Annotated in this window: 48 protein-coding genes, 2 tRNA genes and 3 pseudogenes; 39 read left to right on the top strand and 14 right to left on the bottom strand. The window is 44.2% G+C overall.

Going from position 1 to position 56,908, the window contains the following annotated elements:
• Positions 1–487 precede the first annotated feature (487 nt).
• From BM329_RS09165 to cysQ, 10 genes and pseudogenes are all read left to right on the top strand, one after another.
• A complete protein-coding gene (locus BM329_RS09165; protein ID WP_092552015.1) occupies positions 488–1,786 on the top strand; it encodes an adenylosuccinate synthase in 1,299 nt (432 codons plus the stop codon).
• 206 nt (positions 1,787–1,992) lie between these two features.
• Positions 1,993–2,424, top strand: a pseudogene (gene nsrR / locus BM329_RS09160) (nitric oxide-sensing transcriptional repressor NsrR).
• Between the two features lie 31 nt (positions 2,425–2,455).
• On the top strand, positions 2,456–4,897 hold the full coding sequence (gene rnr, locus BM329_RS09155; RefSeq protein ID WP_092552012.1) for a ribonuclease R: 2,442 nt from the start codon (positions 2,456–2,458) through the stop codon (positions 4,895–4,897).
• Between the two features lie 58 nt (positions 4,898–4,955).
• The gene (gene rlmB / locus BM329_RS09150) at positions 4,956–5,693 is read left to right on the top strand and encodes a 23S rRNA (guanosine(2251)-2'-O)-methyltransferase RlmB (protein WP_092552009.1); all 738 of its coding nucleotides are present in this window, start codon (positions 4,956–4,958) and stop codon (positions 5,691–5,693) included.
• Between the two features lie 188 nt (positions 5,694–5,881).
• Positions 5,882–6,280 (top strand): 30S ribosomal protein S6, encoded by a 399-nt coding sequence (gene rpsF, locus BM329_RS09145; RefSeq protein WP_092552006.1) that lies wholly within the window; start codon positions 5,882–5,884, stop codon positions 6,278–6,280.
• A 5-nt stretch (positions 6,281–6,285) separates the two neighbouring features.
• Positions 6,286–6,603, top strand: coding sequence for a primosomal replication protein N (gene priB / locus BM329_RS09140; RefSeq protein WP_092552003.1), 318 nt, complete (start codon positions 6,286–6,288; stop codon positions 6,601–6,603).
• Between the two features lie 4 nt (positions 6,604–6,607).
• Entirely contained in the window at positions 6,608–6,835 is a 228-nt protein-coding gene (rpsR, locus tag BM329_RS09135) for a 30S ribosomal protein S18 (RefSeq protein ID WP_092552000.1), read from the top strand.
• A 38-nt stretch (positions 6,836–6,873) separates the two neighbouring features.
• Positions 6,874–7,326 (top strand): 50S ribosomal protein L9, encoded by a 453-nt coding sequence (gene rplI, locus BM329_RS09130; RefSeq protein WP_092551997.1) that lies wholly within the window; start codon positions 6,874–6,876, stop codon positions 7,324–7,326.
• Positions 7,327–7,477: 151 nt separating this feature from the next.
• Positions 7,478–8,098, top strand: coding sequence for a BamJ family beta-barrel-assembly machinery protein (gene bamJ, locus BM329_RS09125; RefSeq protein WP_092551994.1), 621 nt, complete (start codon positions 7,478–7,480; stop codon positions 8,096–8,098).
• 254 nt (positions 8,099–8,352) lie between these two features.
• Positions 8,353–9,099, top strand: a complete 747-nt coding sequence (gene cysQ / locus BM329_RS09120) for a 3'(2'),5'-bisphosphate nucleotidase CysQ (RefSeq protein ID WP_092552021.1) — start codon at positions 8,353–8,355, stop codon at positions 9,097–9,099.
• Between the two features lie 93 nt (positions 9,100–9,192).
• On the opposite strand, the gene BM329_RS09115 is transcribed toward cysQ, so the two are convergent.
• Positions 9,193–9,750: a YtfJ family protein gene (locus BM329_RS09115; protein WP_092551991.1), complete on the bottom strand. Its 558-nt coding sequence runs from the start codon at positions 9,748–9,750 to the stop codon at positions 9,193–9,195.
• A 324-nt stretch (positions 9,751–10,074) separates the two neighbouring features.
• Between BM329_RS09115 and BM329_RS09110 the strand changes: the two genes are divergently transcribed.
• On the top strand, positions 10,075–10,281 hold the full coding sequence (locus tag BM329_RS09110) for a DUF1107 domain-containing protein (RefSeq protein WP_092551988.1): 207 nt from the start codon (positions 10,075–10,077) through the stop codon (positions 10,279–10,281).
• A gap of 115 nt (positions 10,282–10,396) precedes the next feature.
• On the opposite strand, the pseudogene BM329_RS09105 reads toward BM329_RS09110, so the two are convergent.
• A pseudogene (locus tag BM329_RS09105) lies at positions 10,397–10,582 on the bottom strand (polyamine export protein PaeA); the annotation flags it as partial.
• Positions 10,583–10,616: 34 nt separating this feature from the next.
• Positions 10,617–11,264, bottom strand: a complete 648-nt coding sequence (msrA, locus tag BM329_RS09100) for a peptide-methionine (S)-S-oxide reductase MsrA (RefSeq protein ID WP_092551985.1) — start codon at positions 11,262–11,264, stop codon at positions 10,617–10,619.
• Between the two features lie 140 nt (positions 11,265–11,404).
• Between msrA and tamA the strand changes: the two genes are divergently transcribed.
• The 3 genes from tamA to BM329_RS09085 are packed head-to-tail and all read left to right on the top strand — an operon-like array spanning position 11,405 to position 17,273.
• Entirely contained in the window at positions 11,405–13,147 is a 1,743-nt protein-coding gene (tamA, locus tag BM329_RS09095; protein WP_092551982.1) for an autotransporter assembly complex protein TamA, read from the top strand.
• Positions 13,144–16,923: an autotransporter assembly complex protein TamB gene (tamB, locus tag BM329_RS09090; RefSeq protein WP_092551979.1), complete on the top strand. Its 3,780-nt coding sequence runs from the start codon at positions 13,144–13,146 to the stop codon at positions 16,921–16,923. Before tamA ends, tamB begins: the two co-directional genes overlap by 4 nt.
• Positions 16,924–16,925: 2 nt before the next feature.
• Entirely contained in the window at positions 16,926–17,273 is a 348-nt protein-coding gene (locus BM329_RS09085; protein ID WP_092551976.1) for a gamma-glutamylcyclotransferase family protein, read from the top strand.
• Positions 17,274–17,381: 108 nt separating this feature from the next.
• On the opposite strand, the gene ppa is transcribed toward BM329_RS09085, so the two are convergent.
• From ppa to fbp, 4 genes are all read right to left on the bottom strand, one after another.
• Positions 17,382–17,912, bottom strand: a complete 531-nt coding sequence (gene ppa / locus BM329_RS09080) for an inorganic diphosphatase (RefSeq protein ID WP_092551973.1) — start codon at positions 17,910–17,912, stop codon at positions 17,382–17,384.
• Positions 17,913–18,029: 117 nt separating this feature from the next.
• Positions 18,030–21,491 carry an inverse autotransporter beta domain-containing protein gene (locus BM329_RS09075; protein WP_177216237.1) on the bottom strand — a complete coding sequence of 1,154 codons (3,462 nt, stop codon included), beginning with the start codon at positions 21,489–21,491 and terminating at the stop codon, positions 18,030–18,032.
• 633 nt (positions 21,492–22,124) lie between these two features.
• Positions 22,125–25,571, bottom strand: coding sequence for an inverse autotransporter beta domain-containing protein (locus tag BM329_RS09070; RefSeq protein ID WP_177216236.1), 3,447 nt, complete (start codon positions 25,569–25,571; stop codon positions 22,125–22,127).
• Between the two features lie 566 nt (positions 25,572–26,137).
• Positions 26,138–27,142 (bottom strand): class 1 fructose-bisphosphatase, encoded by a 1,005-nt coding sequence (gene fbp / locus BM329_RS09065; RefSeq protein WP_092551964.1) that lies wholly within the window; start codon positions 27,140–27,142, stop codon positions 26,138–26,140.
• Between the two features lie 172 nt (positions 27,143–27,314).
• Here fbp and mpl point away from each other — a divergent pair, with 172 nt between their 5' ends.
• The gene (gene mpl / locus BM329_RS09060) at positions 27,315–28,685 is read left to right on the top strand and encodes a UDP-N-acetylmuramate:L-alanyl-gamma-D-glutamyl-meso-diaminopimelate ligase (RefSeq protein ID WP_092551961.1); all 1,371 of its coding nucleotides are present in this window, start codon (positions 27,315–27,317) and stop codon (positions 28,683–28,685) included.
• A 121-nt stretch (positions 28,686–28,806) separates the two neighbouring features.
• On the opposite strand, the gene argR is transcribed toward mpl, so the two are convergent.
• Both argR and BM329_RS14715 read right to left on the bottom strand, forming a co-directional pair.
• Positions 28,807–29,277: a transcriptional regulator ArgR gene (gene argR / locus BM329_RS09055; protein ID WP_092551958.1), complete on the bottom strand. Its 471-nt coding sequence runs from the start codon at positions 29,275–29,277 to the stop codon at positions 28,807–28,809.
• 102 nt (positions 29,278–29,379) lie between these two features.
• Entirely contained in the window at positions 29,380–29,517 is a 138-nt protein-coding gene (locus BM329_RS14715; protein WP_177216235.1) for a hypothetical protein, read from the bottom strand.
• Positions 29,518–29,910: 393 nt separating this feature from the next.
• On the opposite strand from BM329_RS14715, the gene mdh reads away from it, so the two are divergent.
• Positions 29,911–30,849: a malate dehydrogenase gene (mdh, locus tag BM329_RS09050; protein WP_092551955.1), complete on the top strand. Its 939-nt coding sequence runs from the start codon at positions 29,911–29,913 to the stop codon at positions 30,847–30,849.
• A gap of 112 nt (positions 30,850–30,961) precedes the next feature.
• Here the strand turns inward: mdh and BM329_RS09045 are convergent, their stop codons facing one another.
• Positions 30,962–31,228 (bottom strand): helix-turn-helix domain-containing protein, encoded by a 267-nt coding sequence (locus BM329_RS09045; protein WP_092551952.1) that lies wholly within the window; start codon positions 31,226–31,228, stop codon positions 30,962–30,964.
• Positions 31,229–31,415: 187 nt separating this feature from the next.
• Between BM329_RS09045 and BM329_RS09040 the strand changes: the two genes are divergently transcribed.
• Positions 31,416–31,763 (top strand): DNA-binding protein, encoded by a 348-nt coding sequence (locus BM329_RS09040; protein ID WP_092551949.1) that lies wholly within the window; start codon positions 31,416–31,418, stop codon positions 31,761–31,763.
• 76 nt (positions 31,764–31,839) lie between these two features.
• The gene (locus tag BM329_RS09035; protein WP_092551946.1) at positions 31,840–32,226 is read left to right on the top strand and encodes a DNA-binding protein; all 387 of its coding nucleotides are present in this window, start codon (positions 31,840–31,842) and stop codon (positions 32,224–32,226) included.
• A gap of 27 nt (positions 32,227–32,253) precedes the next feature.
• Here the strand turns inward: BM329_RS09035 and ispB are convergent, their stop codons facing one another.
• The gene (ispB, locus tag BM329_RS09030) at positions 32,254–33,228 is read right to left on the bottom strand and encodes an octaprenyl diphosphate synthase (protein ID WP_092551943.1); all 975 of its coding nucleotides are present in this window, start codon (positions 33,226–33,228) and stop codon (positions 32,254–32,256) included.
• 251 nt (positions 33,229–33,479) lie between these two features.
• On the opposite strand from ispB, the gene rplU reads away from it, so the two are divergent.
• The 3 genes from rplU to cgtA all read left to right on the top strand — a co-directional run bounded on the left by rplU (position 33,480) and on the right by cgtA (position 35,373).
• Positions 33,480–33,788 (top strand): 50S ribosomal protein L21, encoded by a 309-nt coding sequence (rplU, locus tag BM329_RS09025; protein ID WP_010845219.1) that lies wholly within the window; start codon positions 33,480–33,482, stop codon positions 33,786–33,788.
• A 20-nt stretch (positions 33,789–33,808) separates the two neighbouring features.
• Positions 33,809–34,066, top strand: coding sequence for a 50S ribosomal protein L27 (gene rpmA, locus BM329_RS09020; protein WP_092551940.1), 258 nt, complete (start codon positions 33,809–33,811; stop codon positions 34,064–34,066).
• A 131-nt stretch (positions 34,067–34,197) separates the two neighbouring features.
• Positions 34,198–35,373, top strand: a complete 1,176-nt coding sequence (gene cgtA / locus BM329_RS09015) for an Obg family GTPase CgtA (protein ID WP_092551937.1) — start codon at positions 34,198–34,200, stop codon at positions 35,371–35,373.
• A 72-nt stretch (positions 35,374–35,445) separates the two neighbouring features.
• On the opposite strand, the gene dacB is transcribed toward cgtA, so the two are convergent.
• Positions 35,446–36,894, bottom strand: a complete 1,449-nt coding sequence (dacB, locus tag BM329_RS09010) for a serine-type D-Ala-D-Ala carboxypeptidase (protein WP_177216234.1) — start codon at positions 36,892–36,894, stop codon at positions 35,446–35,448.
• Between the two features lie 274 nt (positions 36,895–37,168).
• Here dacB and greA point away from each other — a divergent pair, with 274 nt between their 5' ends.
• Complete coding sequence (gene greA / locus BM329_RS09005; RefSeq protein ID WP_092551931.1) at positions 37,169–37,645, top strand: transcription elongation factor GreA; 477 nt, start codon at positions 37,169–37,171, stop codon at positions 37,643–37,645.
• A gap of 113 nt (positions 37,646–37,758) precedes the next feature.
• Here greA and yhbY read toward each other — a convergent pair whose 3' ends face one another.
• Positions 37,759–38,052, bottom strand: a complete 294-nt coding sequence (yhbY, locus tag BM329_RS09000) for a ribosome assembly RNA-binding protein YhbY (RefSeq protein ID WP_092552018.1) — start codon at positions 38,050–38,052, stop codon at positions 37,759–37,761.
• Positions 38,053–38,185: 133 nt separating this feature from the next.
• Between yhbY and rlmE the strand changes: the two genes are divergently transcribed.
• From rlmE to BM329_RS08920, 17 genes are all read left to right on the top strand, one after another.
• Positions 38,186–38,815 carry a 23S rRNA (uridine(2552)-2'-O)-methyltransferase RlmE gene (gene rlmE, locus BM329_RS08995; protein WP_092551928.1) on the top strand — a complete coding sequence of 210 codons (630 nt, stop codon included), beginning with the start codon at positions 38,186–38,188 and terminating at the stop codon, positions 38,813–38,815.
• A gap of 48 nt (positions 38,816–38,863) precedes the next feature.
• Complete coding sequence (ftsH, locus tag BM329_RS08990) at positions 38,864–40,777, top strand: ATP-dependent zinc metalloprotease FtsH (RefSeq protein WP_092551925.1); 1,914 nt, start codon at positions 38,864–38,866, stop codon at positions 40,775–40,777.
• 117 nt (positions 40,778–40,894) lie between these two features.
• Entirely contained in the window at positions 40,895–41,728 is an 834-nt protein-coding gene (gene folP / locus BM329_RS08985; RefSeq protein WP_092551922.1) for a dihydropteroate synthase, read from the top strand.
• Positions 41,729–41,786: 58 nt separating this feature from the next.
• A complete protein-coding gene (glmM, locus tag BM329_RS08980) occupies positions 41,787–43,124 on the top strand; it encodes a phosphoglucosamine mutase (RefSeq protein WP_092551919.1) in 1,338 nt (445 codons plus the stop codon).
• A 201-nt stretch (positions 43,125–43,325) separates the two neighbouring features.
• Positions 43,326–43,646, top strand: a complete 321-nt coding sequence (gene secG, locus BM329_RS08975) for a preprotein translocase subunit SecG (protein WP_092551916.1) — start codon at positions 43,326–43,328, stop codon at positions 43,644–43,646.
• An 87-nt stretch (positions 43,647–43,733) separates the two neighbouring features.
• Positions 43,734–43,823 (top strand) — tRNA-Leu (locus BM329_RS08970).
• A 58-nt stretch (positions 43,824–43,881) separates the two neighbouring features.
• Positions 43,882–43,958, top strand: a tRNA-Met gene (locus tag BM329_RS08965).
• A 224-nt stretch (positions 43,959–44,182) separates the two neighbouring features.
• Complete coding sequence (gene rimP, locus BM329_RS08960) at positions 44,183–44,635, top strand: ribosome maturation factor RimP (protein WP_143101230.1); 453 nt, start codon at positions 44,183–44,185, stop codon at positions 44,633–44,635.
• 21 nt (positions 44,636–44,656) lie between these two features.
• On the top strand, positions 44,657–46,165 hold the full coding sequence (nusA, locus tag BM329_RS08955) for a transcription termination factor NusA (RefSeq protein ID WP_092551910.1): 1,509 nt from the start codon (positions 44,657–44,659) through the stop codon (positions 46,163–46,165).
• A gap of 25 nt (positions 46,166–46,190) precedes the next feature.
• On the top strand, positions 46,191–48,914 hold the full coding sequence (gene infB, locus BM329_RS08950) for a translation initiation factor IF-2 (protein WP_092551907.1): 2,724 nt from the start codon (positions 46,191–46,193) through the stop codon (positions 48,912–48,914).
• A gap of 77 nt (positions 48,915–48,991) precedes the next feature.
• Positions 48,992–49,402: a 30S ribosome-binding factor RbfA gene (gene rbfA / locus BM329_RS08945; RefSeq protein WP_092551904.1), complete on the top strand. Its 411-nt coding sequence runs from the start codon at positions 48,992–48,994 to the stop codon at positions 49,400–49,402.
• Positions 49,402–50,349 (top strand): tRNA pseudouridine(55) synthase TruB, encoded by a 948-nt coding sequence (gene truB / locus BM329_RS08940; RefSeq protein WP_092551901.1) that lies wholly within the window; start codon positions 49,402–49,404, stop codon positions 50,347–50,349. The genes rbfA and truB overlap by 1 nt, the downstream gene beginning before the upstream one ends.
• Before the next feature lie 190 nt (positions 50,350–50,539).
• Positions 50,540–50,809: a 30S ribosomal protein S15 gene (gene rpsO, locus BM329_RS08935; protein ID WP_092551898.1), complete on the top strand. Its 270-nt coding sequence runs from the start codon at positions 50,540–50,542 to the stop codon at positions 50,807–50,809.
• A 234-nt stretch (positions 50,810–51,043) separates the two neighbouring features.
• Positions 51,044–53,179: a polyribonucleotide nucleotidyltransferase gene (gene pnp / locus BM329_RS08930; protein WP_092551895.1), complete on the top strand. Its 2,136-nt coding sequence runs from the start codon at positions 51,044–51,046 to the stop codon at positions 53,177–53,179.
• A 187-nt stretch (positions 53,180–53,366) separates the two neighbouring features.
• Positions 53,367–54,251: a lipoprotein NlpI gene (nlpI, locus tag BM329_RS08925; protein ID WP_092551892.1), complete on the top strand. Its 885-nt coding sequence runs from the start codon at positions 53,367–53,369 to the stop codon at positions 54,249–54,251.
• A 100-nt stretch (positions 54,252–54,351) separates the two neighbouring features.
• Positions 54,352–54,432: a protein YrbN gene (gene yrbN, locus BM329_RS15310; protein ID WP_143101231.1), complete on the top strand. Its 81-nt coding sequence runs from the start codon at positions 54,352–54,354 to the stop codon at positions 54,430–54,432.
• Positions 54,422–56,365, top strand: a complete 1,944-nt coding sequence (locus BM329_RS08920) for a DEAD/DEAH family ATP-dependent RNA helicase (RefSeq protein WP_092551889.1) — start codon at positions 54,422–54,424, stop codon at positions 56,363–56,365. Before yrbN ends, BM329_RS08920 begins: the two co-directional genes overlap by 11 nt.
• A gap of 63 nt (positions 56,366–56,428) precedes the next feature.
• On the opposite strand, the pseudogene BM329_RS08915 reads toward BM329_RS08920, so the two are convergent.
• Positions 56,429–56,730: pseudogene (locus BM329_RS08915) on the bottom strand (transposase); the annotation flags it as partial.
• Positions 56,731–56,908 lie beyond the last annotated feature (178 nt).

The following is a 56,908-nucleotide window of genomic DNA, read 5'->3' as shown; positions in this document are numbered from 1 at the left end:
GGCGGCGGTATGCAGGCGTGCTCATGGTTAGTTCACTCTGTTTATGGAATGCAAATCTTATTATCGCACAAAATAATTTATGACGACATTATCTAGTACTACAGTCGTAAAATTCATAAAATCAATGCGTTGCCCAGTAAACAATAAGCAGCGGGTTTGCATAATTTCAATCTCTTATATGAAGCAAGTTCTCATCAGAATTGCTACAGCCGTAACCGTATTTTCATGAAAAAATGTTATGGGCTATCAGGCCACAAGGGAACATACGGCTGCAGTACTAAAATAAAACGCCCGATGAAGTCCATTATCAGGCGTTAAGTAAAAATAGTGTCAACGTATATCAGGACTAGACTCGGTTATCATTCCCAATGTTTACTTATCATCTCATTTATATGACGAAACGAAATAACAGAAGTGACAAAAAATACTGAAAGGTGCTAAATGAGATGGTAGAATCCATTTTTAAGCAACCGAGTGAAATTTTGAAATGGGTAAGAACGTTGTCGTATTGGGCACCCAATGGGGTGACGAGGGCAAGGGTAAAATCGTCGACTTGCTGACTGAACGAGCTAAATATGTAGTTCGTTATCAAGGGGGCCATAATGCGGGCCATACACTAGTCATCAACGGTGAAAAAACCGTTCTCCATTTAATCCCATCTGGGATCTTACGTGAAAATGTCATTAGCATTATTGCAAATGGGGTCGTTTTAGCACCAGATGCTTTGATGAAAGAGATGAGAGAGCTTGAATCACGTGGGATTCCTGTACGTGAACGCTTACTGATTTCTGAAGCCTGTCCGCTGATCCTGCCTTATCATGTTGCACTGGATAATGCCCGCGAAAAAGCGCGCGGAGCCAAGGCAATTGGCACTACTGGTCGTGGCATCGGCCCGGCATACGAAGATAAAGTTGCCCGCCGTGGTCTTCGTGTTGGTGATCTGTTTGATAAAGAAGCCTTCGCTGCCAAACTGAAAGAAATCATTGATTATCACAATTTCCAACTGGTTAACTACTACAAAGAACCGGCTGTTGATTATCAGAAGACGCTGGACGATATTCTGGCTGTTGCCGATATCCTGACTGGCATGGTAGTTGACGTTTCTGACCTGCTCTATAAAGCAACTCAGAAAGGTGAGCTAGTGATGTTCGAGGGTGCACAAGGTACACTGTTGGATATTGACCACGGTACTTACCCTTATGTGACTTCTTCCAATACCACTGCGGGCGGTGTTGCAACTGGTTCCGGTCTGGGTCCACGTTATGTTGACTATGTTCTGGGTATCATCAAGGCTTACTCTACCCGTGTTGGTGCAGGCCCATTCCCAACCGAACTGTTTGATGAAACTGGTGAATACCTGCGTCAGAAAGGTCAGGAATTTGGTGCGACTACAGGCCGTAGTCGTCGTACCGGATGGCTGGATATCATTGCTATTCGTCGTGCGATCCAAATCAACTCCTTGTCAGGCTTCTGCATGACCAAACTGGATGTGCTGGATGGCTTGAAAGAAGTGAAAATCTGCGTTGGCTATCGCCGGCCTGATGGCTCCGTAATTGACATTACGCCATTGGCGGCAGAAAACTGGGAAGGTCTGGAAGCCGTTTATGAAACGCTGCCAGGTTGGGATGAAAGTACCTTCGGTGTGAAAGATCACAGTCAGTTGCCACAAGCAGCATTGAACTACATCAAACGTGTAGAAGAGCTGACTGGTGTTCCTGTTGATATTATTTCTACAGGCCCAGATCGTGCAGAAACGATGATCCTTCGTGATCCATTTGATGCTTAATTGATAGTTTAATCTTTTCGGTATACATAACCGAGCTTAATGCTCGGTTTTTGTTTTTTTAAGAAATCAAGAAGCAAGCCACTCTGTTTTGCTTAATTTTAAAAATACCCACATAATGATGAACAACTAACGAAAACCAATATACAGAACAGACATTTTTTGGTTCCAAATAAATCCCCGTTATATTCAGTCTCCCAGAGGTGAGTGTGCAGTTAACCAGTTTTACCGATTATGGATTACGTGCTTTGATTTATATGGCTTCTTTACCAGCAGGTCAAATGACGAGTATTACAGAGGTAACTGAAGCTTATGGTGTCTCACGTAACCATATGGTAAAGATTATCAACCAACTTAGTTAGTTAGGGTTGGTGAAGGCTGTCAGAGGAAAAAATGGTGGCATTAGTCTGGGTAAACCTGCCAGCGAGATCAAAATTGGTAATGTGGTTAGCTCATTAGAGCCACTTGCATTGATTAACTGTAGTGCTTGTCAAATCACGCCTGCATGTTGCTTCAAATCAGTCTTGAATCAAGCAGTAGAGAATTTTTTGGAAGAGTTGGATAAACATACTTTGACCGATATGGTTAAAGACAATCGTCCCCTTTATCAGTTGCTTCTGGCTAGTGAAGTAAGGGGATAAACAGCTTGCTGATGACAACAGAGGAATGACGATGTCAAAAGATCCTTTTCAGGAACGAGAGGCTGAAAAATACGAATCTCCAATTCCAAGCCGTGAATACATCTTGGATATCATTTCTAAACACACCGCTCCGGTAAACCGTCAGGAATTAGCACAAGAACTTCAATTAACCAGTGCAGATGCACAGGAAGCATTGCGCCGCCGTTTGCGGGCAATGGAACGTGATGGACAGTTAGTTTTTACCCGTCGTCAATGTTACGCGCTGCCAGAGCGTTTAGATTTATTGAAAGGAATGGTGATCGGTCACCGTGATGGCTATGGTTTCCTGCGGGTAGAAGGCCACAAAGAAGATTTCTATCTATCTGCCGAACAGATGAAAATGGCTATCCACGGTGATGTTGTACTGGCACAACCTTTGCGACCAGACAGAAAAGGCCGCATTGAAGTCCGTATCGTACGAGTACTGGAGCCGAAAAACAGCCAAATAGTTGGCCGATATTTCATAGATGCAGGCATGGGGTTTGTCGTTCCTGATGATAGCCGCCTGTGTTTTGATATCTTGATCCCGAAAGAGGAAGTTTGCGGAGCAAGAATGGGGAACGTCGTGGTGGTTGAATTAACAAATCGCTCGACTCGCCGTACCAAAGCCATAGGCAAAATTGTTGAAGTATTGGGTGAAACGATGGGAACGAGCATGGCGGTTGACATTGCGCTTCGTACCCATGAAATCCCACATAGTTGGCCACCCCTGGTAGAAAAACAGGTGGCTGATTTAGATGAGAATGTTCCTGAATCCGCCAAACAAGGCCGTGTTGATTTACGTGAATTGCCGTTAGTAACAATTGATGGCGAAGATGCCCGTGACTTTGATGACGCGGTATATTGCGAAAGAAAACGTGGTGGTGGTTGGCGTTTGTGGGTTGCGATTGCTGATGTGAGTTACTACGTTCGTCCACAAACAGCTTTGGATACAGAAGCACGCAGCCGTGGTAATTCGGTCTATTTTCCGTCCCAAGTTGTACCAATGCTGCCAGAAGTGCTGTCGAATGGATTGTGCTCCCTCAATCCAGACGTTGATCGCCTGTGTATGGTGTGTGAAATGACCATTTCTGCCCAAGGCAAATTATCTTCCTATAAGTTTTACGAAGCGGTGATGAATTCACATGCGCGTTTGACCTATACGAAAGTTTGGAAGATTTTGCAGGGTGATCAAGAACTGCGTGAACATTACAAGCCGCTGGTGAAGCATATTGAGCACCTGCATGAACTTTATCAGGCATTGGAGCAGGCACGCGAACAGCGTGGAGCGATTTCGTTTGAATCTGAAGAAGCCAAATTCATCTTCAACGCAGAGCGTCGTATTGAACGTATTGAGCCGGTTGTACGCAATGATGCCCACAAACTCATCGAAGAGTGCATGATTCTGGCTAACATTGCCGCTGCCCGTTTTGTTGAAAAGCACAATGAACCGGCATTGTATCGTATTCATGATCGCCCGAGAGAAGAGAGCATCCTGAATCTTCGTTCGGTCTTCAATGAACTGGGGTTGAGTTTATTGGGTGGCCTGAAGCCAGAACCGAAAGATTACGCTCAATTGATGAAGGCTGTTGCAGATAGGCCAGATCACGAGCTACTGCAAACCATGCTGCTGCGCTCCATGAAACAGGCAATTTATGAGCCTGAAAATCGGGGGCACTTTGGTCTGGCGTTGCGTGCTTATTCTCATTTTACTTCACCGATCCGCCGCTATCCTGATTTGGCATTGCACCGTGCTATCAAATATTTATTGGCGCAAGAAAACGGTGTTGTTGAGCATCGCGAGACGCCAACAGGTGGCTGGCACAACGATATGGAACACATGCTGCAATTGGGCGACCACTGTTCCATGAGCGAACGTCGTGCAGATGAAGCGACAAGAGATGTAGCTGACTGGCTGAAATGTGATTTCATGCAAGATCAGGTGGGTAATATTTTCACCGGACTTATTACCAGTGTGACTGGTTTCGGTTTTTTTGTCCGCTTGAATGATCTGTTCATTGATGGTTTAGTCCACGTTTCGACTCTGGATAATGATTATTACAGATACGATAATGTCGGCCAGCGCTTGATTGGTGAGTCTTCCGGGCAAACATATCGCCTTGGTGATGAAGTTGAGATCCGTGTGGAAGCCGTACATATGGATGAGCGTAATATTAATTTCACTTTGCTTTCCTCGACACGTAAAGCGCGTAACCAAGGTAAAACAGCGCGTGATAAGACGAAAAAAGGCAATTCAAATTCAGAACGTAAGAATGGTAAAAAAGGCCGGGATTATAAAAAAACAGCTAATTTTGAGCCAGATAGCGAAGTTCGTAAAAAGAAAAGTACGGAAAAACCTAAATCACCTAAGCAAAGCAAGAAAAAACAATCAGACATAACCAAAAAAATTACGGCAAAATTGAAAGCAAAGCGTGCAAAGAAAAGCATGAATTAATTGTCCATAAAAACAGTCAGTAAAAATAGTTAATCAGTGAGTCAGGTATCAGCCAGTCATGAGTGAAATTATTTACGGTATCCATGCCGTTAAAGCCCTGTTGGAACGTGATCCACAGCGATTCATGGAAGTTTATGTATTAAAAGGGCGTGAAGATCGTCGTTTGACTCCATTGTTGCAGGAACTGGAAAGTATCGGCATTGCGGTGCAACTGGCTAATCGCCAATGGTTGGATGCCCAGACAGAAAGTGCCGTACATCAAGGAATCATTGCCCGGGTCAAACCGAGTCGTCAGTATCAAGAAAATGATTTGCCGGATTTGTTATCCCGGATGGATCGCCCATTTCTGTTGATACTGGACGGTGTTACTGATCCCCATAATTTGGGGGCTTGCCTGCGTACTGCTGATGCTGCGGGAGTTGATGCGGTTATCGTTCCCCGTGATCGCTCAGCACAATTGAATGCGACAGCTAAAAAAGTTGCCTGTGGTGCCGCAGAAAACGTGCCACTGATCCGAGTGACCAACCTTGCCCGTACTTTACGTTTGCTGCAAGAACACAATATCTGGATTGTCGGGACGGCGGGTGAAGCCACTCATGCGTTATACGAGAGCAAATTAACTGGCCCGATGGCCTTGGTTATGGGGGCGGAAGGCGAAGGAATGCGTCGTCTGACCCGTGAACATTGCGATGAATTGATCCGTATTCCAATGGCAGGCTCAGTTTCTTCCCTGAATGTATCGGTTGCAACAGGGGTATGCTTGTTTGAAATCGTACGTCAGAGAAGCACCCAGTAATTTTTACTTATTTCAAATCGTTTGAAAGAAGAATAAACGCGTTTTTCTCCTGCCCGTACCTTGAGTTTTTTGTATTGTACGGGTATAGTGACGCGTCGATTTTTCAGCCGTACTAAACACGTTCCTTGCCTCCATGGGCCACGGCTGACCCTGACAGGAGGCTGAATAATCCGTAAGGAGCAATGCTAATGCGTCATTACGAAATCGTTTTTATGGTCCATCCTGATCAAAGCGAACAGGTTCCGGGCATGATCGAGCGTTACAGTGCGACTATCACTAACGCGCAAGGTCAGATCCACCGTTTGGAAGACTGGGGTCGTCGTCAATTGGCTTACCCAATCAACAAACTGCACAAGGCTCACTACGTTCTGATGAACGTTGAAGCGCCACAGGAAGCGATTGATGAACTGGAAACTAACTTCCGCTTCAACGACGCCGTTATCCGCAGCATGGTTATGCGCGTTAAGCACGCAGTAACTGAAGCATCACCAATGGTTAAGGCTAAAGACGAACGTCGTAGCCGTGATCTGGCTCTGGAAGAAGACCTGGTTGATGATGCTGATGAAGCTGGGGATTCTGAAGAGTAATTACCGTGACAACCAATCGTTTGGTGCTTTCTGGCACAGTGTGCAAGGCACCGATACGAAAAGTCAGTCCATCCGGTATTCCACATTGTCAGTTTGTGCTTGAACATCGTTCACAGCAACAGGAAGCCGGATTCAGCAGGCAGTCATGGTGCAGAATGCCCGTTATTGCCAGCGGACAGTTGTTACAGGAATATACTCACAGTATAACGGTCGGCAATCGAATAACTGTTTCAGGATTCATTAACTCCCATTATGGGCGCAATGGTCTGAGTAAACTGGTTCTTCATGCCGAGCAGATTGAATTGATAGATTCTGGAGACTAGCCAAATGGCACGTTATTTCCGTCGTCGCAAGTTCTGCCGCTTCACAGCGGAAGGCGTACAAGAGATCGATTATAAAGACATTGTTACGCTGAAAAACTACATTACCGAAAGCGGTAAAATTGTACCGAGCCGTATTACCGGCACTCGTGCAAAATACCAGCGCCAGCTCGCTCGTGCTATCAAGCGTGCTCGCTACCTGTCTCTGTTGCCTTATACTGATTGTCATCAGTAATAGGCTCAGTCCATTAACGACTTTGAGAGGATAAGGTAATGCAAGTTATTCTGCTTGATAAAGTAGCGAACCTGGGTAGCCTGGGTGACCAAGTTAACGTTAAATCGGGTTATGCCCGTAACTTCTTAGTGCCACAGGGCAAAGCTGTTCCTGCAACTAAGAAAAACATCGAATTCTTCGAAGCTCGCCGTGTTGAACTGGAAGCCAAACTGGCTGACGTTCTGACAGCAGCGCAAGCTCGTGCAGAGAAAATCAACGCACTGGGTTCTGTTACCATCGCTTCTAAAGCGGGTGACGAAGGCAAACTGTTCGGTTCTATCGGTACTCGTGACATCGCTGATGCAGTAACTGCTGCTGGTGTTGAAGTATCTAAGAGCGAAGTTCGCCTGCCTAACGGCGTTCTGCGTACTGTTGGTGAGCACGAAGTTCACTTCCAGGTACACAGCGATGTATTCGCACAGTTGAATGTTAACATCGTTCCAGAAGCTTAATCTTTGATTAAGTTTACGAACATGTGACAAAAAACGCTGGCAATGCCCGGCGTTTTTTTCTATTAAACCCCATTAACTCTTTTCACGCGTTTACCCATCTGTATAGTGCTGTTATGCTTGAGTCTTCACTTATTTAATAACAGGTATTTTCATGACAAAACCTTCTTTTGACTCTATTGAAGCACGTGCAAGTTATGGTATTGGCTTGCAAGTTGGTCAACAATTACAGGAGTCTGGTTTGCAGGGTCTGGAGCCAGAAGCGCTTTTGGCGGGATTGTGTGACGCGCTGGAAAGCCGCACTCCTGCTATTCCTGTAGAAGAACTGCATCGTGCTCTGCGCGAAATACATGAACGTGCTGACAGCGTTCGCCGTGAACGCCAGCAGACGATGGCAGAAGAAGGCAACAAATTCCTGACAGAAAATGCCCAGCGTGAAGGGGTTAACAGCACTGAATCTGGGCTGCAATTTTCTGTCCTGACACAAGGTGAAGGGGCAATCCCGGCTCGTACTGATCGTGTTAGTGTTCACTATACTGGTCGCCTGATTGATGGCACTGTATTTGATAGCTCAGTACAGCGTGGTACACCAGCAGAATTTCCTGTAAGTGGCGTGATCCCAGGCTGGATTGAAGCGCTGACTCTGATGCCAGTAGGTTCTAAGTGGGAACTTTATATTCCTCACAACTTGGCTTATGGTGAGCGTGGTGCGGGCGCATCCATCCCTCCTTACAGTACACTTATCTTTGAAGTAGAATTACTGGAAATTTTATAATTCTATTTCAATGGAATAGCCGGTTAACCGGCTATTTTTTTGCGTGAATTTAGCTGTGATCGGTAAATAAAGTATTCGCCATTACAGTAAAAAGTGCGCTAAAAATGTAGTTTCTTTCACGTGATATATACCCAATAGATTTCAAGTTGCGGCATGGCGATAAGGAAGTGAATCCTCGACATAGATAACAGCCATTCAAGTAGCAATTTGAAAGCAGTAAGGGGATAGCTGAACAAAGAATGCAGAGGTGTATGATGCTACAACAAGTCTGCCAATTGGCACGGGAAGCGGGTGCAGCGATCATGGAGGTCTATCTGTCTGAACAACCGTTGCAAATAGAGCACAAGATGGACAATTCACCTGTTACAGCTGCGGATATTGCAGCACATAAAATTATCAAAGCTGGATTGTTGCGGATTGCCCCTGATATCCCCTTGTTATCAGAAGAAGATCCTCCTATATGGGAAGAACGGCAAAGCTGGCAGCGTTACTGGTTGGTTGATCCACTGGATGGTACAAAAGAGTTTATTCGCCGGAATGGTGAGTTTACTGTCAATATCGCATTAATTGAGGATGGCATACCTGTTATGGGTGTCGTTTATGTCCCTGCACAGAATATTCTGTATTCGGGGCAGGGACGTCAGGCGTGGAAGGAAGCCAATGGACAGACACTTCCGATTAAAGTTGTGCCTGCAACACTGCCAATTGTGGTAGTTGTTAGCCGTTCTCAGCGAGATGATGAAGAATTAAATGATTATCTTGCTCAATTAGGGGTTCACGACATACTATCGGTTGGGTCTTCACTTAAGTTTTGCATGGTTGCGGAAGGAAAAGCCCAGCTTTATCCACGCTTTGGACCAACGAATATCTGGGATACGGGTGCCGGACATGCTGTTGCAATTGCCGCAGGTGCACATGTTACCGATTGGGAAGGAAAAACATTGAATTACTTCCCGCGTGAGTCTTTCCTGAACCCGGGCTTTAGAGTCAGCATCTTTTAATGCTCAGGTGATAATGGCCCACTGCCGTGGAACCATTATCACTGAACTATTATGAAAAGATTATCGTTATTTAGAATCCGATTGGGATGAAAGTTATTTTTTCAGTTCTTCTTCAATAAGGCTGATAACGTGCGTGATTTCTTCATTACTCAACTTGCCGTCTTTGACAAATTTCACGTTACCATTTTTATCCAGCACAATAATTGCTGAACTCTTCGGTTCCAGTCCCCATGCTTTTTTGGCCAGTCCATTGCTGTCGACAATAAATTGTGACCACGGAAACTGTTTTTTGCTGTCTTCAAGGTTATTACGAACGAAGACGCTGGTGCCAAAAATAGCATCGTCGGTATTTACGATACTGGTTGTTTGATATTTATCTTTTGGTAAGCCGGCATTTTTTAATGCTTGAATCAGAGGGTCATTCATCTCTTTTGCGGAACTACGGCCAGCAATGTGCTGGATAGTTCTTACTTTTCCCGGCAGTTCAGTACTGTCCCAATTTTGGTAGCTGAACTTGCCATCGTTGAATAACAGCTCACCTTTATCGGTCACACTGACCGCAGGAACTTGCTGTTCTGGTGTGATGTTATGGGCGAAAGCAAATATTGGCATCAAACTCAATATTGCAGATAATGCAATGTTTTTTATCATATTTATTCCTCATTTGGCATAGTGTGGCATGTTATCAGGGAACGTCATATTCAGCATAGCGCTTGTTGACTGGTCTGTCCTCATTAAAAGCAACAATTTGGTAACATTTAGCGTGAAATATAAGCAAATCAGGGAGTGATAATCATTAATTATATTTTATTTCAACATGTTATGTGAGATTAGTGATTGAATCTTAGGGATCGGGGAACAAATTTCCATATATGTAGTCTATACATCTGACATGATAGTGATATATCTTCTGATTCACTGAGTAGTGATGCAGTAGAATGATACCGTAAGAAGCATGGGAGGAAAAAAACAGAGATGAAAATCTTTCACCATTATAACCCACAGAAAATTGCTCTCTACGTAAAAACCTTATTTCGTGGGCGTTTATATATCAAGGATATGGGCGCTTTTGAATTTAACTATGGGAAAATCTTACCACCGAAGATAAAAGATAAACGTCATTTTCATGTAATGAGCGAAGTCAATCAGCAAGTATTGCGCTTACAAACCGAAATGGGATAATTTTTCTGCAATAACCTATTTACTGATAAATATGTGCCATTATCGATAACATATTATTAGTATAATAAACGGCCTATTGGCCGTTTTTAGTTTAATTCTCTATGGTTACGCTTCTTCACGCTTCATACGACTGCTCAGTGCTGGATTGATTGATCTGTCCAGTAGTATCGACTATTTTCGTTACCAGCAATTGATCGATTTCAACCAGCCATGAATTTTCGTCACGCACAACAATTTGCTCTTCTTGCCCCTGACCAATTAAATCACCCATTAAGGTGGTCATGACATCATTATTAGTTAGCCCAATGCTTATAACATTGGGCTAACTAAATCGACTAGTTTTTGTGCGTTGGAGGGAAACAGATCCCAATACCACCTAATCCACAATATCCCTCAGGGTTTTTGTAGAGATACTGCTGATGATAATCTTCTGCAAAGTAGAATGGCCCTGCTTCGCGGATTTCTGTTGTGATAGTCCGTTTATCACCATTTTGCGCCATCGCTTGCTGAAATTGGTCGCGGCTGACCAATGCCTGTTCATTTTGTTGTGGTGAAATGGTGTAAAGGGCGGAACGGTATTGTGTACCGATATCACCATGCTGACGCATGCCTTGGGCAGGATCGTGATTTTCCCAGAACAGCGCCAGTAATTGGGTATAAGTGATTTTCGCCGGATCAAACACTATCCTGACCACTTCGGCATGTCCGGTTAAGCCAGTACAAACTTCTTCATAGTTTGGATTTGGCGTCGTGCCGCCACTGTAACCTACAGAGGTGGTATAGATGCCTTCTTGTTGCCAGAAAAGGCGCTCAACACCCCAGAAACATCCCATTCCGACATAGGCGATCTGCATATTTTCTGGAATGTTATCTATCGAATGCTGTGTGATGACATGATAGGGTGATACAGTTAATGCGGTAGCTCTGCCAGATAAGGTATTCTGCAGGGAAACATGTTGGCTTTCATTAGTTGAATTTGGCAAGATTCTCTCCTTGTTATTCACGGATTTTATGATTATGTGTTGCTTGTATATCTTTAAAACTTTACCAGAATTAATTTATTGCCGCATTTTTATATTGTTAGAATTTATCCTACCGATATAGATAAATATTAGGAGTTCGAGTGTCACGATATCCCCTCATATGTACTCTTTTTGTATCTATCGCAATTCCATCGGCTTATAGTGCAAATTTACGGTTGAAAGTAGAAGGACTTTCTGGCGAATTGGAAAAAAATGCCAGGGTACAACTTTCAAATATTAGTACCGAAGAAGTTTCCCCTGATGGTCGTTTTCGTGCTCGCGTAGAAAAAGCAATACGGCAGGGGCTTCGTCCATTGGGATATTATGATCCCACTGTTGAATTTACCTATCAGGAGAATACGCCGCCAGCCCGTCCTGTTTTGACTGCAAAGGTAACACTCGGTGATCCTGTGCGTGTCGTTAAAGTGAATGTTGATTTGGAAGGCGGCGCAAAAACAGATAAAGATTATGCTGCCCTGATTAAAAAAAATATGCCGAAAGAAAAAGAAATTCTTAATCATGGCGAATATGAAAGTTTTAAGGGTGCATTGACGAATCTGGCTGTCAAAAAGGGATATTTTGACGCGGCGGTGAAGAAAAGTGAATTGGGGGTATCAAAAGAGCTGCATGAGTCCATTTGGGATTTTGATTTTGACAGCGGGCACCGTTATCGTTTCGGCTCTGTGCAATTCCGCGGTTCGCAAATTCGAGAATCCTATTTGGATAACCTTGTTCCCTTTAAATCGGGGGAATATTACTCTTCAGAACAATTGGCTGAATTTAATCGGCGTTTGGTGGATACCGGATGGTTTAATTCTGCGGTTGTCGTACCTGATTTCAAAGCAGGACGTGAGAATAAGGATAAGTTGCTACCATTGAATGCTTCTTTAGTTCCTCGTTCTGCTAACTATGTTGAATTGGGTGGCGGCTATGCAACAGATATCGGTCCCCGAGTTCAGGTCAAATGGAAAAAGCCATGGCTCAATTCCCGTGGGCATAGTCTGAGTTCCAGTATTAATGTCTCTTCACGAGAGCAATTCATTAATGCTTCTTACAAAATGCCGCTTAAAGTCAATCCACTCGAGGAATATTACGAACTGCAAACGGGTTATAAGCGAAAAGATATTAACGATACAATCTTAGATACAGCAACACTGAACCTTGTTCGTAATTGGGATCTTTCTACTGGTTGGCAATACGGTGTCAATCTTCGCTGGAGCCTCAGCCACTTTACACAAGCTAATACGACAAACACTACAATGCTGCTTTATCCGGGGGCAAATATCAGCCGTATTCGCCAGCGTGGTGGCACCATGCCTTATTGGGGAGATAGCCAGCGTTATTCGATTGATATTTCGGATACGACGTGGCGATCCAATGTGGATTTTCTCGTATTGCAGGCTCATCATGTCTGGGTCAGAACTTATCAGGAGAACCACCGTTTTGTAGTGCGCGCGGATTTAGGCTGGATAGAAACTAATAATTTCAATCAGGTACCACCTGACCTTCGTTTCTTTGCTGGGGGCGATCGCAGCATTCGGGGTTATAAGTACCAGACCGTTTCACCAAAAGACAGTAAAGGTAAATTAGTCGGGGCATCAAAGCTGGCAGTTGGTTCGTTGGAATATCAATATAATATTTATGGAAATTGGTGGAGTGCCTTGTTTATAGATTCGGGTGAAGCGGTGGACGATATTAAAAGGAGTAATTTTAAAGTAGGTGCGGGTATTGGTGTGCGTTGGGCTTCACCTGTTGGGCCGATAAAATTTGATTTGGCGACTCCAGTCAGGGATCGAAATAGTCATAATGTTGAATTTTATATCGGTTTAGGGACTGAATTATGAAGTGGGTAAAAAGGATCAGTATTGTTTTCCTGCTGATTGTGAGCTTGGTACTGATGACAATTGTGGGATTAGTTTGCACGCAAACGGGCCTGCATTTTATGATTAACAGTGCGGCACGTTGGATTCCTGGGTTGGATATTGCCAGTGTTAGTGGAGACTGGCGCGATTTAACGCTAAGAGGCGTGAAATATCAGATGCCGGGAGTCAATGTCAGTGCTGATAATTTACATCTCTCATTACAACTTTCTTGCTTGAAGCATAGTCATGTGTGTGTCAATGCACTGACGACTGAAGGAGTTGCTGTTTCAGTGAATACAGCTGAACTTCCATCTTCAGAACCTTCTCCTCAATCAGAACCACTGACTGAATTAAAAACACCGTATCCTATCTCACTGGATCTGCTTTCTTTGAAAAATATCCACGTCAAAATAGATGATATCGTCATTGATTTAGATGAATTTAAATCTGGTGCCCAATGGCGGGAAAAACAGCTGATATTAAAACCAACGGAAATCCGTCATTTGTTGGTTGCATTGCCAAAGACACCACCTGAGCCTGAGCAAAAAATCACAGCGCAGGCCGACCCTGATAAATCATTGGGTGAAACGTTGAAAGCGTTGTTTGCTAAGCCTCTTTTGTCTGAATTGCCTTATGTCCCTATTCCCCTTGATATCACTGTAGAAAGTATTCATGGTAATCAGCTTCGTCTGACTGGTGATACTGATGTCACTGTGCATGATTTGCGGTTGCAAGCTCATAATCAAGGGCAGCAAGTTGATGTAAAAACCTTGAGCGTACAAGCGCAGGAAGGTTTACTGGCGGTACAGGGAGCAGTAAAACTCGCCGAACAGTGGCCAGTCAAACTGGTAATGAAAGGTCATGTTGATAATTTAAATAATGTAAATCTGGATAAGCTGAAAGGGCAGGAGATTGATTTAACACTGAATGGGTCTTTGTTGCAGCAGCTTGATCTCGCATTACATCTTTCCGGGCCACTTGCCGCCAGTTTAGATGCTAAGGTCGGATTAGCAAAAGCAGGTTTGCCTATTCGTCTTACTTTGCAAAGTAAACAACTTCAATGGCCATTAAAAGGTAAACCAGAATACCAGTTTAATAGTGTTAAATTACGCCTGAATGGTGAAGCCAGCCGTTATGATCTTTCTCTTCGTTCTGATATTAAGGGTAATGATATTCCTCCTGCATCGCTGATGTTGGATGCAAAAGGGAATGAAGAATTGCTCAGACTAACCCGCTTGCGTCTGATTGCACTACAGGGCAAAGCGGATATCACAGGTGTTGTTGATTGGAGTAAAGCGATTAGCTGGAATGCCCAATTAGTTCTGGATGGCATTGATACAGCTAAACAGTGGCCGGAATGGCCCGCCAAAATGGACGGTAAAATAGCAATACGCGGTAGCCTGTATGGTGGAAGCTGGCAGCTCCGGATCCCTGAAATTACCCTTGATGGTAATGTGAAACAGAATGTAGTGAAAGCGCATGGAAAGGCATCGGGTAATGCGGCTGGGCAGTGGGATATTCCGCAATTCGATTTAGTGTTTGGCCGCAATACGCTAAATGTTCAGGGACAGCTTACAAATGAAGTCTGGAAACTGGATGGAGAAATTAATGCGCCTCAGTTGAATGGGCTATTACCGGGATTGGCTGGCCTGATTACTGGCAATGTCAAATTACGCGGCAATATGAAAGTTCCGCAAATCGCGGTGGATTTGAGCGCTCGTGGGGTACGCTGGCAGGACGAGCTACGGGTGGATAGCGCTAAGATTAAGGGAGATATACGCTCAGCGGAACAAATTCAAGGGCAGCTATCAGTTGTTGTTCGCCAATTAAAACAAGCGAATTTAACCATCAATAATTTGGTGCTTGATGCCAAAGGCACAGAAAAGCAGCATGACTTGCAATTGAAAATTGAGGGGAATCCGGTGTCAGGCCAGTTGGTGCTCAATGGTAGCTTTGACCGTCAACAGGAACGCTGGAAAGGCAGTATCAACAATACTTACTTTGATACACCTGTCGGTGAGTGGCGTTTAAGCAAGGCGATATCCATTGATTATCTGAACTTACAACAAAAAGTTACACTCGGAACTCACTGCTGGCTCAACCCAAATGCCCGGCTTTGTATCGTAAAACCGATTGAAGCGGGAAGTCACGGTCATGCACAAATTGCTCTTGAACGATTTGATTTAGCTATGTTCCAGCCATTCATTGATAAAAGTACTCAACTTAAGGGCATATTCAGTGGTAACGCTGATGTCAAATGGACAGCAGACCAAAGTTTGCCACAAGCAAAAGTTGCATTGCAAGGGAGTGGCGTTCGAATCCGTCAGGTTGTAGAAGGCATTGCGTTACCGATTGATTTTGAAATGCTCACTTTGAATGCAGGGCTGGAAAATGGCAAAGCAAACCTGGCATGGTTATTCAAATTGGCTGGGAATGGTCAGGTGAATGGTAATGTTCAGGTAGCTGATTTAGAAAATAGCCGTAAATTATCAGGTAATGTAGATCTCCAAAATCTTTCCTTGAATTTGATTAAACCTATTTTGGGGAAAGGTGAAAAAGTGAAAGGGGGAATGAATGCAAATTTGCGCCTCGGAGGTAACGTCAAAAATCCACTGTTATTTGGTTTACTAAAAGCAGATAACCTGCAAATAAGCAGTCATTGGTTGCCATTTGATATCTCTCAAGGTCAGTTAGTTGCCCATTTTGATGGGGTTCAGTCTGATTTGAATGGGATGATTAAAACCCCCAAAGGGCAATTAAATCTTAATGGTCGTGCTGATTGGCGTAATTTGGATGCGTGGTATGCCAGAATAGCAGCTAATGGTGATAAATTACGTATCACTGTCCCGCCAATGGTAAAAATTGATGTTAGTCCTGAGTTGGTGCTGGAAGCGACACCAAATTTACTGAAACTCGACGGTAATGTGGATATTCCGTGGGCACGTATTACGGTACAGGAATTGCCAGAGTCAGCAGTAAGTGTTTCTTCTGATGAAGTTATGCTGGATAAAAATTTGCACCCGATAGAGAAGAAAAAATCATCTATTCAGATTCAAAGTAACTTAAATATTCATATTGGTGATGATGTCCATTTGAGTGCTTTCGGTTTGACGGCGCAGCTAAAAGGGATTTTGAAAGTTCTTCAGGATCAACAAGGATTAGAGCTGAATGGTCAAATTGACATTCCAGAAGGGCGTTTTAATGCTTACGGGCAAGATTTGCAGGTACGCAGAGGAACAATTATTTTCTCCGGCCCGCCGGATCAGCCACTGTTGAACATTGAAGCTATCCGTAATCCAGAATCAACGGCGAATGGTGTTATCGCGGGTGTCAGAGTGACAGGATTGGCGGATAAACCCAAAGTAGAAGTTTTCTCTGATCCTGCCAAATCACAGCAGGAAGCATTGTCTTACCTTTTGCATGGGCAAGGTTTAGAAAAAAAGGGGGACTCTGACAACTCTCAGATGGCAGCTATGCTGATAGGCTTAGGAGTGGCCCAGAGTGGTCAGCTGGTGGGTAAAATCGGGGAAACTTTTGGTGTCTCTGATTTGGCTTTAGATACTCAAGGTGTTGGTGATAAATCTCAGGTTGTTGTTAGTGGTAGAATAACCAAAGACTTACAAGTGAAGTATGGTGTAGGTATTTTTGATTCTTTGGCAACCCTGACTTTACGTTACCGGGTTATGCCAAGATTGTATCTGGAGGCAGTATCTGGTATTGATCAAGCTTTAGATTTGCTCTATGAGTTTGAGTTTTAAAAATGCGAGTGATTGTTTATGGCAGCCTGAGGCGCAAACAAGCTAATCATCACTGGATGACAGATGCTCAACTGTTAGGAGAACACAGTTTAGAAGGTTATGAAATTTATGACCTTGGGCATTATCCGGCGGTGATCCGTGGCGAAGGGATAATTGAATGTGAAGTATATCGCATTACGCCATCTATTCTGACTGAGCTGGATGATTTGAAAAAAAATGCTCAGGAATATCGAAGGGAACTTATTGAAACACCTTATGGTAAAGCATGGATTTATCTATATAAATTGTCTGTTGGAGGTCTGTGTCGGATAACAAGCGGCGATTGGCTTAAACGCCACGGAGAAGAATAAAATCAGCGATTTGTTGTTTGTCAATAAAATCAAGCATCAAACAAAAACCTCTGCTCTTATAAAGGACAGAGGTTTTTTTGATTTAAAACCCGCTGTTATCCATCAGGATTATTTTTTTGCAGCGCGTTCGAAAGAGGACATAATTTCAGCTTTAGCTGCTGCGGCATTATCCCAGCCGTCAACTTTAACCCACTTGCCTTTTTCCAGGTCTTTATAATGCTCGAAGAAGTGAGTGATTTGAGCGCGCAGCAGTTCTGGCAGATCGTCCACATCTTTGATGTGATCGTACTCTTTGCTCAGTTTAGTATGAGGAACAGCAACCAATTTTGCGTCTTCGCCAGATTCATCGGTCATTTTCAGAACACCAACTGGACGGCAACGAATAACTGAACCTGGTTGCAATGGATATGGCGTTGGAACCAATACATCAACAGGGTCACCGTCAAGGGACAGGGTGTTGTTGATATAGCCGTAGTTACATGGATAGAACATTGCTGTGGACATGAAACGGTCTACAAACAGGGCGCCGGATTCTTTGTCTACTTCGTACTTGATCGGATCAGCGTTAGCTGGGATCTCAATGATGACATAGATATCTTCAGGCAGTTCTTTACCTGCTGGTACGTTGTTCAGGCTCATAAAAGGGTTCCTTCAATTTCAAACCAAAATGGAGTGCGGGGTATTATAGCCAAAACAGGTTTAAAGTCCTTGGATTTTTGACCAACTTGTCGGTACTAAAAAACACAGCCCCAATCATTATTGAGACTGTGCTTCTCTTTCTTCATCCTTACCAAACGGGGAAAATTTGCTTGATTTAGAAAGTTTACATATTAATCTTCCCTGAGTGGCTCGTTTCCTTTCTTCATCTATTTCCAAAGTGTATAATTCCCTTCTGCTATAATCAAATGCCTTATAACTCTTAGATACTGAGTCCCAGAGCTTAAGGAGTGTATGGTCATTGCTAGATGTATCGGGGAAAATAACAAAGTCTGGGAAATGCTCTTTGTCATACTCACGATCGAATGAGTTTTCGGTAAGAAGAGCGTCAGTCGCGCCAATGTCTGATGTTGACACACTTATCACCGTACTAGTTGAATGACCATAAATGTACTGAGACCTAAGATTGAAGCAAGCTGGACCGCCGATAATGTCGATTTCATCAGAAAATGTTGGGGTAAATATATACTGTTGGGGGTTGAAAGTATAAACGTAGGCCGACTTTTCGCCTGTTTCTTCATTTGTTACCCGAGCTGTAACGGTTGTCGTTCCTTTTTCTCGTATGTTGAAGGTTTCAACAGGGAATGTTATCTGACCTTCGTCATTTACTTTCACCATATTTTCATTAGAAGACTTAAATTCGACTTTATGCGAGTTATCCTTACCCGAAATTATCTTGTTGTCATCCGGTGTTAGCAGCGTCACTATTAGGTTCTTATGGACGTTGTGAGGCTTCTCCTGTTGCTGGAAGTCCTTCGTAGAGGAGGTGCCTTTTGTATTCATCCGTATATGTGCTAATTGTGGTTGAGGTTCAATCTCCACAGAAACGGATTTCTCCTTATCTGCACTTAAAGTTGCCGTGATAATTACGTTCTTAACCCCTTTTGTACTTGTCAAAAAGGCAGTCAAATAACCCTGTTCATCTGTGGTTTGATCCTCAGGAACGCGGAGCTTAACATCGTTAGGAAATTTATTGTCTTTTATACCCCATGTTACACCTGAAATGCTTTGGTTTGGCATGGCACTACCATTGTTAGTATTATCAACGAGTTGCACCTTAAAGGGATACTCTGTTTTTCCATCACCTATCATTGTCCCGGTTGGTGGAATAATATTCCCGTCGAGTGAAGCGTCCAGATTGCTGGGGGCGATAAATATGAAAGGATCAGATTCGACCTGATCTCCTCCATTAACAGACAATCCGACTTTAGCATTTTTTATCGCTCGGGTGCTGGTTAAAGTAGCTTGGATCTTGCCATTCTGGTCTGTTGTGAAAGTTCCTTCTGCTGGATCAATCTTGAACCCTGCTAGTTTTTCAGGCATTGCGAACCACTGTACGTTCACTTTTTTCCCTTGCCTAAGATCATTATCATTTTCGTCGGTTAATTGCGCATATACAGTGATCTTGTGACTTGCCGTTGCTGCGTAAGGTTGTTGGGGTGGATTAAACGTAATATCTTTGATCTTAACTGGTTGATTGGCATCATCCTCAAAACTAACTTTTGTAAACTCATGACTCGGACCATCCTTAATAGAAAGTGTTACGGTGATCTCCTGGGCTTTGGTACTGTGCAAGCTCGCAATCAATTGCCCCTGATCGTTGGTGGTGCCGTTGGTGATATCTTTTAGTGTCACACTATCGTTGGGCGTTGTAGTCCAAGAGGCTTGAATCTTTTCTTTCCGCAGTGGATTCCCTTTTTGGTCCAATATCGTGGCCTTAAAGGTATAAATATCTTCTGCGTGATGGATTGAGAGTGGGCCTGTAGGTTCAACTAACTGCGTGGTGATCTGGTATCTGGAATTTACACTCGTAAAAGTGAGTCGTTTGTCACCTGTTATCTCCATTTTTGGCATACCATCCATTTCCAGATAAACCTTGGTATTATTTGAGAGCGGCTCTGTACTGACTAACGTTGCGGTTAATTGACCTTGGTCATTAGTTGTTCCTGATTTATCCCAACTTAATTCTGCCTTGGGGTTTTCTGGCTCAATGCTCCATTTTACGTCCGGTATAGCTCTGGCTCTGATAGAGTCGTTATTCTTATTGCCATAGGTGATGGTTGCAGCCAGATGATAAGGAGACTTGCCATCAGCAAGCACGGGGTCTGTTCCATCTGATGTAATGCTCTGGGCTTTAATGACAAAAGGTTCAACGTCAATATTCATTTGAGCTGTCTTGGATTTACCACCTTCTTCTTCAGCGGTAGCAGACAGGGTATATCTGTTTATTCCGTTGTTAACATATTTCGGCAATACTAATTCAGCTTGTTCATCTTGGTTACCACGGTCTAAGAGAATTCCTTTGTTTTCATAGAATCTTTTATCGGCTTGCCAATTAACCTTCTTCAGTGGTTTGCTGGAGAGAATTTTGGCGCTAGTTATAACGGTTTGGCTACTGTACCCGCTTAAGGTATCTGGCAGGGTAATGGCTAACTCCGGCTTTTTCTTGTAGTCCAGTACGATGTTGTTATTTCTTTCTACCAGATCATAACGGCTGCCGGCCAGTGTGCGCATGGACGCCACGCTGTCAGGAGCTATCTGGACGCTGAAAGGCGTGCCGAAACGGTAGTTCAGGTTAGCCTGAAAGAGGGTTTCGCTGTGTCCGCTTCCCCCGAACTTATAATCGACACCCATGGTCACCAGCGGAATAGGGGTATAACTCAGGCCCAGTCTGGCCAGGCTGGGGTTTTTCTGAGTGGAATCCCGATTGAACAGGGCGACGTTATCACCGAAGTACTGCTCATAACTTAATTTGCTGCCCAGATTCGGATAGGCGGGCAAGAAGAATTCACTGTTGAGGTCAAAGCCGTTGGCCGGGCGTTCTTCGTAGTCCTTGTCGTGGAGTGCATCATGCCATTTGCTTAAGCGCCAATAGGTATTGGCCGACAGCTTGACGTAATCCGTCCAGGCTTCTCCGCCCAGCCCCAACCGTTTGTTATTCCCGGTGACATCATGGTCAAAGAATGTGTTGAGACCATACATCCAGCCGGGGGTAAAATAACGGCCGCCAAACCCGAGGTTGACCGTGTGGCGGCTGTCTTTATTGCGATAACCCAGTTGGGAGAAAAACAGCCAGTCTGCGTTATTGTCGTAGAGGGGGACCAGCAGGTCTAAGGCACCGTTATCGAGCTTTCCCTTTCTGTCAAAGGCAAAATTAATTCTGGCGGTGCCGAACTGGGCCAGCCATTTTTGGGTTTCTGTGGCTATCGTATTATTGACTTTCCCCAGAGCGTAGGATTTAGCCTGTTCAGCCAACTGGGTGGGGGAGGATGAGAGCAGGTTGCTGACCCGCATCACATTTTGGGCAATGACCCCGGCGTTATCATCGTGCACATTCTTGGTGCTATTTTCATTCCCCGCTTGCTGTAACCCTGTTCTTTCTGTTTTATTTCCGTCAATTCTTTCACTTACCGAAAAAGCACTCATCGGCGTAAAAGGTAAAAAGAGGGAATACGCGAGAACAGATAGCCGGAAAATTTTATGATTAAAATACGAGTCCATATATGAATACCTCATACAATATGGGCTGTTGCCAGCGCTTCAGAATGATACCTTTGATGTTTAAAGTTACTGGATATAGGAAAATATCCATGAATATTAAAGAGAATCATATTCCCCACACCTACATACATTAGGAAAGTTTTTATTGTTCTGCGTAATGAATAATTGTTATCAGCTGATAACCCAGAGTGTTTGGTTGATTAAAAGTGATGATGGTTATTTTCAGCAGAAAATAGTATTTATAATAATGCACAGTGGATCTGACAAATATATAGGGTTTCTCTATTTAATGTTCTCGGAAAAATTAAAAGAGGCGATATTTCGCCTCTTTTAATTTAGGTTTGAAAATAGTTTTCTTACCGTTTCACAGCCCCTTAATATCCCTTATTTCTCTAAATAGTCTATACCTGTCGTCTTTCAAGTTGCAGCTTTGTTGGCTGCGCTCACTCACTCCGGTCACATAGTTAGCTATGCTCTTGGGGGGCCATTCCCTTGCCGTCGCGCCGCATCTTGAAATCCATTGGGTATATTCATAATAGTGATATATTCAATTTATGAAGATCCTTACTCCTCGCGTAGCGAGGAGTAAGGAGGCCATCTACAATTTTGACTTGCTATTTAGTCCTAATTATATTATTCATCCCTGTAACATAACAACACACCTTCATCATCATCGTTGGAAGAAATAACTTGTCTTGTGTCAATATCGTAAAAAGCAAAACCGTCTACAGTTTTGATTTTAATTTTACGTGTTGTGTCGTTCCTAAGAGGGGCAATTCCAAGGTTCTTGAAGTCATTGTTAAAATCGTAATTATATGAGGTATTCGGAACTGCGGCTCCAGATTCTATAATATCTGTCCCTAAGACCAGCGTTTTGGCCTTGAAAGGGGAAGAGTTGTCGGCAGGAAGGTCTTCGCATGTCATATCGTCCTTAAGTTTAGCGTACCTCAGAGCCTTGTCAGAGGTTTTTGGAGGATAGACATATCTTTGAGGGTTGAGTGTATAAGAATATAGCTCTTTTCTACCTGTTTCCTTATCTGTGTAAATTTTTGAAAATGTTATAGGCCCTGGGCTAAAATACTTAGTGTTGAAGCGCATATTATCGTACGCATCCCTATATATTACACTTTCTTTATCGCTGGGATAAACTGTTGTTAGCCAATCGCCCCTACTGCTTGTTGGATACTTACCACCCTTCGAATACCCCAGATATTCGTTTTTACCGTCTATCGTTTGCATCAACTCAAGATAAACATCTTCATGCACATAGCGGATTCCTTCTGGTTGTGAACTTGGAATAACTTTTTGTACTCCACTGTTATAATCGGCTTTTACGAAAAGCCCTACTGATTTTTGTGCTTCAGGCAGGAACTGCACAACAGGTTCTGATTGTTTCTCAGTATCTCCTAAGGATACAGATACTGTAACGTTATCATAACCCTCTTTACTTTTCAGTTTAGCGGTTAAATAACCTTCATTATTGGTGGTTGAATTATCAGTCACATCAAGTGTAAAGTCGCCCAGCGCTTTTTCTGGCTTATTCACTTTCCATTTTACGTCAGAAATGCTTTGGTTTTTCAATGCATTGCCGGATTTTTTTTCAATAACTTTTACTTTATAAATGAACTCATCTTTTTCATTTCCCCGTATTGGCTTGGATGATAAAGGCTCAACTTTTCCTTCTAGTACAGCCCCTAAATCCTGTGAATTAGGTGCAACAAAATTGAATTCTTCAGATTCGAGCAAAGGCCCATCATCAACTGATAAAATGATTTTCGCACCTTCGATACTTCGCGTACTGGAAATAAGCGCATGAGCTTTACCTCCCGCGTCTGGGGTGTTATCAGTTTCCTTGATAGTAAATTCTGCCAATTTTGGTTCCAGTGACCATTTCAACTTCAATGGCTTATTATTATTGAGAGCTTTTCCTCCCTGAGTTAGGTGGGCAGTCACTTTATATTCTTTATCTGATATGGCGGTTAAATGATTTTTTTCATCCGTACCATCAATAGTAAATGTGACCTCAATGTCACTTTTGACAAACTCGACCTCATTAAATGATGCTTTAGCACCCTTCTCAAGGGAAAGTGTAACCCTGATCTTCTGCGGGGTGTTACTACGCAGGGTTGCCGTAAGCACGCCGTGGGCATTAGTCTTGTAATTATCAATCGACTTTATTTCTACCTCTTTATTACTATTATCTTGCAGGGAAATCGCCTGCCATTTGGCATTGACTTTCTGATCCTGTAGCGGGTTCCCGTTTTTATCTAATATCTTGGCCGTAAAGATATACACATTATTGACATCATTAGTGGTAAGCGTGCCATCTGGTTTAACCTGAGTATCGGTAATCTGATACTCATCGTACATATTGACAAAATTGAGGAGGGAGTCCGTGTCGTTTATCAACTCTTTCGGCATACCGGCGATAGACAGATAGACTTTTGTCTTCGGGTCAAGTGGTGTTGTACTCCCCAGAGTGGCAGTTAATTGACCCTGCTCATTGAGCGGTTGGCTGTCATTCCAGTGTAATCTGGCATCATCATTTGGTGGATCAAGGGTCCATTTCACATCTGGGATCATCGTATCCTTCTTGAGCGGTTTATTATTTTTATCGCCGTAAGTGACGGTTGCCAACAGATCATAAGCCGGGCTACCATCCGCTACGGCAGCGCCTTTTCCACGAGCCTTGATGCTTTTCTCTTTGATGACAAAAGGTTCAACAATCACTTTCATGTGCGCGGTTTTCGGTTTACCGTGTTCCCCTTCTGCAGTGACAGCCAGATCATAGTTGTTGAGTCCGGCGGATCCGTCTTTGGCATACTTATAGACAGGCAGTAAGATTGAGGTCTCTTTCGCGGTTTCATCAGCAATGGCCCCGCCATTGGCCTTGAACTGTTGGCTGAATGACCAGCGAATATTTTTTACGGGCTTTGAGGAGGTGACCATCGCGGTGAGCGGAATGTTCTGAGTCCCGTACCCGCTTAGGGTATTTGGCAGGTCCACGGTCAGGTCTGATTTTTGCCGATAATCCAGCACGATATTGTTATTTCTTTCCACCAGATCATAACGGCTGCCGGCCAGTGTGCGCATGGACGCCACGCTGTCAGGAGCTATCTGGACGCTGAAAGGCGTGCCGAAACGGTAGTTCAGGTTAGCCTGAAAGAGGGTTTCGCTGTGTCCGCTTCCCCCGAACTTATAATCGACGCCCATGGTCACTAGCGGAATAGGGGTATAACTCAGGCCCAGTCTGGCCAGGCTGGGGTTTTTCTGAGTGGAATCCCGATTGAACAGGGCGACGTTATCACCGAAGTACTGCTCATAACTTAATTTGCTGCCCAGATTCGGATAGGCGGGCAAGAAGAATTCACTGTTGAGGTCAAAGCCGTTGGCCGGGCGTTCTTCGTAGTCCTTGTCGTGGAGTGCATCATGCCATTTGCTTAAGCGCCAATAGGTATTGGCCGACAGCTTGACGTAATCCGTCCAGGCTTCTCCGCCCAGCCCCAACCGTTTGTTATTCCCGGTGACATCATGGTCAAAGAATGTGTTGAGACCATACATCCAGCCGGGGGTAAAATAACGGCCGCCAAACCCGAGGTTGACCGTGTGGCGGCTGTCTTTATTGCGATAACCCAGTTGGGAGAAAAACAGCCAGTCTGCGTTATTGTCGTAGAGGGGGACCAGCAGGTCTAAGGCACCGTTATCGAGCTTTCCCTTTCTGTCAAAGGCAAAATTAATTCTGGCGGTGCCGAACTGGGCCAGCCATTTTTGGGTTTCTGTGGCTATCGTATTATTGACTTTCCCCAGAGCGTAGGATTTAGCCTGTTCAGCCAACTGGGTGGGGGAGGATGAGAGCAGGTTGCTGACCCGCATCACATTTTGGGCAATGACCCCGGCGTTATCATCGTGCACATTCTTGGTGCTATTTTCATTCCCCGCTTGCTGTAACCCTGTTCTTTCTGTTTTATTTCCGTCAATTCTTTCACTTACCGAAAAAGCACTCATCGGCGTAAAAGGTAAAAAGAGGGAATACGCGAGAACAGATAGCCGGAAAATTTTATGATTAAAATACGAGTCCATATATGAATACCTCATACAATATGGGCTGTTGCCAGCGTTTCAGAATTGATACCTTTGATGTTTAAGGTTACTGGATATAGGGAAATATCCATGAATATAAAAAGAATAATATTTCCCACACCTACATACATTAGGAAAGTTTTTATTGTTCTGCGTAATGAATAATTGTTATCAGCTGATAACCCAGAGTGTTTGGTTGATTAAAAGTGATGATGGTTATTTTCAGCAGAAAATAGTATTTACGATATTACGGTGGAGTCCGCAAAAATACTAAGGATACTCTCTAATTATAATGAGATGTTGACTGTGAGGTGTTGTGTCATAAGTGTTGTGTCATAAATGCAGAAAATAACGCGGAAGCTAAAATGGGTATTAATATTCAAGGGAACATTAAAAGAGGTAAAATATCGCCTCTTTTAATTTGTCGCTTAATATACACTTCGTCTTTCAAACTGCCTCTTTGTTGGCTGCGCTCGCTCACCCCGGTCACATAGTTATCTATGCTCCCGGGGATTTGCTCTCTTGCCGTCGCGATGCAACTTGAAATCCATTGTGTATAAAACCGCTTATTCGTCTGGGAACTCAGCCATGAAACTTTCTGCTTTTTCCACCATTGATCTTGTACCTACAAAGAAAGGGACACGCTGGTGCAGTTCGCTGGGTACGATATCCAGAATGCGGTTTGTGCCATCACTGGCTTTTCCACCTGCTTGTTCAGCCAAGAATGCAATTGGGTTGCATTCGTATAGTAGGCGTAGTTTGCCTGTTGGATGGTTTGCTGTGCTCGGATAAATATAGATACCTCCTTTCAGCAAGTTGCGATGGAAATCAGCAACCAGAGAACCGATGTAGCGGGTAGTGTAAGGGCGTTGAGTCTCTTCATCCTGTTCCTGACAATATTTGATGTACTTTTTCACACCCAACGGGAATTTGATGTAGTTTCCTTCGTTGATAGAGTACATATTGCCTTTTTCTGGGAATTGGACTTTTTCATGAGTCAGGCAGAAAACGCCAAGAGAAGGATCGTAAGTGAAAGTATGAACACCGCAACCTGTGGTGTACACCAGCATGGTGGATGAACCATAAACCACATAACCGGCTGCAACCTGACGATCCCCCGGTTGCAGAAAATCTTCTTCGGTTACAGGTTGCCCGATTGGTGTAATTCGGTGATAAATAGAGAAAATAGTCCCAACGGAAACGTTTACATCAATATTCGAAGAACCATCCAGTGGATCCATCAAAACAACATATTTTGCAGTTTCTGCACGATCGCCATCGAAAATAACGATCTCATCTTCTTCCTCGGAGGCAATACCAGCAACTTCACCGCGTGCTTTCAGCGCTGCTTTGAGTTTTTCATTGGCGTACAGGTCCAGTTTCATCTGAACTTCACCTTGGACATTGGATACGCCACTTGTACCTAAAATATCAACCAAGCCAGCTTTGTTGATGTCTCGATGAATAATTTTGGCCCCTAATTTGATGGCAGACAGCAGTGCGGTTAGTTCACCTGTAGCATGAGGAAAGTCTTGCTGTTTTTCGACGATGAATTCGCCTAATGTTTTCATGACAAAGGCCTTGAATTTGATTGTGGTTTTAGGAAGCGTGCTTCACTTTCGTGTTGCACTCATGCGCGGGCAGTTTAGCTAAAGAATCAAATGATTCATAGGTTATTGCATTTCTAATATCTGATTTGATGGTTAGAATAGTGATACAGTTCATGATATCGGATAGAAATAAATGCGTATTCATATTCTTGGCATTTGCGGTACTTTCATGGGAGGGTTAGCGATCCTCGCTCGTTCACTGGGCCATGAAGTCACTGGCGCTGATGCCAATGTGTATCCACCAATGAGCACTTTACTGGAAAAACAGGGCATTGAGCTGATTCAAGGATACGATCCTGCACAACTCGATCTTGTGCCCGATATTGTGATCATCGGTAATGCAATGACACGCGGCAACCCCTGTGTGGAAGCTGTTCTGGATCGTGGAATTCCTTACACCTCTGGTCCACAGTGGCTGCATGATCACGTATTGCCGGAGCGTTGGGTATTAGCAGTGGCCGGCACTCACGGGAAAACAACAACGGCGGGTATGCTTACATGGATTCTGGAAGCCTGTGATTATAAACCGGGATTCTTGATTGGCGGTGTGCCGGGGAATTTTACTGTTTCAGCGCAAATCGGTGAAAGTCCGTTTTTTGTCGTTGAAGCGGATGAATATGACAGTGCTTTTTTTGATAAGCGTTCGAAATTTGTTCATTACAGTCCACGTACACTGATCATGAACAACCTTGAGTTTGATCACGCAGATATTTTCGAAAATCTGGCCGCCATTCAAAAACAATTCCATCACCTTGTCAGAGTTGTGCCAAGCTCAGGTAAAATCATTGTTCCCGATAATGATAGCAATCTGAAGCATGTTCTCTCTATGGGATGCTGGAGTGAGCAGGACCAGCTCGGTGACGGCGGAAACTGGCAGGCAAAGAAACTCAGTCAGGATAGTAGCAACTACCAAGTATTCCATCATGGTGAATGGGTAGGTGAAGTTAATTGGTCATTAGTGGGTGAACACAATATGCACAATGGATTGATAGCGATTGCGGCAGCCCACCATATTGGCATTCAGCCTGCGGATGCCTGTCAGGCATTGGATCGCTTTATCAATGCCCGTCGTCGCCTTGAATTGCGTGGTAAAGTCAATGGTATCTCGGTTTATGACGATTTTGCTCATCACCCAACAGCTATTTTAGCGACACTGGAAGCGTTGCGAAGTAAAGTTGGTGGAATGACGCGTATTCTGGCCGTGCTGGAGCCGCGTTCTAATACCATGAAAATGGGAATGAGCAAAAATGATATTGCACCTTCAATGGGGCGTGCTGATGAAGTTTTCCTCTATCAGCCAGCCAATATGCCGTGGCAGGTTATTGAAATTGCAGAACAGTGTATTCAGCCCGCTCGCTGGAGTGCGGATATTGATACTTTGGTTCGGATGATTGTCGAAACGGCAAAACCGGAGGATCATATCCTTATTATGAGCAACGGCGGATTTGATGGTATCCACGAGAAATTACTGGCTGAGTTAGCTAAGAAAGCAGATACAGTTTAATTGAAAGATCTTCGGAGTAAGGGGGGCGCACTGATTGGGCGATCCTCTCTTCATCTAAATATATTCAGTGTGTGTCTGCCGCATACATTAATTAGCTTTCTTGGTATACGGCAGAGATAGATTAAAGTTCCTGCTCAAATAGATTGAGGATCGCCTCATAGAGCTGCTTTGTCGTAAAGTTTTGGGCTGGCGTGGTAAAAATAGTGTCATCACCCGCAATGCTGCCAAGAATTCCTTCAGCTTTACCCAATGAATCCAACAGGCGTGCAATTAGCTGTGCTGCACCCGGGCTTGTGCGTGTAACCACAACACTATGATTATAATCGACATCTAATACCAGATTCTTTAGCGGACTGGTAGTTGTGGGTACACCTAATTCTGCTGGCAGACAGTAGACCGTTTCCATTTTTGCATTACGGGTTCGCACGGCACCAAATTTTGTCAGCATCCGGGAAACTTTAGATTGGTTGATATTTTCAAACCCCTCTTCCTGAAGTGCTGAAACAATTTCACCTTGAGAGCTGAATTTTTCTTCTTTCAATAATGCCTTGAAAGCTTTTACCAAATCGTTCTGTTTCGAAGGAACACGCATATTTCACCATCGTTAAATCCGTTATAAGACTGACATTATGCAAAAGAGTGAATTTTCATTCAAGAAAGAGAAGGGAAAACCAAGATATATACACAATGGATTTCAAGTTGCATCGCGACGGCAAGAGAGCAAATCCACGGGAACATAGATAACTATGTGACCGGGGTGAGCGAGCGCAGCCAACAAAGCTGCAACTTGAAAGACGACGGGTATAGAGCCTAATTGTATATTCTTTCCCATATTACCTTATTTATAATCAGGGTATTGAACATTTTATTTTTGCTTATTTTCATTTTTATAGAGTGAGCATGGTAAATGTATTGTTAATTAAATGGTGTTGTTTGATGCGGAAGGAGAGTGTAAGGTGATCGGTCTATTAATTAATAGAAAATTATCAAAAAAGTGCCCGTTATCTCATTAACAGATAAACCTTTTGTCTAGAATAAAACAACTATTATGTTCCATCCGCAGGTCATTAGGTGGATAATTTAGCTGTTAACAGATTGTTTTAATACGTAGTGATGAGTGGAGGAGAGTCTTCCTTATCATTATTGTAATGATGGGTAAAATGAAAGCGCTCTCTTAACCAGACAAGTTTAAGTTTTTTACAGCACTATTTTAAGGAGTATCAGGATGAAAGTTGCAGTTCTCGGGGCAGCCGGTGGCATTGGTCAGGCACTTGCTCTTCTACTCAAGACCCAACTTCCTTCAGGTTCAGAACTTTCCTTGTATGATATTGCTCCGGTGACCCCGGGTGTGGCAGCCGATCTGAGTCATATCCCAACGGAAGTTAAAGTCACTGGTTTTGCTGGTGAAGATGCAACCCCCGCACTGGCAGGTGCAGATGTGGTATTGATTTCTGCGGGTGTCGCTCGTAAGCCTGGTATGGATCGTTCCGACCTATTTAATATCAATGCAGGGATCATTCGTAATCTGGTACAGCAGATTGCCAAAACTTGTCCAAAGGCATTAATCGGAATTATTACTAACCCTGTCAACACCACTGTGGCGATTGCGGCTGAGGTTCTGAAAAAAGAAGGTGTTTACGATAAAAACCGTCTGTTCGGTGTAACAACTCTGGATATTATCCGTTCCAACACTTTTATTGCTGAATTGAAAGGCAAAAAACCAGAAGAGCTGGAAGTTCCAGTTATCGGTGGGCACTCAGGTGTGACTATTTTGCCTCTGCTGTCTCAAATTCCTGATGTTAGCTTCACTGACGAAGAAATTGAAGCATTGACCAAACGTATCCAGAATGCGGGAACTGAAGTGGTTGAAGCAAAAGCGGGTGGCGGATCTGCAACTCTGTCTATGGGACAGGCTGCTGCACGCATGGGGCTGTCTATGATCCGTGCATTGCAAGGCGAAAGCAATGTTATCGAATGCAGCTATGTTGAGGGTGATGGCAAATATGCGCGTTTCTTTGCTCAACCAGTTCGCTTGGGTAAAAATGGTATTGAAGAACATTTAGATATTGGCAAGCTGAGCGATTTTGAACAGAAATCATTAGATAACATGCTGGAAGTTTTGAATACAGATATCAAATTAGGCGAAAAATTTATTAATGATTAATTTATTTAATTTGTAATTTATTAATATACAAATTAATTTAAATATATTAGTTAACTGAAACCGCTAGTTTAAAAATAACTAGCGGTTTTTCTATGAATAATTAAATTAATAGTTAATTATTCTTTTTATCTCGAACTTTTCTTTCTAATAGTTCTCCTGTATTGCGATCGAAATAACGACTTGGCCATATTTCAGACGGATGCAATTCTAAGTAATTTGCTATTATCCATTCTCCCTTGGGCCATGGGCGAGAAAGTGTATTCGCCAAAGTTGATGAACTTAGCCCCGCTTCACGAGAAACGGCTGCCAGAGTCGTTCCACGTTTACGTAAAGCGGCAATAATATCAGCAGGATGCCAATCCGATTTCATAGAAATCATTTTTTTAATCCTTTCCTATTAAATTTGAAGCCACATTAGTGGTATAACTAAAGCGTTAGTGTGAAATTAATAACGAACACGAATCTGTTATTAAGAAAATAAAATAACATTATTTTTTCTAAAAATATTTCTAATTTTTTCTTAATAACTTCTTTTTTGAACTTGGTTACAAAAATAGAGAAACATTATGAAAAAAGAGTGGTATACGGCAATGGAGTTGACCGGTGTAGGCGAGTTACCTAGATCACCACAAGGAGTTAATGCCAAAGCAAAACGTGAAGAATGGTTGAGGCAAAAACGAACAGGTGTTCAAGGCAGAGCAATTGAATATCACTATTCTTGTTTTCCTGAATCAACATTATCTTCTCTCGAACTTAATGAAACATCACCAGAATATCAGGTTCAGAAACAAGATCCTTTATCCATTTGGGTAAGCGCATTTAATTTACTCACTGAAGAAGAAAAGGAGGTAATAACCGACGTGATATTACGAGATGGTATAAGAAGTTTTTTGGAAAAAATTATAGCTACCTGAGGCTGTTTTTGAAAAAGCCAAATGTTTAAAATTTGGCTTTATCTTCACTGCCCTGGTACAACGCGAGGAAAAAGAGATGAAAAAAGAATGGTATTCTGCAAAGGAACTCATCGGCCTCGCAGGGCTGCCATCATCTCCTCAGGGAGTGAATCTGATGGCAAGACGCGAGGGCTGGGAACAACGCCGTAAGCGTGGAGTGCAGGGAAAAGCTCTCGAATACAATGTCAACAGTTTGCCCGAAGAAGTTTTAAGTATACTGACTGTCAGTGAAAACTCGGTCGAGTATTATCGGAACAAGCGACAGGATCCGTTTATGATTTGGGTGGAAGCTTATTATCAGCTGACCAAGTCTGAAAGAGAACGGATAGTTAAGTTTATTTTGAGAAAAGGATTGGCTGGCCTTGTTCAATTTGTCGGCATTCAAGAGATTGATAGTACAGCTAAAGACAGTATCCCAGATTGAACAACCAGGGATACTGATTGAATCAGCTCAAGAAAGTCGCTGTACGGCGACATGGGCTAATCCCACAAGAGCCGCCTTATACGGAGAGTCATCAAGTACTTGTAATACTGAAATAGCCTTATCTGCTTCTTCCTCAGCCCGTTGGCGAGTATATTTGAGTGAATCACACTGTTTCATTGTTGCGAGTACAGTATCCAGCAAATGGCGGCCATTTCCTTGTTTAATAGCATTACGTATCACTAAAGATTGCTCTGGTGTTCCATGATTCATGGCGTGCAGTAGGGGCAATGTTGGTTTGCCTTCATTCAGGTCGTCTCCCGTATTCTTACCGAGCGTGCTGTTATCTGAATCGTAATCCAGCAGGTCATCGATTAATTGGAATGCGGTGCCAAGATAACGGCCATAATCACGTAGCGCCATTTCTTGCTCAGACGTTGCGTTAGCCAGAATGGCGGCAGAATGCGCAGCAACTTCAAACAGACGGGCGGTTTTACTATAAATAACGCGCATATAGTCATCTTCTGAGATATCAGGATTATTACAGTTCATTAACTGCATCACCTCGCCTTCAGCAATGACATTGGTAGCATTAGACATCAATTTCAATACACGCATGGAATCAAGGTCGGTCATCATCTGAAATGAGCGCGTATAGATAAAATCTCCCACGAGGACACTGGCTGCGTTGCCATAAATGGCGTTGGCCGTTGCCTTGCCGCGTCGCATGTCAGATTCATCAACGACATCATCATGCAGCAATGTCGCGGTATGAATAAACTCAATCAGGGCCGCAACTTTGATGTGTTTTTCATCTTCTTCGCAATGAAGCGCTTTACCAGTCAGTACTGCAATCATTGGGCGAATTCGTTTGCCTCCGCCGCTGATAATGTAGTAACCAAGTTGGTTGATCAGCGCAACATCAGAATTTAATTGGTCAAGAATGGTGTCATTGACCGCTGCCATATCATCTGTAGTAAGTTTTATTATCGATTCTAAATTCATGTTTTGGCTTTGGACTCTGATTCAGAGCTGTGCTCATTAATTAGCGTATTAACAGATATTACGATGTATCGGCCGCACTTGTAAAACAGCTCAAATAAATGGCAATCGAAAAAGTCCATTTTTTTCTCATCTGTTCTAATTCTGCACTTGTCTTCCAAGCGGTTTTTGCGTAGAATTCGCGCCCTATTGTGAATATTTTATAGCGCACTCTGGAAAGCATTTTTAGGGGGGGCGCGGAAAGCGGAGTTTATATGTACGCAGTTTTCCAAAGTGGTGGTAAACAACACCGAGTAAGCGAAGGTCAGACTATTCGCTTGGAAAAGCTGGACATCGCAACAGGTGAAACTGTTGAGTTTGACCAGGTGCTGATGGTCGCTAATGGTGAAGACATCAAAATCGGTGCTCCAGTAGTTGAAGGCGTTAAAATTAAAGCTGAAGTTGTTGCGCATGGCCGTGGCGAGAAAATTAAAATCGTTAAATTTCGTCGTCGTAAACACAGCCGTAAACAACAGGGCCACCGTCAGTGGTTCACTGATGTTAAAATCACTGGCATTGCTTAAGATTTTAGGAGAGCAGATAAATGGCACACAAAAAGGCTGGCGGCTCGACTCGTAACGGTCGCGATTCTGAAAGCAAACGTCTGGGTGTAAAACGTTTTGGTGGTGAGTCTGTTTTGGCAGGCAGCATCATCGTTCGTCAACGTGGTACTAAGTTCCACGCAGGCAACAACGTAGGTTGTGGCCGTGATCACACCCTGTTCGCATTAGCTAACGGAAAAATTAAATTCGAAATTAAAGGTCCAAAAAACCGTAAATTCATCAGCATTGAAGCTGAATAAGTTTTTTGAATTTTAATCGGATCGGAAGCCCTGCAATGTGTGTTGCGGGGCTTTTTATTATTCTGGATTACGCCATCTCTGGGTACTAGCTGCCATCCAGCTTTACAGTGGCTATCCTACGGAGAAAGATTATGAAATTTGTAGATGAGGCCAGAATACTGGTTGTAGCGGGAGATGGTGGCAATGGTTGCGTCAGCTTCCGTCGTGAGAAATATATTCCAAAAGGTGGGCCGGACGGCGGAGATGGGGGTGACGGCGGAGATGTCTATCTACTGGCTGATGAAAACCTCAATACGCTGATTGACTACCGTTTTGAAAAATCCTTCCGCGCTGAGCGTGGTCAAAATGGACAAAGCCGCGATTGCACTGGTAAACGCGGTCAGGATATTACCATCAAGGTTCCGGTCGGAACGCGTGTACGTGACGTTGCCACAGGCGAAGTTCTCGGAGATATGTTGCGCCATGAACAACGTTTTATGGTTGCAAAAGGGGGGTTCCACGGCCTTGGTAACACCCGATTTAAATCTTCTGTGAATCGTGCTCCTCGCCAAAGAACAATGGGAACACCGGGAGAAAGCCGCGAGCTGATGCTGGAGCTGATGTTGCTGGCAGATGTAGGTATGCTGGGAATGCCAAATGCGGGGAAATCCACCTTTATCCGGGCCGTTTCAGCAGCAAAACCTAAAGTAGCCGATTATCCATTTACAACATTGGTGCCAAGCCTTGGTGTTGTGCGCATGGATAACGAGCAAAGCTTTGTGGTCGCAGATATCCCTGGTTTGATTGAAGGAGCATCAGACGGTGCTGGTTTAGGCATTCGCTTCCTGAAGCACCTGGAGCGTTGCCGTGTATTGTTACATTTGATTGATCTCTGCCCGATCGATGAATCTGATCCGGTTGAAAATGCCCGAATTATCATCAAAGAGCTACACAAATACAGTGAAAAACTGGCAGAAAAACCGCGTTGGTTGGTATTCAATAAAGTTGATCTGACCGATCCAGAAGAAGCTAAACAGCTAGCCAAAACTATTGCTGATGAACTTGGTTGGGAAGGCGACTATTACATGATTTCAGCAGTGAACCGTCAGGGTGTGAAAGCGCTTTGCTGGGACATTATGGAGTTCATGAATATGCAGCCCCGTAGTGTGGAAGCGACGGAAGAAGTTAAACCTGAAAAAGTTGAGTTCATGTGGGATGACTATCATCAGGAACAGTTGCAGAAATCATCCTCGTCTGATGATGATTTGGATGATGATGGCTGGGATGAAGAAGACGATGAAGGCATTGAGTTTATTTATAAACACTAGTCGGTATAGAAACCCAACATGATAAAAGGGCGCTATTTTTTAGCGCCTTTTTTTTCGTTAAATCGTTTTTAATTAATGATTCTTATATAGCGATTTATATAAGTAATTTTCGAAACGTGCCAGGGGAATACGACGGGTTCGTTGATCTTCAGGAGAAACTGAATACGAAGAGATAAATTGGATGAAAGCGATTTGCTGTCCGCTGGCGGCAGTTAAAAAACCTGCCAGATTATAAACCCCTTGTAATGCTCCCGTTTTGGCAAATACCTTACCATCAACACCTGCTTGATGCAGTCCGGGGCGATAAGCCAGAGTACCATCATATCCCGCTTTAGGTAGCATTGAGATAAAGTCTAATTCATTATCGCGCTGGGCAATAAACTGTAATATTTCCATCATAGTTGCGGGTGAAATCAAATTGTGGCGCGAAAGGCCGGAACCATCTACCATGACGGCATTACCTAAATTAATACCTGTTTTTTGTTTCAAAATCTGACGAACCGCATCAGAACCTGCATGCCATGTTCCGGGAACATTAAAATACCGATGGCCCAGAGTACGAAAGATTGTATCTGCAATCATGTTATCTGACTTTTTCAACATAATTTTTAGCATATCATGCAGCGGTGCTGATTGATTCAGGGCGAGGATTTTTTCTGGATGCTGAGGGGTCGATTGGCGCCGTATATAACCTTTTAATTCAATGCCTGCAATATTCAACTCATTTTTCAGGAGCTTGCCCGCATAACTAGCTCCATTTTGGATGGCAAAAGTCAGTGGTAGCGGCTCATCACGCTTAGTCATACAACCCGTTAAGATATATCGATTTAATTCACCTGCCGTGACATCAAGTTCACAGTATTTTGCTTCTGGTGAGCCTTTGGGTAATATTTTTACTTCACTCAGTACACTGACAGGGTAAAAAGAGGGAACCTGAACAGATGCCAGTTCGCCGGATTGTCCTGAGCTGTAAAGTGAAACTGAAAAGCAGTTTTTATCTATGATTGCAGCGGCTGGAGGAGAACTGAAACATTGAGTCATGTCATTCCATACCCATCCTGGAGCTTTATCGTGGCTGGCGAAAATAGAAATATCTATGATGAGATCGCCATCGATCTGTTTTATGCCAGACTGTTTTAATGCTTCAACCATACTACGCAATTGTGAACGCGTTAGCATCGGGTTACCGACAAAACGTGCTGTCAGATGACCTTTTAATATGCCGTCTGAGATATTAGCATCACTTTCCAGTGTTGTTACAAAACGGTAATCCTTACCAAGCTGTAGTAAGGCGGCTAATGCCGTTACAATTTTCTGCGTACTGGCAGGTAATGCCAGTTGTTGTCCGTGATAATCAATTAAAGGAGTTTTTGAGCCGACTTTTTGGGCGATAAATGAAAAATGAGTTCCCGCAGGCAAATATTGAGTGCCTTCCTCAATTGCAGAGGCATTTGCACTGAAAATACTCAGGCTTAGACTGAACATACAAGCTATTCTGCTGGTAATTTTTAAAAGAGTCATAGATCTCGCATATGAAGATAGGTTTGTTTCAACAAGGTTTATATTAATGATACTAATGTGCAATTCAGAGAAAAGTAAACGATGATCCATTATCAACTCTACGTTAGAATGATAGATTAGCAGGTGAAATATGTATGTGAATTCCAGATTATGCTGGTTTTACATTCCTTTTATTGTCTGGAGGCCCGCCTGATAAGGTGTGCTCATTGTGCTGTTATTTGCAAAAATCAGGAAGATGTTGTTTGGGCTTAGGATTGATTTAGAGGTTTGATAAATGAAACAAATTCCGATGACGGTACGTGGCGCGGATAAATTGCGCGAAGAATTAGAATATTTGAAAAATGTACGTCGCCCTCAAATTATTGTCGCAATTGCTGATGCGCGTGAGCACGGTGATTTGAAAGAGAATGCAGAATATCATGCCGCTCGTGAGCAGCAGGGCTTCTGTGAAGGCCGTATTCAGGAAATTGAGGCCAAACTTTCTAATGCACAAGTGATTGATATAACGAAGATAACTAATAACGGTCGTGTGATTTTTGGGGCAACGGTAACGGTATTGAATGTGGACTCTGATGAAGAGCAAACCTATCGTATCGTGGGTGATGATGAGGCGAATATCAAAGAAAATCTTCTTTCTGTGAATTCACCGATTGCTCGTGGCCTGGTTGGTAAAGAAGTGGATGATGTTGTTGTGATCACTACGCCAGGCGGCCAAGTTGAATACGAAGTTTTGAACGTGGATTATCTCTGATAAATATCATGGATTGGCTAAAATATAAGATGCTGATAGAGAAAAAAGGCCAGATCTGGCCTTTTTTCTCTTATGGTAGATACATATGGCACTTTTGTATAAATATACTGTGATTATTTAGGTAGACTAATCTTGCGCTCTTTTGATGGTCGGTAGAGAACTAATATTTTTCCAATGATTTGCACATTATGTGCACCAGTTTCACGAACAATAGCTTCAGCGATCAAAGTTTTGATTTCACGCTCTTCGCCTGCAACTTTGACTTTGATAAGCTCGTGATGCAAAAGAGTCTGTTCGATTTCAGCCAATACGCCTTCAGTCAGTCCGTTGTTGCCAATCATAACGACAGGCTTTAATGAATGAGCGAGGCTTTTCAGGTATTGAACTTGTTTCTTGTTAAGAGTCATTGTTTTTTGCTTAGTTGGGATTGAAAACGACATATTCTACCGCCATCTGATATCTATCACCATAAAAGTGTGGTGTGGTTTGATAAGAGATCGCAAAAAATAAGGCTCTCTATTAGTATAGTTGGAAAAAACAATGGCCAATAAAAAACGTTCAGCAAGCTCAAGTCGCTGGTTACAAGAACATTTTAGTGATAAATATGTTCTTCAGGCGCAGAAAAAGGGGCTTCGCTCTCGCGCTTGGTTTAAACTTGATGAGATACAGCAAAGCGACAAAATCTTTAAACCGGGCATGACCGTTGTTGATTTAGGTGCTGCCCCGGGCGGGTGGTCTCAATATGTAGTTAGTCAGATTGGTAATAGCGGGCGGATTATTGCTTGCGATCTTTTACCGATGGATCCGATAGTTGGGGTCGATTTCCTTCAAGGAGATTTTCGTGATGAACTTGTATTGAAAACATTGCTTGAGAGAGTTGGCAATAATAAAGTCCAGGTCGTCATGTCGGATATGGCTCCCAATATGAGTGGAACCCCCGCGGTCGATATTCCCCGATCCATGTATCTGATTGAGTTAGCATTGGATATGTGTCGTGATGTGCTGGCCCCTGGGGGGAGTTTTATTGTCAAAGTGTTTCAGGGAGAGGGCTTTGATGAATACCTGAGGGAAATACGCTCCCTTTTTACGAAGATAAAAATTCGTAAGCCAGAAGCTTCGCGGGCACGATCACGTGAAGTATACATTGTAGCGACAGGGCGGAAAGTATAGTACCCTGACTACTATTTGTTAACACAGTTGTAATATGAGGTTAATCCCTTGAGTGACATGGCGAAAAACCTGATTCTCTGGTTAGTCATCGCAGTTGTCTTGATGTTATTGTTCCAGAGTTTTGGTCCCAGCGATTCTAGCGGTCGTAGGGTGGATTACTCTAACTTCATCAATGAGATATCACAGAATCAAGTAAGCGAAGTACGTATTTCGGGTCGTGACATTGATTTCACTAAGAAAGACAACGGTGGAAAATACAGCACTTATATGCCAATTCAGGATGAGAAGCTGCTGGATACCCTACTCAATAAACAGGTAAAAGTTGTCGGTGAACCACCAGAACAACAAGGCCTGTTGGCGACCCTCTTTATTTCATGGTTCCCAATGCTACTGCTGATTGGTGTCTGGATCTTTTTTATGCGCCAAATGCAAGGTGGTGGCGGTAAAGGGGCGATGTCTTTTGGCAAAAGTAAAGCTCGTATGTTGACAGAAGATCAGATCAAAACCACTTTTGCTGATGTTGCTGGTTGTGACGAAGCAAAAGAAGAAGTAGGTGAATTGGTTGAGTATCTGCGTGAGCCAGGCCGTTTCCAAAAACTGGGCGGTAAGATCCCGAAAGGTATCTTGATGGTTGGTCCTCCAGGTACAGGTAAAACGCTCCTGGCGAAAGCCATCGCTGGTGAAGCGAAAGTGCCTTTCTTCACTATCTCTGGTTCTGACTTTGTTGAAATGTTTGTTGGTGTGGGTGCTTCCCGTGTTCGTGACATGTTTGAACAGGCGAAAAAAGCAGCTCCTTGCATCATCTTTATTGACGAAATAGATGCGGTAGGTCGCCAGCGTGGTGCCGGTCTGGGTGGTGGGCACGATGAACGTGAACAAACACTGAACCAGATGCTGGTTGAAATGGATGGCTTTGAAGGTAACGAAGGTATTATCGTTATCGCAGCAACTAACCGGCCTGATGTTTTGGACCCTGCATTGCTACGTCCTGGTCGTTTTGACCGTCAAGTTGTGGTTGGTTTGCCTGACGTTCGTGGTCGTGAGCAAATTCTGAAAGTCCATATGCGCCGTATTCCGCTGGATACGGACATTGATGCATCTATCATCGCTCGTGGTACACCTGGTTTCTCTGGTGCCGATTTGGCAAACCTTGTGAATGAAGCTGCTTTGTTTGCAGCTCGTGGTAACAAGCGTGTTGTCTCTATGGTTGAGTTTGAAAAAGCCAAAGATAAGATCATGATGGGTGCGGAACGTCGTTCAATGGTTATGACGGAGGAACAGAAAGAAGCCACCGCATATCATGAAGCTGGGCATGCCATTATTGGTCGTCTGGTGCCAGAACACGATCCTGTTCATAAAGTTACTATTATTCCTCGCGGTCGTGCGTTGGGTGTAACTTTCTTCTTGCCAGAAGGGGATCAGATCAGTGCAAGTCGTCAGAAATTGGAAAGCCAGATTTCAACTTTGTACGGCGGGCGCTTAGCTGAAGAAATTATCTATGGTGTAGACAGTGTTTCTACAGGTGCGTCCAATGATATTAAGGTGGCAACATCTATTGCACGCAACATGGTGACACAGTGGGGCTTCTCAGAAAAACTGGGACCATTGCTGTATGCGGAAGAAGAAGGTGAAGTTTTCCTCGGTCGCTCCGTTGCTAAAGCGAAACATATGTCTGAAGACACCGCGCGTTTAATTGATCAGGAAGTGAAAGCTATCGTTGATCGTAATTATATACGCGCACGTCAGATTCTGATGGATAATCTGGATATTCTTCATTCTATGAAAGATGCGTTGATGAAATATGAAACTATCGATGCACCTCAGATTGATGACCTGATGAATCGAACAAACGTACGTCCACCAGCAGGTTGGGAAGGTGATAATAATGGTAGCAATAACCACCATACTCCATCATCTCCACAACAAACAGCGAAACCTGCAGATGATAATCCGACTGCATAACGTGGTTAAAAGTTTATCAAGCCAAAGGTAATAACGAATTATTGCCCTTGGATTTGGTCGATTGTACTTCTTAAACCCCAGGCTCACCTGGGGTTTTGACATTAAGGCTCCCTAGCGATGAAATTGACAGCCAGAGGCAGTGTCCTCGACCTTTCCTGCCCACAAGTAATGGGAATTCTGAATGTTACTCCCGATTCTTTCTCTGATGGTGGAACACATGATACTTTTGATATGGCATTGGAACATGCCGTGAAGATGATCGAGGAAGGTGCAACTATTATTGATGTGGGAGGAGAGTCGACACGTCCTGGTGCGGATGAGGTAAGTGAACAGGAAGAGCTGGATCGCGTTATTCCTGTAATTGAGGCTTTGACTGAGCGTTTTGATGTTTGGATCTCTGTAGATACCTCAAAAGCTGTCGTAATGCGCGAATCAGCAAAGGTCGGAGTTCATATTATCAACGACATTCGAGCCTTGCAGGAGCCAGGGGCACTTGATGCAGCACTACAAACTGGCTTGCCTGTGTGTTTGATGCACATGCAGGGACAGCCTCGCACAATGCAAACAGAGCCTCAGTATGAAGATGTCGTATCAGAAGTGAAATCATTCCTGAGACGGCAAATTGAGCTTTGTGTTGCGGCAGGTATCGCAAAAAATAACCTGATCCTTGATCCCGGTTTCGGTTTTGGTAAGAACTTATCGCATAATTATCAGTTATTGGCTCACTTGCAAGAACTCCATCATTTAGGCTTGCCAATTTTGGCGGGTATGTCACGTAAGTCTTTGATTGGCCAATTACTTCATGTATCTCCGGAAGAACGTGTAACAGGAAGTGTTGTTTGTGCTGTAATAGCGGCCATGAAGGGTGCCCAGATTATCCGTGTGCATGATGTAAAAGAAACCGTTCAGGCAATGAAAATTGTTCAGGCAACGCTATCTACAATCAACTGATATCCGAAAAGAAACACGCTATGAGCAAAGAATATGTTCAGCAAAGGAAAAGAAATTTATGAGCAACCGTAAATATTTTGGTACTGATGGTATCCGTGGCAGAGTAGGTAATACCCCAATTACTCCTGACTTTGTATTGAAATTGGGTTGGGCTGCGGGAAAAGTACTGGCTCGTCATGGTTCTCGAAAAATTATCATTGGTAAAGATACCCGAATCTCAGGTTATATGCTGGAATCTGCACTTGAAGCCGGATTGGCTGCCGCAGGGTTATCCGCATCCTTTACTGGCCCAATGCCGACGCCTGCTGTGGCCTATCTGACGCGTACTTTCCGCGCAGAAGCTGGCATTGTCATCTCAGCTTCCCACAATCCTTACTACGATAACGGCATTAAATTCTTCTCTATTGATGGTACTAAATTGCCTGATGATGTTGAAGAAGCCATTGAAGCAGAAATGAATAAGCCATTGACCTGTGTGGAATCTGCCGAATTGGGTCGAGCAAATCGAATTGTTGATGCAGCGGGCCGCTACATTGAATTTTGCAAAGGTACATTCCCCAGTGAACAAAGCTTAAATGGATTAAAAATTGTACTGGATTGTGCCAACGGCGCTACTTACCATATCGCTCCGAATGTTCTCAGAGAGCTGGGCGCAGAAGTTATTACCATTGGTTGCGAGCCGAATGGTATTAATATCAACGAAGAGTGTGGTGCAACAGATGTTCGTCTATTGCAGAAGCGTGTACTGGAAGAACAGGCAAATGTTGGTCTGGCATTTGATGGTGACGGCGATCGTATCATTATGGTTGATCATCTGGGTCACAAAGTTGATGGTGATCAAATCCTTTATATCATTGCGCGTGAAGCACTGAGACACGGCCAGTTGCGTGGTGGAGCTGTGGGTACGTTGATGAGTAATATGGGTCTGGAACTGGCACTGAAGCAGCTTGGTATTCCGTTTGAACGAGCAAAAGTCGGTGATCGCTATGTATTGGAGAAGTTGCAGGAAAAAGGCTGGCGCTTAGGGGCAGAAAATTCAGGTCATGTGATTTTATTGGATAAAACCACGACCGGTGATGGTATTGTTGCTGGATTGCAAGTCCTGAGTGCAATGGTGCGCAACAATATGAATCTGCATGATCTGTGCAGTGGAATGAAGCTGTTACCTCAAATTTTGGTTAATGTTCGTTTTGCAGGTGATACCGATCCTCTGCAATCAGAATCTGTACTTGAAGTTGTTAAATCAGTAGAAATTGAGTTGAATGGTCGCGGTCGTGTTCTGCTGCGTAAATCGGGCACGGAGCCACTGATCCGAGTAATGTTAGAAGGTGAAGATGAAGAACAAGTCACAACATTGGCGCATCGTATTGCTGATGCCGTGAAAAAAATGGGATAATTTGTTGGTTTTTTCTTCGAATAGTATCAGTGTTTGAAATTAATCTTGCTTGTCTGAAAGGCTTTGGTTAGTATTCACACCCGCTCAATAAGTTAATTTTTCTAATTCTGAGCGGGTGATGCACTGTAAGGTCGCGACAAAATAGTACGAAAATAATAGTACGAAATAGTGGTAAATCCCACGAGGAAATGGGTACAACATATGTATGAAGCTCTTTTAGGTATATTCTTGCTGGTTGGTATCGGGCTAATTGCTCTGGTTCTGCTACAGCAAGGGAAAGGTGCTGATATGGGTGCTTCTTTCGGTGCGGGTGCATCTAATACACTGTTTGGTTCATCGGGCTCTGGTAACTTTATGACCCGTATGACAGCTATTCTGGCGACGTCGTTTATTGTTATCAGCTTGATTCTTGGTAACATGACCAACAACAAAACTGGTTCCAGCAGCAAATGGGATAATTTGGCTGAACCAGCGAATATTCCGGTAGCGCCAGTAAAGTCAAATAGTGAGATCCCTCAGTAAATTTCAGTAACAGAATTGAAGTAGAATTGTTAGTTTAAGTAGCTAGTATAAAAAACTATTAAAATAACAGTTCTATAAAAAATCAGTGCCGAGGTGGTGAAATTGGTATACACGCTACCTTGAGGTGGTAGTGCCTAAACAACGGGCGTACGGGTTCAAGTCCCGTCCTCGGCACCATTAATCTAGAAACTTGCGTTTTTAGTATTATCAGCGTAATATCTGCCACGTTTTCGAACGCGGGATGGAGCAGCATGGTAGCTCGTCGGGCTCATAACCCGAAGGTCGTCGGTTCAAATCCGGCTCCCGCAACCACTTCTTAACAATATATATCTTTTCCAGAGTAGTTATTCAGCAGCCGTTAAGATATCGATCATAATTTGCAAGGTTGCTTTGAAAGGTATGAAAAGAAGTTGGTTGAGACCGTTGGCAGTAAATAGGGTCCAGTTACATAAAGCCCCGAGTATCGGGGTTTTTTGTTATTTGACAGCAGAACTACTGGGCTAATATAGCCCTTTTTTTATGTCTTGGGGGTGGGCTTGTCCACATTAGAGCAAAAATTAACAGAGATGATTTTAGCACCAGTTGAAGCTTTGGGTTTTGAATTAGTGGGCCTGGAGTTTATTCGCGCACGAGTATCAACGCTGCGGGTCTATATCGATAGTGAAGAGGGCATCACTGTTGATAATTGTGCTGATGTTAGCCACCAGGTCAGTGCAGTGCTTGATGTTGAAGATCCGATCTCGGTGCTTTATAACCTGGAAATATCTTCGCCGGGGCTTGAGCGTCCGCTATTTAAAGCTGAGCATTATCAGCGTTTCTTAGGGGAAGAAGTCAATTTGGTTTTACGCATGGCAATGCAGAACCGCCGCAGATGGCAAGGTATCATTAAGGCTGTTGATGGTGAAATGATAACGGTTACGGTGGATGGAAAAGGCGAAGTGTTCGCACTGAGCAACATCCAGAAAGCGAACCTGGTACCCCACTTTTAAAGTTCGGATGAGGCAACTAGGATGAATAAAGAAATTCTGGCTGTTGTGGAAGCGGTTTCTAATGAAAAATCTCTCCCTCGTGAAAAAATCTTCGAAGCATTAGAGATTGCACTGGCGACAGCCACCAAGAAAAAGTATGAGCAGGAAATTGATGTTCGCGTTTGCATCGATCGTAAATCTGGCGATTTTGATACCTTCCGCCGTTGGTTAGTTGTTGAAGAAGTCACTCTGCCGACTCGTGAAATTACGCTGGACGCTGCAAAATATGAAGATCCAGAAATTGATCTGGGTGGTTATATTGAAGATCAAATTGAATCAGTAACTTTTGACCGTATCACAACCCAGACAGCAAAACAGGTTATCGTACAGAAAGTACGTGAAGCTGAACGTGCAATGGTAGTTGATCAATTCCGTGAGCAGCAAGGTGAAATCGTGACTGCTCAGGTCAAAAAAGTGAATCGTGAGAACATTACCCTGGATTTGGGTAATAATGCTGAAGCGGTTATTTTACGTGAAGACATGTTACCACGGGAAAATTTCCGCCCGGGTGACCGCGTGCGTGGTGTTCTGTATGATGTTCGTCCAGAAGCACGCGGTGCACAGCTTTTCATCACTCGTTCTCGTCCAGAGATGTTGGTTGAACTGTTCCGCATCGAAGTACCTGAAATTGGCGAAGAGATCATTGAGATCAAAGCTGCTGCCCGTGATCCGGGTTCCCGTGCGAAGATTGCAGTAAAAACCAACGACAAGCGCATTGACCCGGTTGGTGCCTGCGTAGGTATGCGTGGTGCGAGGGTACAAGCTGTTTCCAGCGAGCTGGGTGGTGAAAGAATTGACATTGTGTTGTGGGACGATAACCCTGCACAGTTCGTCATTAATGCAATGGCTCCGGCAGATGTTGCATCTATTGTTGTTGATGAAGACAACTGTACAATGGATGTTGCCGTCGAAAACAGCAATCTGGCTCAGGCGATCGGCCGTAATGGTCAAAACGTTCGTCTGGCAGCTCAGTTGTTGAAAAAGCATCGTGGTGATGACAAGTGGGAACTGAATGTCATGACTGCGGAAGAGCTACAAGCGAAGCATCAGGCAGAAGCACATGCTTCTATTGATACATTTACTAAGCATCTCGACATTGATGAAGATTTCGCTACCGTATTGGTCCAGGAAGGCTTCTCTACATTGGAAGAATTGGTTTACGTACCAATCAATGAGCTTCTGGCAGTAGAGGGTCTTGATGAAGAAACCGTTGAAGTTCTTCGTGAACGTGCAAAAGCGGCCTTGACAACGCTGGAACTGGCTCAGAAAGAGAGTCTTGGTGATCAGCAACCTGCTGAAGATTTATTGAATCTGTCTGGCATGGATCGTACTTTGGCGTTTAACCTGGCTGTCCGTGGCATCTGTACTCTGGAAGATCTTGCCGAGCAGGGTATCGACGACTTATTTGATATCGAAGGACTGAATGATGAGAAAGCAGGAGAACTCATTATGGCAGCCCGTAATATCTGTTGGTTTGGCGATGATGCATAAATAAACTGTAGCAGGAAGGAACAGAATGACAGAGGTAACCGTAAAACTACTGGCAGAAGAGATCCAGACATCGGTAGAGCGTCTAATCCAGCAATTTTCTGACGCTGGCATTCAGAAAACCGCAACTGACTCTGTTTCCCAGAAAGAAAAAGAATCTTTGCTGGCCCATTTGAACCGTGAACAAGGCGGTTCTGGCGGTCAGCCAGGTAAATTAACACTACAGCGTAAAACGCGTAGTACACTAAACGTTCCTGGCACCGGTGGCAAAAGTAAATCGGTAGCGATTGAAGTCCGCAAAAAACGCACATATGTAAACCGCGATGCAGTTGAACAAACTACAGCGGAAGAACAGGCGAAGCGTGAAGCGGAAGAGCAAGCTCGGCGCGAGGTAGAAGAGAAGGCGCGGCTTGAAGTTGAAGCGAAAGAATTCGCGGAAGAGCAAGCTAAACGTGAAGCAGAAGAAAAAGCCAAGCGTGAAGAGACTGAATTGCCTCAACGTGAGGCGGCGGAAAAAGAAAAAGTGACTAAGCAACATACCGAAAATAAACAAAAATCAGTTCAGACTGAATCTGCCGCGCAAAATGAAAAAGCGCGTCGTGAAGCTGAAGCAGCGGATTTAAAACGCAAAGCTGAAGAAGAAGTGCGCCGTAAGGTTGAAGAGGAAGCTAAACGTGTTGCAGAAGAAGCACGTCGAATGGCAGAAGAAAATAAAGACAAATGGTCTAATGACTCTGAGGCTAGTGACAGCAGTGACTACCATGTAACAACTTCCCGTTACGCCCGTGACGCGGAAGATGAAAATGACGCCAAAGTTGAAGGCGATCGCCGTTCCCGCACTCGTAGTGGCAAAGCTGCCCGCCAGAAGAAAAATAATAAGCATTCTGAATCGAAAGCTGATCGAGAAGAAGCCCGCGCAGTAGGCCGTAATAAAGGCAAACAGCGTAAGCCGAGTACCTTACAGCAAAGCTTCACCAAACCTGTCGTAGCCGTTAACCGTGATGTCGTGATTGGTGAGACAATCACTGTCGCTGAACTGGCTAACAAAATGGCGGTTAAAGGTTCCCAAGTCATTAAAACGATGATGAAGATGGGTGCTATGGTGACCATCAACCAAGTCATTGATCAGGAGACTGCACAAGTAGTTGCCGAAGAAATGGGGCATAAAGTTATCTTGCGCCGTGAAAACGAGCTGGAAGAAGCGCTGATGAGTGATCGTGATACTGGCGAGACACAGGCTGAATCTCGTGCGCCAGTTGTCACCATCATGGGTCACGTTGACCACGGTAAAACCTCCCTGCTGGACTATATCCGTTCCACTAAAGTGGCTTCCGGAGAAGCGGGTGGCATTACCCAGCACATTGGTGCGTATCATGTGAAAACTGAAAAAGGCATGATTACCTTCCTGGATACTCCAGGCCATGCTGCTTTTACTTCCATGCGTGCTCGTGGTGCTAAAGCAACAGATATCGTAGTTCTGGTTGTGGCTGCGGATGATGGCGTGATGCCTCAGACTATAGAAGCTATTCAGCATGCTAAAGCGGCCAGCGTTCCTGTTGTTGTTGCAGTGAACAAAATCGATAAGCCAGAGGCAGATCCTGATCGCGTTAAGAATGAACTTTCACAGTACGGCATCATTTCTGAAGAATGGGGCGGTGAAACTCAGTTCATCAACGTTTCTGCTAAAGCAGGTATTGGCATTGATGAACTGCTGGAGGCAATTCTGCTTCAGGCTGAGGTTCTTGAACTGCAAGCCGTATGTACCGGTATGGCAAATGGTGTGGTTATCGAATCCTTCTTGGATAAAGGCCGTGGCCCAGTTGCGACCATTCTGGTTCAGTCTGGTACCCTGAACAAGGGTGACATTGTCTTGTGCGGCTTCGAATATGGCCGTATCCGCGCGATGCGTAACGAACTTGGTCGTGAAGTGGCATCTGCTGGTCCATCTATGCCAGTGGAAATCTTGGGCTTGTCCAATGTTCCGTCTGCGGGTGATGAAGCGACTGTTGTTCGTGACGAGAAAAAAGCACGTGAAGTGGCTCTGTACCGTCAGGGTAAATTCCGTGAAGTGAAATTGGCTCGTCAGCAGAAATCTAAGCTGGAAAACATGTTTGCTAACATGGAAGAAGGCAAGGCATCTGAACTGAATATCGTTCTGAAAACTGACGTTCAGGGTACATGCGAAGCAATTTGTGACTCATTGCTGAAACTGTCTACTGATGAAGTGAAAGTGAAAATCATCGGTTCTGGCGTGGGCGGCATTACTGAAACTGATGCAACTCTGGCAGCAGCTTCTAATGCAATTATTCTGGGCTTCAATGTTCGTGCTGATGCTTCTGCACGTCGCATTATTGAAAATGAAAGCTTGGATCTACGTTATTACTCCGTTATCTATAGTTTGATTGATGAAATCAAACAGGCGATGAGCGGTATGCTGGCTCCAGAATTCAAACAGCAGATCATGGGTCTTGCCGAAGTTCGTGACGTATTTAAGTCACCGAAATTTGGTGCAATCGCTGGTTGTATGGTGACCGAAGGTATCATCAAACGTAATAACCCGATCCGTGTCCTGCGTGACAACGTGGTGATTTACGAAGGTGAGTTGGAATCCCTGCGTCGCTTTAAGGATGACGTTAACGAAGTCCGTAATGGTATGGAATGTGGTATTGGCGTGAAGAACTACAATGATGTCCGCGTTGGTGACATGATTGAAGTCTTTGAAGTGATTGAAGTAAAACGCTCCATCGATTAATACCGTTATCTATACCCAATAGATTCATTCCATTCTTGGGGGGCTTAATGCCCCCCAAAATGTCAGGAGATATAACAATGGCAAGAGAATTCAGTCGTACTCAGCGCGTTGCACAGGAAATGCAAAAAGAGATTGCCATCATTTTACAGCGCGAAGTCAAAGATCCCCGTATCGGAATGGCAACCGTTTCTGGTGTTGAAGTTTCCCGTGATCTGGCTTATGCCAAAGTATTTGTGACCTTTCTGAATGTATTGGTAGATGGACATGATTCAGATCGAGTCAAAGAGGGTATCAAAGCGTTGAACGAAGCTTCTGGTTTTATTCGTTCTTTGCTGGGTAAGGCAATGCGCCTGCGGGTCATCCCTGAATTGACTTTTTCTTATGACAGTTCTCTGGTGGAAGGGATGCGCATGTCGAACTTGGTCAGCAACGTTGTGAAAAATGATGAACAGCGTCGTGCATCTACGGATCACAACGAGGAAAAGTGATGGGCCGCCGTCGTAGAGGCCGTGCAATACACGGTGTACTGTTGCTGGATAAGCCGCAGGATATTTCCTCCAATGATGCGTTACAGAAAGTAAGGCGGATTTTCAATGCCAGCAAGGCAGGGCACACTGGTGCACTGGATCCGCTGGCAACAGGTATGCTGCCGATTTGCCTTGGCGAAGCGACCAAATTTTCCCAATTCTTGCTGGATTCTGACAAACGCTATCGTGTGGTTGCCCGCTTGGGGCAGCGTACGGATACTTCGGATTCACATGGTACCATCATTAGTGAGCGTGCAGTGCAGATCACCCAATCTCAGCTTGATGCTGCATTGGACACGTTCCGCGGTGATACCATGCAGATTCCTTCTATGTATTCTGCATTGAAGTATCAGGGAAAACCGCTGTACGAATATGCCCGTCAGGGAATTGAAGTTGATCGGGAAGCGCGTCCTATTACTGTTTATGAATTGCAATTCATTCGCTGGGAAGAGAATGAGTTGGAATTAGAAATACACTGTTCCAAAGGAACATACATCCGTACTATTACTGATGATTTAGGTGAACTTTTGGGCTGTGGCGCTCATGTAATTTACCTGCGTCGTTTGCAGGTTGCTAATTACCCTAATCAGAGAATGGTAACGCTGGAACAGTTATATGAGTTGAAACAACAGGCTGAAGATCAAGAGATTGAAGCTGGGAAACTGCTTGATCCATTGCTGCTGCCAATGGATACCACAGTTGTTCATTTTCCGGTGATCCATTTAGCATCTGTGGTTGCGTCTTATTTTAAGCAGGGGCAGCCTGTTCGAAGCAAGCACAATTTGGCTTCGGGTGAATGGGTGCGTATCACTGAAGGAGATGAAAATAAATTCATCGGCATTGCGGTGATTGATGATGATGGGCTGGTAGCCCCGCGCCGTCTGGTTGTTGAAGCTGAAATTGAATAAGGATCGTAACTGACAAGGAATTTAAAGCAGGTAACAGGTAAGCAGGTAAATTGTGTAAAAGTAATGGATGGCAATGAATGTGCTGTCTTGCGCTTCACCTATTTGCAGCGTAGAATACCGCGTCTATATATGAGTTGCTGAATTAGAGATCGGCACTCGTCATTTTAAATTACACATTTGGAGTTATACTATGTCTCTAAGTACTGCTGCAAAAGCGCAAATTATCGCTGAATTTGGCCGTGGCGCTAACGACAGTGGTTCCAGCGAAGTTCAGATCGCACTGCTGACTAAAGATATCAATCATCTGCAAGGCCACTTTTCCGAACACAAAAAAGATCATCATAGTCGTCGTGGTCTGTTGAGAAAGGTTGCACAGCGTCGTAAGCTACTGAACTACCTGAAGCGTAAAGATTTAGCTAGCTATACAGCGCTGATTGAGCGTCTGGGTCTGCGTCGCTAATCGATGAGTTTCAGAGAAAAGGGGCCTAATCGGGCCCCTTTTCTTCTAGAAAACCGAATTAACAGACGTCATATTCGTTTCTAAAGTTTGAACTTCTTCCGCTGCAGTGACTCGCGCGGCTAATGAGAGTCCTTAAAAGAGTAAGAACTGTCATTAGTCGTGAGGGTGTAGCAAGAAGAGACAATCCATTGTTGCTGGCTTAAAGCCCGGCAACACTAACAAAGGAAAATTATTTTGCTGAATCCGATTGTTCGTAAATTCCAGTATGGTCAGCACAGTGTGACCATCGAAACCGGCATGATGGCTCGTCAGGCGACGGCAGCTGTTATGGTAAATATGGATGACACTGCGGTATTCGTTACCGTTGTTGGCCAGAAAAAAGTAAAAGCAGGACAGGATTTCTTCCCCCTGACTGTCAACTATCAGGAGCGTACTTACGCTGCTGGTCGTATCCCAGGAAGTTTCTTCCGTCGTGAAGGTCGTCCGGGCGAAGGTGAAACTTTGGTTGCCCGCCTGATTGACCGCCCTCTGCGTCCTCTGTTCCCAGAAGGTTTCCTGAACGAAGTCCAAATCATTGCGACCGTAGTTTCTGTTAACCCACAGGTTAACCCTGATATCGTTGCAATGATTGGTGCATCTGCTGCTCTGGCACTGTCTGGCATTCCATTCAATGGCCCAATTGGTGCTGCGCGCGTTGGTTATACCAATGGTCAGTATGTATTGAACCCAACTAGCGACGAATTGAAAAGCAGTAGTCTGGATCTTGTTGTTGCGGGTACAGAAAGTGCAGTATTGATGGTTGAATCCGAAGCGGATTTACTGACCGAAGAGCAAATGCTGGGTGCGGTTGTATTTGGTCATGAGCAGCAGCAGATTGTTATTGATAACATCAATGCAATGGTTGCTGAAGTTGGTAAAGAAAAATGGGATTGGGCTCCAGAGCCTACCAACCAGCCTCTGCATGAGCGCGTAGTAGAGTTGGCTGAGAGCCGTCTGGGTGATGCCTACCGCATTACTGAGAAACAGGAACGTTACGCTCAGGTTAATACCATCAAAGAAGATGTCTCTGCAATCATCTTAGCTGAATCTGCGGAGAAAGGTGTTGAACTGGAAGAATCAGAAATTCTTGACGTACTCGCTATTCTGGAGAAAAACGTTGTTCGTGGTCGTGTCCTGCGTGGTGAGCCACGTATTGACGGTCGTGAAAAAGACATGGTTCGTGCTCTGGATGTTCGTACTGGCGTACTACCACGTACTCATGGTTCATCCCTGTTCACCCGTGGTGAAACGCAGGCACTGGTTGCTGCGACTCTGGGTACAGAGCGTGATGCCCAAATTATTGATGAACTGATGGGTGAGCGCACAGACCGCTTCCTGTTCCATTATAACTTCCCTCCATATTCTGTAGGTGAAACAGGTATGGTTGGTTCACCCAAACGTCGTGAAATTGGTCACGGTCGTCTGGCGAAACGTGGCGTATTAGCTGTGATGCCAAGTGCCAATGAATTCCCATATACCGTTCGCGTAGTGTCTGAAATCACTGAATCCAACGGTTCTTCTTCTATGGCTTCTGTCTGTGGTGCTTCATTAGCACTGATGGATGCAGGTGTGCCAATTAAGGCAGCTGTTGCAGGCATCGCGATGGGTCTGGTGAAAGAAGGAGAAAACTTTGTTGTTCTGTCTGATATTCTGGGTGATGAAGATCATCTGGGCGATATGGACTTTAAAGTTGCGGGTAGCCGTGATGGTATCAGCGCATTGCAGATGGATATCAAAATTGAAGGCATTACCCGTGAGATCATGCAGGTTGCGCTGAATCAGGCTAAAGGCGCACGTTTGCACATTCTGAACGTGATGGAGCAGGCAATCGAGGGTCCACGCAATGACATCTCTGAGTTTGCACCACGTATTCATACCATTAAGATCAATCCAGACAAGATCAAAGATGTAATTGGTAAAGGCGGTTCTGTTATCCGTGCATTAACAGAAGAAACCGGCACTACTATTGAAATTGAAGATGATGGTACTGTGAAGATTGCGGCAACTGATGGTGACAAAGCGCATCATGCTATCAGACGCATCGAAGAGATCACCGCTGAAGTTGAAGTTAGCCGTATTTATTCTGGTAAAGTGACTCGTATTGTTGATTTTGGTGCATTTGTTGCCATCGGTGGTGGTAAAGAAGGCCTAGTACATATTTCTCAGATCGCGGACAAACGTGTAGAGAAAGTCACTGATTATCTGCAAATCGGGCAAGAAGTTCCTGTGAAAGTGCTGGAAATTGACCGTCAAGGTCGTATTCGACTCAGCATGAAAGAAGCAGTAACCACTACTGAAGCGCAACAATCACCGGAATCATCAGTAGAATAAATTTGACGTAAAGAGCGGCGTACTGTAAAAAGGGCGCCGTTTATCCCAATATATTTCAAATTGTGGCCAATAATGTTGCAATTTGAAATATATTGGGACAATAGAGTTTTAGGCAGGAGGCCTGAAATATACAATGTGGGTGGAGTAACAGGGCATTCTGATTAGTGTCTGACTTCGGGAGTGGAAAATGAATTCTTTTCTGCGCTGGTGCTATGTTGCAGCTATTTTTCTCCTTATGGGATGCAGCAGTACTGGGTGGCGTAAAAATGAAGTTATTGCTATTCCATTACAACCAACATTGCAACAAGAGGTTATTCTGGCTCGCATGGAACAAATCCTTGCAAGCCGGTCACTTACGGAAGATGAGTATGCACAGCTTTTATATGAACGAGGTGTGCTGTATGATAGCCTCGGGCTGAGGGCACTGGCACAGAATGATTTTTCAGTTGCTTTGTCTATCCGCCCTGATATTCCTGAAATTTTTAATTATCTAGGAATTTATTTTACGCAGGCAGGTAATTTTGATTCTGCCTATGAAGCGTTTGATTCTGTTTTAGAGCTTGATCCAACTTACAACTACGCGCGAATGAATCGCGGAATTGCACTGTATTACGGTGGCCGCTATCGATTGGCGCAGGATGATCTGCAGGCGTTTTATCAAGACGATCCAAATGATCCCTTCCGTTCGTTGTGGTTGTACCTTGTGGAAGCGAAAATTGATCCTAAGGTTGCAATGACTAATTTGTCGAACTGTTTTGACAAAGCGAACCGGGGGCTATGGGGCTGGAATATTGTTGAATTCTATTTGGGCAAAATCAGTGAGAAAACATTGATGAGGCGTTTGCAACAGAATTCAGCGGATAACACTTCGCTCGCTGAGCATCTCAGTGAAACTGACTTCTATTTAGGTAAATATTACCTAAGTCTGGGGGATGAGAATAACGCAGCTGCGTTATTCAAGCTGACGGTAGCTAACAATGTCCATAACTTTGTTGAACACCGCTACGCATTGTTGGAATTGGCTCTACTAGGCCAAAGACAAGATGATTTATCGGAATCGAACCAACAATAGCTGACGAACATTTTCACGACAGATTTTAAAGTCCACATCTTGAGAGGTGAGGACTTGTTTGTTCGTTTAATAACATAATTTGAGCCAGTTCACATTTTAAATGAAAATGACAGAAATTTTTTTCACTGTGTTATGTAGACTGGCCGCCACAATTAATGAGGCACCATTACATGACCAATGAGACTGAAATCTCTTTTGCTGATTTAGGTTTATCGGCACCTATTCTTTCTGCACTGGGAGACCTGGGCTATGAAAAGCCTTCTCCTATTCAACAACAATGTATTCCTCACCTACTGAACGGTCGAGATGTGCTGGGAATGGCACAAACTGGCAGTGGTAAAACTGCGGCATTCAGCTTGCCTTTGCTGAACAACATTGATGCGGATCTAAAAGCTCCACAGATCCTTGTGTTGGCACCAACCCGTGAACTGGCGGTACAGGTCGCTGAAGCATGTTCAGATTTTTCCAAACATATGCGCAATGTGAATGTAGTTGCGCTCTATGGTGGACAACGTTACGACGTTCAATTACGCGCATTGCGCCAGGGACCACAAGTTGTGGTAGGAACGCCGGGTCGTCTGCTTGACCATCTGAAACGTGGAACTTTGGACCTGTCCAACCTGAAAGGTTTGGTACTGGATGAAGCCGACGAAATGTTGCGTATGGGCTTTATCGAAGATGTTGAAAACATCATGAGCCAGATCCCTGCTGAGCATCAAACTGCGTTGTTCTCTGCGACTATGCCAGAAGCGATTCGTCGTATTACCCGTCGCTTTATGAACGATCCTCAGGAAGTTCGTATTCAGAGCAGTGTGACAAACCGTCCTGACATCAGCCAAAGCTATTGGTCTGTCTACGGTGTGCGCAAAAATGAAGCACTGGTGCGTTTCCTTGAAGCTGAAGATTTTGATGCTGCGATTATTTTTGTGCGCACCAAAAATGCAACGCTGGAAGTAGCAGAAGCGCTAGAGCGCAGCGGTTACAACTCTGCGGCGCTTAATGGTGACATGAATCAGGCGCTGCGTGAGCAGACTCTTGAGCGTTTGAAAGATGGCCGCTTGGACATTCTGATTGCGACCGATGTTGCTGCTCGTGGCTTGGATGTTGAGCGTATCAGCCTGGTTGTTAACTACGATATTCCAATGGACGCTGAGTCTTATGTACACCGTATCGGTCGAACTGGCCGTGCGGGTCGTGCGGGTCGTGCTCTGTTGTTTGTTGAAAACCGCGAACGTCGTCTGCTGCGTAACATTGAACGCACTATGAAACTGACGATCCCAGAAGTTGAGCTGCCAAATGCAGACCTTCTGAGTCAGCGTCGTCTGGAGAAATTCGCAGCTATCGTTCAGCAGCAACTGGAAAGCAGCGATTTGGATCAATATCGTGCGCTGTTGTCTAGGCTGGGTACTAATGAAGAGCTGGACATGGAAACATTGGCCTCAGCCTTGCTGAAAATGGCACAAGGTGAGCGCCCACTTATTCTGCCACCAGATCCAGTTCGTCGTCCTCGTCGTGAATTCAACGACCGTGATGACCGCCGTCGCAATAGCAGTAGCTTTGGTGATCGTGACCGCGGCGACAGAGGTGACAGAGGTGACCGCGGCGACCGAGGTGATCGTCCTCGTCGTGAACGTCGTGACGTGGGTGATATGGAACTGTACCGCATTGAAGTGGGTCGTGATGATGGCGTTGAAGTTCGTCACATCGTGGGCGCAATTGCAAACGAAGGCGATATCAGTAGCCGTTATATCGGTAATATCAAACTGTTCGCTACTCACTCTACGATTGAGCTGCCAAAAGGAATGCCAGGGGAATTACTGTCGCACTTTACCCGCACTCGCATCCTGAACAAGCCTCTGAATATGCAGTTGATGGGGGATGCGCAACCATTCGAACGCCGTGAGCGTCGTGGTGGTGGTCGTGGTGGAAACGGCAACGGCGGCAATGGCCAACGTGGTGATAATGCTGGCAATAGCAACAATGGCGGTCGTCGTTTTAACAACGAACGTCGTAGCGGTGGTGGCGAGAGAAGTTCTTTCCGTGGCCGCAGCAACGATGATTTCAATGGCGGTGCGCCTCGTCGCCGTCAGCAACAAAGCAATGGTAACGTATAAACATACGTCAACGTCTTATTGGCTTGATTTTATTAGGGTCTGTTGATGTTTTATGTTCACAAATCAATCAAACCACATAGGTAGCCAGACAATGATAAACGCCAGTGCTAACATGCTGGCATAATTTCGTTCTAACTTATCGTATCTCGTTGCTATAGCACGAAAATGCTTGAAGGAATGATGGGGGTTGCCTTTTTTTGCGCGACCCTCTTTCTTAAGAGTTCACTGTCATAACCTTTATCTGCAATCACAAAATCTGATCCCGGGGAATGATTCACAAGGCTTTCCGCATGCTTAATGTCATGTGTTTGTCCCCCTGACAGCTTAAAATGGACAGGAAAACCCTGACTGTCTACAGCCAAATTTCACTTAAACGAAAACATACTATCCAAAGAAAACTTCTACCTCCTCATAGCTTAAGCATCTCTTATCTCGGTGACTTCTCACGGCCCTATCGGGCGATGCTTCTTATTTCGTTAGCCGTTGCTCGATAGTATCGAGACTGACGCAGCTTCCATAAGCAGAGACGACCGTCCAGCCGCC

Source organism: Xenorhabdus koppenhoeferi (assembly GCF_900116635.1).
Classification (GTDB): domain Bacteria; phylum Pseudomonadota; class Gammaproteobacteria; order Enterobacterales; family Enterobacteriaceae; genus Xenorhabdus; species Xenorhabdus koppenhoeferi.
This window is presented reverse-complemented; position numbering and strand designations above follow the sequence as displayed.

Coding starts and splice junctions, on each gene's coding strand:
- rpsF (WP_092552006.1), top strand. CDS start 5,882: ATGCGTCATTACGAAATCGTTTTTATGGTCCATCCTGATCAAAGCGAA.
- BM329_RS09035 (WP_092551946.1), top strand. CDS start 31,840: ATGAAAAAAGAATGGTATTCTGCAAAGGAACTCATCGGCCTCGCAGGG.
- ppa (WP_092551973.1), bottom strand. CDS start 17,912: ATGAGCCTGAACAACGTACCAGCAGGTAAAGAACTGCCTGAAGATATC.
- cgtA (WP_092551937.1), top strand. CDS start 34,198: ATGAAATTTGTAGATGAGGCCAGAATACTGGTTGTAGCGGGAGATGGT.
- bamJ (WP_092551994.1), top strand. CDS start 7,478: ATGACAAAACCTTCTTTTGACTCTATTGAAGCACGTGCAAGTTATGGT.
- rbfA (WP_092551904.1), top strand. CDS start 48,992: ATGGCAAGAGAATTCAGTCGTACTCAGCGCGTTGCACAGGAAATGCAA.
- BM329_RS09165 (WP_092552015.1), top strand. CDS start 488: ATGGGTAAGAACGTTGTCGTATTGGGCACCCAATGGGGTGACGAGGGC.
- yrbN (WP_143101231.1), top strand. CDS start 54,352: ATGAAAATGACAGAAATTTTTTTCACTGTGTTATGTAGACTGGCCGCC.
- greA (WP_092551931.1), top strand. CDS start 37,169: ATGAAACAAATTCCGATGACGGTACGTGGCGCGGATAAATTGCGCGAA.
- rplU (WP_010845219.1), top strand. CDS start 33,480: ATGTACGCAGTTTTCCAAAGTGGTGGTAAACAACACCGAGTAAGCGAA.
- mdh (WP_092551955.1), top strand. CDS start 29,911: ATGAAAGTTGCAGTTCTCGGGGCAGCCGGTGGCATTGGTCAGGCACTT.
- rpsO (WP_092551898.1), top strand. CDS start 50,540: ATGTCTCTAAGTACTGCTGCAAAAGCGCAAATTATCGCTGAATTTGGC.
- glmM (WP_092551919.1), top strand. CDS start 41,787: ATGAGCAACCGTAAATATTTTGGTACTGATGGTATCCGTGGCAGAGTA.
- rplI (WP_092551997.1), top strand. CDS start 6,874: ATGCAAGTTATTCTGCTTGATAAAGTAGCGAACCTGGGTAGCCTGGGT.
- nlpI (WP_092551892.1), top strand. CDS start 53,367: ATGAATTCTTTTCTGCGCTGGTGCTATGTTGCAGCTATTTTTCTCCTT.
- BM329_RS09075 (WP_177216237.1), bottom strand. CDS start 21,491: ATGGACTCGTATTTTAATCATAAAATTTTCCGGCTATCTGTTCTCGCG.
- BM329_RS09115 (WP_092551991.1), bottom strand. CDS start 9,750: ATGATAAAAAACATTGCATTATCTGCAATATTGAGTTTGATGCCAATA.
- BM329_RS08920 (WP_092551889.1), top strand. CDS start 54,422: ATGACCAATGAGACTGAAATCTCTTTTGCTGATTTAGGTTTATCGGCA.
- BM329_RS14715 (WP_177216235.1), bottom strand. CDS start 29,517: ATGGGAAAGAATATACAATTAGGCTCTATACCCGTCGTCTTTCAAGTT.
- BM329_RS09040 (WP_092551949.1), top strand. CDS start 31,416: ATGAAAAAAGAGTGGTATACGGCAATGGAGTTGACCGGTGTAGGCGAG.
- yhbY (WP_092552018.1), bottom strand. CDS start 38,052: ATGACTCTTAACAAGAAACAAGTTCAATACCTGAAAAGCCTCGCTCAT.
- truB (WP_092551901.1), top strand. CDS start 49,402: ATGGGCCGCCGTCGTAGAGGCCGTGCAATACACGGTGTACTGTTGCTG.
- BM329_RS09045 (WP_092551952.1), bottom strand. CDS start 31,228: ATGATTTCTATGAAATCGGATTGGCATCCTGCTGATATTATTGCCGCT.
- argR (WP_092551958.1), bottom strand. CDS start 29,277: ATGCGTGTTCCTTCGAAACAGAACGATTTGGTAAAAGCTTTCAAGGCA.
- secG (WP_092551916.1), top strand. CDS start 43,326: ATGTATGAAGCTCTTTTAGGTATATTCTTGCTGGTTGGTATCGGGCTA.
- BM329_RS09085 (WP_092551976.1), top strand. CDS start 16,926: ATGCGAGTGATTGTTTATGGCAGCCTGAGGCGCAAACAAGCTAATCAT.
- rpsR (WP_092552000.1), top strand. CDS start 6,608: ATGGCACGTTATTTCCGTCGTCGCAAGTTCTGCCGCTTCACAGCGGAA.
- rnr (WP_092552012.1), top strand. CDS start 2,456: ATGTCAAAAGATCCTTTTCAGGAACGAGAGGCTGAAAAATACGAATCT.
- rlmE (WP_092551928.1), top strand. CDS start 38,186: ATGGCCAATAAAAAACGTTCAGCAAGCTCAAGTCGCTGGTTACAAGAA.
- cysQ (WP_092552021.1), top strand. CDS start 8,353: ATGCTACAACAAGTCTGCCAATTGGCACGGGAAGCGGGTGCAGCGATC.
- ispB (WP_092551943.1), bottom strand. CDS start 33,228: ATGAATTTAGAATCGATAATAAAACTTACTACAGATGATATGGCAGCG.
- nusA (WP_092551910.1), top strand. CDS start 44,657: ATGAATAAAGAAATTCTGGCTGTTGTGGAAGCGGTTTCTAATGAAAAA.
- infB (WP_092551907.1), top strand. CDS start 46,191: ATGACAGAGGTAACCGTAAAACTACTGGCAGAAGAGATCCAGACATCG.
- mpl (WP_092551961.1), top strand. CDS start 27,315: ATGCGTATTCATATTCTTGGCATTTGCGGTACTTTCATGGGAGGGTTA.
- BM329_RS09110 (WP_092551988.1), top strand. CDS start 10,075: ATGAAAATCTTTCACCATTATAACCCACAGAAAATTGCTCTCTACGTA.
- folP (WP_092551922.1), top strand. CDS start 40,895: ATGAAATTGACAGCCAGAGGCAGTGTCCTCGACCTTTCCTGCCCACAA.
- tamB (WP_092551979.1), top strand. CDS start 13,144: ATGAAGTGGGTAAAAAGGATCAGTATTGTTTTCCTGCTGATTGTGAGC.
- fbp (WP_092551964.1), bottom strand. CDS start 27,142: ATGAAAACATTAGGCGAATTCATCGTCGAAAAACAGCAAGACTTTCCT.
- rpmA (WP_092551940.1), top strand. CDS start 33,809: ATGGCACACAAAAAGGCTGGCGGCTCGACTCGTAACGGTCGCGATTCT.
- rlmB (WP_092552009.1), top strand. CDS start 4,956: ATGAGTGAAATTATTTACGGTATCCATGCCGTTAAAGCCCTGTTGGAA.
- BM329_RS09070 (WP_177216236.1), bottom strand. CDS start 25,571: ATGGACTCGTATTTTAATCATAAAATTTTCCGGCTATCTGTTCTCGCG.
- dacB (WP_177216234.1), bottom strand. CDS start 36,894: ATGACTCTTTTAAAAATTACCAGCAGAATAGCTTGTATGTTCAGTCTA.